General features: G+C 54.6%; 54 protein-coding genes, 1 tRNA gene and 1 riboswitch (1 of these 56 running past the window's edge). Of the genes, 22 read left to right on the top strand and 33 right to left on the bottom strand.

The genetic code is table 11. The features are described from left to right. Both IEW52_RS08255 and IEW52_RS08250 read right to left on the bottom strand, forming a co-directional pair. Window positions 1-558, bottom strand: the beginning of a protein-coding gene (locus tag IEW52_RS08255) for a PAS domain-containing protein (protein WP_188629592.1). The gene continues 2,289 nt to the left of window position 1, outside the view; only the first 558 of its 2,847 coding nucleotides appear in the window; its start codon is at window positions 556-558; the stop codon falls past the left edge of the window. After that, the gene (locus tag IEW52_RS08250; protein WP_188629591.1) at window positions 530-2,359 is read right to left on the bottom strand and encodes an ATP-binding protein; all 1,830 of its coding nucleotides are present in this window, start codon (window positions 2,357-2,359) and stop codon (window positions 530-532) included. Before IEW52_RS08250 ends, IEW52_RS08255 begins: the two co-directional genes overlap by 29 nt. A gap of 156 nt (window positions 2,360-2,515) precedes the next feature. On the opposite strand from IEW52_RS08250, the gene IEW52_RS08245 reads away from it, so the two are divergent. From IEW52_RS08245 to IEW52_RS08235, 3 genes are read left to right on the top strand one after another with little or no spacing between them, the layout of a single operon-like run. Beyond that, the gene (locus IEW52_RS08245) at window positions 2,516-4,168 is read left to right on the top strand and encodes a diguanylate cyclase (protein ID WP_188629590.1); all 1,653 of its coding nucleotides are present in this window, start codon (window positions 2,516-2,518) and stop codon (window positions 4,166-4,168) included. 9 nt (window positions 4,169-4,177) lie between these two features. Further along, window positions 4,178-5,392 carry a response regulator gene (locus tag IEW52_RS08240; RefSeq protein WP_188629589.1) on the top strand — a complete coding sequence of 405 codons (1,215 nt, stop codon included), beginning with the start codon at window positions 4,178-4,180 and terminating at the stop codon, window positions 5,390-5,392. 2 nt (window positions 5,393-5,394) lie between these two features. Then, the gene (locus IEW52_RS08235; protein ID WP_188629588.1) at window positions 5,395-5,799 is read left to right on the top strand and encodes a response regulator; all 405 of its coding nucleotides are present in this window, start codon (window positions 5,395-5,397) and stop codon (window positions 5,797-5,799) included. 66 nt (window positions 5,800-5,865) lie between these two features. Here IEW52_RS08235 and mnhG read toward each other — a convergent pair whose 3' ends face one another. The 9 genes from mnhG to polA all read right to left on the bottom strand — a co-directional run bounded on the left by mnhG (window position 5,866) and on the right by polA (window position 15,699). Continuing rightward, complete coding sequence (gene mnhG / locus IEW52_RS08230) at window positions 5,866-6,246, bottom strand: monovalent cation/H(+) antiporter subunit G (RefSeq protein ID WP_229667858.1); 381 nt, start codon at window positions 6,244-6,246, stop codon at window positions 5,866-5,868. Beyond that, window positions 6,236-6,511 (bottom strand): MrpF/PhaF family protein, encoded by a 276-nt coding sequence (locus IEW52_RS08225; RefSeq protein WP_188629587.1) that lies wholly within the window; start codon window positions 6,509-6,511, stop codon window positions 6,236-6,238. The genes mnhG and IEW52_RS08225 overlap by 11 nt, the downstream gene beginning before the upstream one ends. Window positions 6,512-6,514: 3 nt before the next feature. Then, a complete protein-coding gene (locus IEW52_RS08220) occupies window positions 6,515-6,988 on the bottom strand; it encodes a Na+/H+ antiporter subunit E (protein WP_188629586.1) in 474 nt (157 codons plus the stop codon). Continuing rightward, a complete protein-coding gene (locus tag IEW52_RS08215; protein ID WP_188629585.1) occupies window positions 6,985-8,487 on the bottom strand; it encodes a Na+/H+ antiporter subunit D in 1,503 nt (500 codons plus the stop codon). Before IEW52_RS08215 ends, IEW52_RS08220 begins: the two co-directional genes overlap by 4 nt. Next, window positions 8,484-8,831 carry a Na+/H+ antiporter subunit C gene (locus IEW52_RS08210; RefSeq protein ID WP_188629584.1) on the bottom strand — a complete coding sequence of 116 codons (348 nt, stop codon included), beginning with the start codon at window positions 8,829-8,831 and terminating at the stop codon, window positions 8,484-8,486. The genes IEW52_RS08215 and IEW52_RS08210 overlap by 4 nt, the downstream gene beginning before the upstream one ends. Next, entirely contained in the window at window positions 8,831-9,262 is a 432-nt protein-coding gene (locus IEW52_RS08205; RefSeq protein ID WP_188629583.1) for a Na+/H+ antiporter subunit B, read from the bottom strand. The genes IEW52_RS08210 and IEW52_RS08205 overlap by 1 nt, the downstream gene beginning before the upstream one ends. Continuing rightward, on the bottom strand, window positions 9,259-11,559 hold the full coding sequence (locus IEW52_RS08200) for a putative monovalent cation/H+ antiporter subunit A (RefSeq protein WP_188629582.1): 2,301 nt from the start codon (window positions 11,557-11,559) through the stop codon (window positions 9,259-9,261). The genes IEW52_RS08205 and IEW52_RS08200 overlap by 4 nt, the downstream gene beginning before the upstream one ends. 261 nt (window positions 11,560-11,820) lie before the next feature. Continuing rightward, window positions 11,821-12,642 carry a bifunctional hydroxymethylpyrimidine kinase/phosphomethylpyrimidine kinase gene (gene thiD / locus IEW52_RS08195; RefSeq protein WP_188629581.1) on the bottom strand — a complete coding sequence of 274 codons (822 nt, stop codon included), beginning with the start codon at window positions 12,640-12,642 and terminating at the stop codon, window positions 11,821-11,823. Between the two features lie 39 nt (window positions 12,643-12,681). Then, a riboswitch (TPP riboswitch) is annotated at window positions 12,682-12,793 on the bottom strand. A 167-nt stretch (window positions 12,794-12,960) separates the two neighbouring features. Further along, a complete protein-coding gene (gene polA, locus IEW52_RS08190) occupies window positions 12,961-15,699 on the bottom strand; it encodes a DNA polymerase I (RefSeq protein ID WP_188629637.1) in 2,739 nt (912 codons plus the stop codon). A gap of 312 nt (window positions 15,700-16,011) precedes the next feature. Here polA and elbB point away from each other — a divergent pair, with 312 nt between their 5' ends. Together elbB and IEW52_RS08180 are read left to right on the top strand one after the other, a co-directional pair. Further along, window positions 16,012-16,662 carry an isoprenoid biosynthesis glyoxalase ElbB gene (gene elbB, locus IEW52_RS08185; RefSeq protein ID WP_188629580.1) on the top strand — a complete coding sequence of 217 codons (651 nt, stop codon included), beginning with the start codon at window positions 16,012-16,014 and terminating at the stop codon, window positions 16,660-16,662. 250 nt (window positions 16,663-16,912) lie between these two features. Next, window positions 16,913-17,503, top strand: coding sequence for a hypothetical protein (locus tag IEW52_RS08180; RefSeq protein ID WP_188629579.1), 591 nt, complete (start codon window positions 16,913-16,915; stop codon window positions 17,501-17,503). Here the strand turns inward: IEW52_RS08180 and IEW52_RS08175 are convergent. From IEW52_RS08175 to IEW52_RS08160, 4 genes are all read right to left on the bottom strand, one after another. Next, a complete protein-coding gene (locus IEW52_RS08175) occupies window positions 17,500-18,171 on the bottom strand; it encodes a 7-cyano-7-deazaguanine/7-aminomethyl-7-deazaguanine transporter (protein ID WP_188629578.1) in 672 nt (223 codons plus the stop codon). The two genes, IEW52_RS08180 and IEW52_RS08175, sit on opposite strands and share 4 nt — an antisense overlap. A gap of 124 nt (window positions 18,172-18,295) precedes the next feature. Further along, a complete protein-coding gene (locus IEW52_RS08170) occupies window positions 18,296-19,195 on the bottom strand; it encodes an EamA family transporter (protein ID WP_188629577.1) in 900 nt (299 codons plus the stop codon). Between the two features lie 91 nt (window positions 19,196-19,286). After that, window positions 19,287-19,553: a DUF3630 family protein gene (locus tag IEW52_RS08165; protein ID WP_188629576.1), complete on the bottom strand. Its 267-nt coding sequence runs from the start codon at window positions 19,551-19,553 to the stop codon at window positions 19,287-19,289. Between the two features lie 117 nt (window positions 19,554-19,670). Beyond that, complete coding sequence (locus IEW52_RS08160; protein ID WP_188629575.1) at window positions 19,671-21,104, bottom strand: protein adenylyltransferase SelO; 1,434 nt, start codon at window positions 21,102-21,104, stop codon at window positions 19,671-19,673. Window positions 21,105-21,317: 213 nt separating this feature from the next. Here IEW52_RS08160 and IEW52_RS08155 point away from each other — a divergent pair, with 213 nt between their 5' ends. Next, window positions 21,318-21,617 (top strand): c-type cytochrome, encoded by a 300-nt coding sequence (locus IEW52_RS08155; RefSeq protein ID WP_188629574.1) that lies wholly within the window; start codon window positions 21,318-21,320, stop codon window positions 21,615-21,617. Window positions 21,618-21,687: 70 nt separating this feature from the next. On the opposite strand, the gene recQ is transcribed toward IEW52_RS08155, so the two are convergent. Then, the gene (recQ, locus tag IEW52_RS08150; RefSeq protein WP_188629573.1) at window positions 21,688-23,517 is read right to left on the bottom strand and encodes a DNA helicase RecQ; all 1,830 of its coding nucleotides are present in this window, start codon (window positions 23,515-23,517) and stop codon (window positions 21,688-21,690) included. A 182-nt stretch (window positions 23,518-23,699) separates the two neighbouring features. Between recQ and rarD the strand changes: the two genes are divergently transcribed. Then, complete coding sequence (gene rarD, locus IEW52_RS08145; protein WP_188629572.1) at window positions 23,700-24,608, top strand: EamA family transporter RarD; 909 nt, start codon at window positions 23,700-23,702, stop codon at window positions 24,606-24,608. Between the two features lie 206 nt (window positions 24,609-24,814). On the opposite strand, the gene uvrD is transcribed toward rarD, so the two are convergent. The 7 genes from uvrD to lptM all read right to left on the bottom strand — a co-directional run bounded on the left by uvrD (window position 24,815) and on the right by lptM (window position 31,910). Continuing rightward, window positions 24,815-26,983: a DNA helicase II gene (gene uvrD / locus IEW52_RS08140; protein WP_188629571.1), complete on the bottom strand. Its 2,169-nt coding sequence runs from the start codon at window positions 26,981-26,983 to the stop codon at window positions 24,815-24,817. A 272-nt stretch (window positions 26,984-27,255) separates the two neighbouring features. Then, window positions 27,256-27,963, bottom strand: coding sequence for an HAD-IA family hydrolase (locus tag IEW52_RS08135; RefSeq protein ID WP_188629570.1), 708 nt, complete (start codon window positions 27,961-27,963; stop codon window positions 27,256-27,258). Between the two features lie 117 nt (window positions 27,964-28,080). Next, window positions 28,081-28,989, bottom strand: coding sequence for a tyrosine recombinase XerC (gene xerC, locus IEW52_RS08130; RefSeq protein WP_188629569.1), 909 nt, complete (start codon window positions 28,987-28,989; stop codon window positions 28,081-28,083). Beyond that, window positions 28,976-29,686, bottom strand: coding sequence for a DUF484 family protein (locus tag IEW52_RS08125; RefSeq protein ID WP_229667857.1), 711 nt, complete (start codon window positions 29,684-29,686; stop codon window positions 28,976-28,978). The genes xerC and IEW52_RS08125 overlap by 14 nt, the downstream gene beginning before the upstream one ends. After that, a complete protein-coding gene (gene dapF / locus IEW52_RS08120; RefSeq protein ID WP_373286223.1) occupies window positions 29,683-30,510 on the bottom strand; it encodes a diaminopimelate epimerase in 828 nt (275 codons plus the stop codon). The genes IEW52_RS08125 and dapF overlap by 4 nt, the downstream gene beginning before the upstream one ends. Window positions 30,511-30,519: 9 nt before the next feature. Beyond that, a complete protein-coding gene (gene lysA / locus IEW52_RS08115; RefSeq protein ID WP_188629568.1) occupies window positions 30,520-31,776 on the bottom strand; it encodes a diaminopimelate decarboxylase in 1,257 nt (418 codons plus the stop codon). Window positions 31,777-31,787: 11 nt separating this feature from the next. After that, complete coding sequence (gene lptM, locus IEW52_RS15720; protein WP_229667856.1) at window positions 31,788-31,910, bottom strand: LPS translocon maturation chaperone LptM; 123 nt, start codon at window positions 31,908-31,910, stop codon at window positions 31,788-31,790. Window positions 31,911-31,982: 72 nt separating this feature from the next. On the opposite strand from lptM, the gene cyaY reads away from it, so the two are divergent. After that, the gene (gene cyaY, locus IEW52_RS08110; protein ID WP_188629567.1) at window positions 31,983-32,294 is read left to right on the top strand and encodes an iron donor protein CyaY; all 312 of its coding nucleotides are present in this window, start codon (window positions 31,983-31,985) and stop codon (window positions 32,292-32,294) included. On the opposite strand, the gene IEW52_RS08105 is transcribed toward cyaY, so the two are convergent. Then, window positions 32,291-34,807, bottom strand: a complete 2,517-nt coding sequence (locus tag IEW52_RS08105; protein WP_188629566.1) for a class I adenylate cyclase — start codon at window positions 34,805-34,807, stop codon at window positions 32,291-32,293. The genes cyaY and IEW52_RS08105 overlap by 4 nt on opposite strands. Window positions 34,808-35,005: 198 nt before the next feature. On the opposite strand from IEW52_RS08105, the gene hemC reads away from it, so the two are divergent. Genes hemC through IEW52_RS08085 form a run of 4 tightly spaced genes read left to right on the top strand, consistent with a single transcriptional unit; the run spans window position 35,006 to window position 39,035 of the window. Then, complete coding sequence (hemC, locus tag IEW52_RS08100) at window positions 35,006-35,935, top strand: hydroxymethylbilane synthase (RefSeq protein WP_188629565.1); 930 nt, start codon at window positions 35,006-35,008, stop codon at window positions 35,933-35,935. Then, complete coding sequence (locus IEW52_RS08095) at window positions 35,932-36,690, top strand: uroporphyrinogen-III synthase (RefSeq protein WP_188629564.1); 759 nt, start codon at window positions 35,932-35,934, stop codon at window positions 36,688-36,690. Before hemC ends, IEW52_RS08095 begins: the two co-directional genes overlap by 4 nt. Then, window positions 36,674-37,849 carry a uroporphyrinogen-III C-methyltransferase gene (locus IEW52_RS08090; RefSeq protein WP_188629563.1) on the top strand — a complete coding sequence of 392 codons (1,176 nt, stop codon included), beginning with the start codon at window positions 36,674-36,676 and terminating at the stop codon, window positions 37,847-37,849. The genes IEW52_RS08095 and IEW52_RS08090 overlap by 17 nt, the downstream gene beginning before the upstream one ends. Window positions 37,850-37,859: 10 nt before the next feature. Beyond that, window positions 37,860-39,035, top strand: coding sequence for a heme biosynthesis HemY N-terminal domain-containing protein (locus IEW52_RS08085; RefSeq protein WP_188629562.1), 1,176 nt, complete (start codon window positions 37,860-37,862; stop codon window positions 39,033-39,035). 45 nt (window positions 39,036-39,080) lie between these two features. On the opposite strand, the gene IEW52_RS08080 is transcribed toward IEW52_RS08085, so the two are convergent. Then, window positions 39,081-39,947 carry an NAD(P)-dependent oxidoreductase gene (locus IEW52_RS08080; protein WP_188629561.1) on the bottom strand — a complete coding sequence of 289 codons (867 nt, stop codon included), beginning with the start codon at window positions 39,945-39,947 and terminating at the stop codon, window positions 39,081-39,083. A gap of 250 nt (window positions 39,948-40,197) precedes the next feature. On the opposite strand from IEW52_RS08080, the gene IEW52_RS08075 reads away from it, so the two are divergent. The 8 genes from IEW52_RS08075 to IEW52_RS08040 are packed head-to-tail and all read left to right on the top strand — an operon-like array spanning window position 40,198 to window position 45,771. Further along, entirely contained in the window at window positions 40,198-41,070 is an 873-nt protein-coding gene (locus IEW52_RS08075; protein ID WP_188629560.1) for an urease accessory protein UreD, read from the top strand. A 10-nt stretch (window positions 41,071-41,080) separates the two neighbouring features. Further along, window positions 41,081-41,383, top strand: coding sequence for an urease subunit gamma (gene ureA, locus IEW52_RS08070; protein ID WP_188629559.1), 303 nt, complete (start codon window positions 41,081-41,083; stop codon window positions 41,381-41,383). A 15-nt stretch (window positions 41,384-41,398) separates the two neighbouring features. Further along, window positions 41,399-41,722, top strand: coding sequence for an urease subunit beta (locus IEW52_RS08065; RefSeq protein WP_188629558.1), 324 nt, complete (start codon window positions 41,399-41,401; stop codon window positions 41,720-41,722). Continuing rightward, entirely contained in the window at window positions 41,715-43,421 is a 1,707-nt protein-coding gene (ureC, locus tag IEW52_RS08060) for an urease subunit alpha (RefSeq protein ID WP_188629557.1), read from the top strand. The genes IEW52_RS08065 and ureC overlap by 8 nt, the downstream gene beginning before the upstream one ends. A 14-nt stretch (window positions 43,422-43,435) precedes the next feature. Next, complete coding sequence (gene ureE, locus IEW52_RS08055) at window positions 43,436-43,906, top strand: urease accessory protein UreE (RefSeq protein WP_188629556.1); 471 nt, start codon at window positions 43,436-43,438, stop codon at window positions 43,904-43,906. After that, the gene (locus IEW52_RS08050; protein WP_229667855.1) at window positions 43,878-44,570 is read left to right on the top strand and encodes an urease accessory protein UreF; all 693 of its coding nucleotides are present in this window, start codon (window positions 43,878-43,880) and stop codon (window positions 44,568-44,570) included. Before ureE ends, IEW52_RS08050 begins: the two co-directional genes overlap by 29 nt. Before the next feature lie 2 nt (window positions 44,571-44,572). Continuing rightward, window positions 44,573-45,220 (top strand): urease accessory protein UreG, encoded by a 648-nt coding sequence (ureG, locus tag IEW52_RS08045; RefSeq protein WP_188629555.1) that lies wholly within the window; start codon window positions 44,573-44,575, stop codon window positions 45,218-45,220. Continuing rightward, complete coding sequence (locus tag IEW52_RS08040; RefSeq protein WP_188629554.1) at window positions 45,217-45,771, top strand: HupE/UreJ family protein; 555 nt, start codon at window positions 45,217-45,219, stop codon at window positions 45,769-45,771. Before ureG ends, IEW52_RS08040 begins: the two co-directional genes overlap by 4 nt. A 76-nt stretch (window positions 45,772-45,847) precedes the next feature. Here IEW52_RS08040 and ilvA read toward each other — a convergent pair whose 3' ends face one another. From ilvA to ilvG, 4 genes are all read right to left on the bottom strand, one after another. Further along, on the bottom strand, window positions 45,848-47,401 hold the full coding sequence (ilvA, locus tag IEW52_RS08035; protein ID WP_188629553.1) for a threonine ammonia-lyase, biosynthetic: 1,554 nt from the start codon (window positions 47,399-47,401) through the stop codon (window positions 45,848-45,850). A 2-nt stretch (window positions 47,402-47,403) separates the two neighbouring features. Beyond that, window positions 47,404-49,254 carry a dihydroxy-acid dehydratase gene (ilvD, locus tag IEW52_RS08030; RefSeq protein WP_188629552.1) on the bottom strand — a complete coding sequence of 617 codons (1,851 nt, stop codon included), beginning with the start codon at window positions 49,252-49,254 and terminating at the stop codon, window positions 47,404-47,406. 171 nt (window positions 49,255-49,425) lie between these two features. Next, window positions 49,426-49,686 (bottom strand): acetolactate synthase 2 small subunit, encoded by a 261-nt coding sequence (gene ilvM / locus IEW52_RS08025; protein ID WP_188629551.1) that lies wholly within the window; start codon window positions 49,684-49,686, stop codon window positions 49,426-49,428. Continuing rightward, complete coding sequence (gene ilvG, locus IEW52_RS08020) at window positions 49,683-51,350, bottom strand: acetolactate synthase 2 catalytic subunit (RefSeq protein ID WP_188629550.1); 1,668 nt, start codon at window positions 51,348-51,350, stop codon at window positions 49,683-49,685. Before ilvG ends, ilvM begins: the two co-directional genes overlap by 4 nt. 380 nt (window positions 51,351-51,730) lie before the next feature. Here ilvG and IEW52_RS08015 point away from each other — a divergent pair, with 380 nt between their 5' ends. Next, window positions 51,731-53,242: a YifB family Mg chelatase-like AAA ATPase gene (locus IEW52_RS08015; protein WP_188629549.1), complete on the top strand. Its 1,512-nt coding sequence runs from the start codon at window positions 51,731-51,733 to the stop codon at window positions 53,240-53,242. A 55-nt stretch (window positions 53,243-53,297) separates the two neighbouring features. Further along, window positions 53,298-53,600: a hypothetical protein gene (locus IEW52_RS08010; RefSeq protein ID WP_188629548.1), complete on the top strand. Its 303-nt coding sequence runs from the start codon at window positions 53,298-53,300 to the stop codon at window positions 53,598-53,600. A gap of 43 nt (window positions 53,601-53,643) precedes the next feature. Here the strand turns inward: IEW52_RS08010 and IEW52_RS08005 are convergent, their stop codons facing one another. From IEW52_RS08005 to IEW52_RS07990, 4 genes are all read right to left on the bottom strand, one after another. Continuing rightward, a complete protein-coding gene (locus tag IEW52_RS08005; protein ID WP_188629547.1) occupies window positions 53,644-54,246 on the bottom strand; it encodes a thiol:disulfide interchange protein DsbA/DsbL in 603 nt (200 codons plus the stop codon). Between the two features lie 40 nt (window positions 54,247-54,286). Further along, a complete protein-coding gene (locus IEW52_RS08000) occupies window positions 54,287-55,261 on the bottom strand; it encodes a serine/threonine protein kinase (protein WP_188629546.1) in 975 nt (324 codons plus the stop codon). A 56-nt stretch (window positions 55,262-55,317) separates the two neighbouring features. Continuing rightward, window positions 55,318-56,739, bottom strand: coding sequence for a cytochrome c oxidase accessory protein CcoG (ccoG, locus tag IEW52_RS07995; RefSeq protein ID WP_188629545.1), 1,422 nt, complete (start codon window positions 56,737-56,739; stop codon window positions 55,318-55,320). A 780-nt stretch (window positions 56,740-57,519) separates the two neighbouring features. Then, window positions 57,520-57,595: transfer RNA gene (locus IEW52_RS07990), tRNA-Thr, on the bottom strand. Window positions 57,596-57,671: the final 76 nt, after the last annotated feature.

Below are 57,671 nucleotides of genomic sequence, written 5' to 3'. Positions count from 1 at the left end.
AACTCCCGCCCCTTCTATAATCAGTTGGGCCCGGGATTCGCTGGCCTCCAGCGTATGGCGCAATTCGACCAGCTGCCGCTGATTAATCTGCTCTTCTACGCAATCGGCCAATTTACGTAACAATGCCACGTCCTGGTCAGTAAAATGGCGAACCTGACTGTCTATGATGCATAAGGTACCGATACGATAGCCCGCCGTCGTGCACAGCGGCGCCCCAGCATAAAAACGAATATGAGGCGCTTGCAGCACCAGGGGGTTATCGAAAAATCGCGGGTCTTCAAGGGCATTTTCCACCACCAGAACTTCCTGGTTCAAAATGGCATGGCCGCAGAATGAAATGTCTCGCCCCGTTTCGCTGGCATCCAGCCCTTGGGACGACTTGAACCATTGCCGTCGACTGTCGATAAGCGACACCAGGGCAATATCGACGCCAAAACTTTGCTGGGCGATGTTCGTCAGGCGATCCAGTTGAGGGTCGGGAGCGCTGTCCAGCAACCCCGTCTTCAATAAGGCGTGCAACCGTTGCCATTCATTGGCCGGTATCAATGGCGTTATCATTATTGATGCTCTCCTTATCGATGTTCGGGTCACTGCTACCGTTTGGCACCAGTGGCAGCTCTAACCACAGGTGGGCTCCCCCGCTGTTGTAAAAGCCAATATGCCCCTGCATCAGGATGGCCAGCTCTTTACAGATAGTCAGCCCCAGCCCAGTGCCTTTGCTGGCACGCATGGTGCCGTGTTCGGCCTGGGCAAAACGCTCAAACAGCAGCCCCTTGAAGTGATCGGGTATACCGGCTCCCTGATCGCTGACCGTAATGCGCAGCCTTTCTGCCTCGATGCATTCGGCTCTGATGGTAACCCACCCTTTTGCCGGAGAAAACTTGATGGCATTGCTGATGAGATTATCCAGTATTTGTCGCAATCGCAGCGGATCCACACAGGCAGTCAGTGCGGTTTCCATCTGACAGCGCAACTGCACCTGATAGCTGTCGGCCATGGGCTGATTGCCAAGCACCGCATCATCCACCAGCTCGGATAGATTGCACAATACGGGGGACAGCTCCATTTTACCGGCACTCAGCTTATTAAAATCAAGCAGGTCATTAATAATCATCTGTAGCAGTTCACCATTGCGCAGAGCAAGTGAAATCAGTTCACTGGCTTTATCCGGCAAGGTGCCCACCACACCAGATTGAACCAGCTTAAGCGCCCCGTTAATGGAGGTTAGCGGGGTACGCAGCTCGTGACTGATCACAGCCACAAAATCATTCTTCACTTCACTGAGGGCCTTGCGCTCTGCGGTTAACCGATTAAAGGCCCGGGCCAGTCGCGCCACTTCGCTCACCCCGGTTTCGCTCAGCGGCTGATTATCATTCGTATGCCTGATCATGGTGCGAATTTGGCGCGTCATGGTCTCAAGGGGCCGCATCGCGCTCCAGACCAGCCAGAACGCCGCAAGTGCCAACACCAACCCAATCAACATACTGATGCCGGCAAAACGCAGAAAGAAGGATCTGGCTGGTGCTATGGCCTGCTCATGGGGGACGGCACGCACAAAAACCCAGTCCAGTTGATCAAGATAGGTGGTGGCAAACACCCATTTCTGCTGGTGATTTTTCGTTACCCCCACATAGAGTCCGGATAAGGCGGCATCCACCAGCGGATCCTCCAACGGCGGCGGCAGTGGCTGCAATTCGCTTTCAAGCTGGGTGCCGTTATAGACATAGACCTGATTCTTGGTGTCGATAATCTTGAACTCGACGCCATCGCGCAGCGCACTCGCCAGGCGCCGCCGGGGCAAGATAGAGGTTTTAGCCAGATTAATAACACCGCTCAAGATACCCAGCAGGTCACCCTCATCGGACATGATGGGGCTCAAGAAAGAAATCAGGGGGGCGCCAGTCGTACGCCCGATAATAGGATGACTGATCACGGGTTGCCGGGTGGTCATTAACTGCTTGAAATGGGCTCGATCAGCATAATTGGTACCCAAGCGATTGGGAATGAACGTACTTTCGGCAATCGCGGTGCCTGTGCTGTCCATTACCACCAGGCCACCCGGAAAGTATGACTTTAAATGTGTCTGGCGTTCCAGCTGCGTTGTCAGCGCCGTCACAGAAGACAAATTCAGGCCATTGGATAACTGGGGCGTCACGCTGGTCAAGGCATTCATGCGCAGCGCCAGCGTATGCTCTACCTGCTCTGCGGCACGAGCCGTTTCTTCTATCTGCCGCTGGCGGAGCTGGTTTTCAAAATCCTCCACCAGAATATGATAGGCGGTGACCAGCACCGCGATAACGGTACAAAAAGCAGCAGCTAAAACAATCAGGGCAATACGCCCTTTTAGCGATAAACGCATTCCGTCTCTTCCTTGTGATGGCACTCGGCAACAGATACTGTGTTGTTGGCAGTGCTAAAGCGTCAATCAAGTGTCATACGAAACTTATCAGCTTATACTGACGTCAGTTAGTTAGCTTGCCCAAACGACTCGAGATTAACTGACCCGGAGGATCGAATGACATCTAAAGAAGCCGCCCTGGATAATCGACTCGCCTTGCTGAAAGTGCGGTTTATCGAGAGAACCACCACACAATTGGCAGCCATGCTGGAGCAGATTGCAGACTGGCAAGAGGGTGACTTTGTTTATGATGATATCAAGTCTCTTTACCAGCTACTGCATCGGTTGGCCGGGTCTTCGGGCACCTTTGGTTTTAATCAGCTGGGCCAGCAAGCGCGCCATCTGGAACTGACTATCAAGCCGGTGTTGAGTGATTCTGCCCACACAATGGCGCTGGCCGCGAGAGTGATTGATGCCGATTTTCTGGCTCGGCTGCACCAGTTGCCAAACTTGCTACAGGACAATACACCACAGCTTGCCGCCATTGCGCAAACACCAACATCCGTACCGCCACACAAAACTCGACTGTTAGTGATTGGCGACACACTGTCAGAGCTGGCCGCCGCCCTCGCGCCTTATGGCTTTAACATTCAATATTGCACGCAGCCTATCACAGAGTGCGAACTGTGCTGGCACCAGGCCGACATTATCATAGGCCAGGCCCGGGAATTAACCGCCATTGCCGCCTGGAACGACACACAGGCACGACGACACCAGCAACAATCGGCTCCTATACTGTGTATCGGGGTGGATGATAGCTTTGCCGCTCGCTATGCACTGGCGGCTCAAGGGGCCAATGGTTTGTTTACCCAACCGGTTGATATACCCAGACTCGCCGAGCGCATAGAACAGTTGAGCCGGGAGCAACGGGAGCTTCAGACCAGTAAGGTGCTGCTGCTTGATGACGATCGAGAGCTGGCCGAACATTATCGTCTGGTGTTGACCGCGGCGGGCAAAGAAGTAAGAGTCATGGCCCACCCAGAGGGACTGCTAGCAGCATTGGCGGAGTTTCGCCCGGATATAGTGCTGCTGGATGTACATATGCCACCCTATTCCGGCGTGACCCTGGCTCGCATGATCCGCCTGGAACCCGAATGGCTCAGCTTGCCGATTATTTATTTATCGTCGGAGCAGGACCGGGATCAGCAAATAAGCGCATTGGCTCAGGGCGCAGATGAATTCATTACCAAACCCATTTCGGATCAGCAGCTGGTTCGTACCGTGCGTACCCTGTGCTATCGGGCGCGCCAGGTAGCCAAACTGGTCTCTTGCGACGGATTAACCGGCTTGCTGAATCATTCCAACATCAAGCAGGCACTGCTTCATGAACATGTCCGAGTACAGCGTTACGGCCACAGCACGACGCTTGCCATGCTCGATCTGGACTACTTTAAACAGGTTAACGACCGTCATGGCCATGCTGCCGGCGATCAGGTGATCAAGGCCTTGGCGAATTTATTGCAACAACGGCTGCGCAATAGCGATCATTTGGGCCGCTATGGTGGAGAGGAGTTTGTGGCTATTTTGCCTGATTGCGATATAAAGCAGGCTTTTCAGATGTTTAATGCTATCTGCCATCACTTTTCTGCCCTAACCTTTAACGGTAAAGACGGCGAATTTCATGTGACCGTGAGCATAGGTCTGGCCGAACTGAATGGATTTGTACTGGCGGAACAGGCACTCCATGCAACCGACGAGGCGCTGTATCAACGCAAACATCAGGGGCGCAATGGCGTTAACTGTTATTCACCCACCGGTCACAAGGAGTAGGAGCAGGTAATGGATATATTGCTGCTGGAAGACGATCCCTTGATGGCCGAATTGGTAGAATTGGTATTGAGCGGCACCATTGCCGGCGCAAAAGTACACCACACGGCTCAGGTGTCACAAGCGAAAGCCGCCTGGAAAGCACAGCCGGCCCAGCTGGTGATCTGCGATCAACACCTACAGGATGGATCCGGCCTGGATTTGGTCAAACTGATACGCAGCGAAGACAAAACCACCCCCATAGTGATGATCAGCGCTCACTCTGACCGAGAAGCCGTGGTTAGCGCCCTGCATTACGGGATTAGTGAATTTATCGCCAAACCTTTTGACGTCATCATGCTGCAACAAAGGCTGCTCCCCATACTGCAGAGTCTGCCGAATGCCGGTACGGGCGAACCATCCAAGCCCGAACTTGAGGCCTGGCTGGCTCAGGCACTGGCTGAAAAACTGCGCATGCCATCCGAACTGTCCCCGGAAAATATTCTGCCTTTACTGGCCCAGAGTGATGAGCTTTCTTGTTCTGAGCTGGCTCGTCTGTGGCAAAAAGAAACCACCTTGTCTGCCCGATTGCTCAACGTGGCCAACAGCGCATCGCTGAAGCGCAGCGGCACCCCCCTGAGTCGGCTGGATGACGCCATCAGTACCCTGGGTATCGAGATGGCGTTGCGTATCGCCATGGCACTGGCCCTCGATATTACCGGCTCGTTAAGCGACGAGCGGCTGGTGGCGTTTGCCCTGCATCATCATTCAGCCGCAGAGCAGGTTGCCAGCATTGCGCGCGCCATGGCCATCAGTATTGGCCTGGATGGACTCAGCTGTTACACCGCTGGCTTGCTCAGTCGTGCCGGCGAGCTCTCGGTATTGCGCACCCTGCAGGATTTTATCACCCAGGGGGGAAGCCTGGACGAGTCGCAAATCACCTCACAATTAGCCGAATGGTCTCCCCGTTACGGTAATCGGCTCAAGCAGCAATGGGGCCTGCCGATACCGGTAAGAGAACTCATAGGGGCAGTTCATGTGGCGCCTAGCCATGCAACCCAGCGAAGCTTGCTGGTGATGCATCTGGCCGGATTGAGAGTGGCATCGCAATTACATACGCCCGAGGCACTGCGCATGTTGCGCCAGTCCGGACTGGATATTGATAAATGGGCGCCACAAAAAGCAGAGGACACTGCAGCCAAGGCACAGATCCTGGCTGAGGAAAATCACAATGATACAAGGAGTTAAGCATGGATCAGCCAGGTCTTTCTCGCATTTTATATGTAGAAGACGATGATGATATTCGTGAAATAGCGCAGCTGGCGCTGGAAATGGTGGGGGGCTTTAACGTGCTGTTGTGCGCGTCCGGCGAGCAGGCGCTGGAGCAGGCGGCTGCTTTTGCTCCCGATCTTATCCTGCTGGATGTCATGATGCCGGGCATGGATGGCCCTTCTACTCTGGTAGCACTGCGCCAGATACCCGCACTGGCCCATACTCCGGTCGCCTTTATGACGGCAAAAATCCAGCCTCAGGAAATTGCCGCCTATAAAGCCATGGGCGCGCTGGATGTGATTGCCAAACCCTTTGATCCCATCTTGTTGCCCGAGCAAGTCACCGCTATTTGGCAAACGAGCCACAGCCAGGTTATCAGTTAACGATCCGCAATGAACGGCTACAGCCTGTGTCAGCCGTTCGCTTGTGGCTTATCTCAACCCTGAACGTTAGTCCTGATCGCGTTTGCGGGGCGCACTGCCCAGGTGATGGGTTTTTAAATCATAGCGCTCTTTAATCACGTCTTTGATGGTGCCGTCCCACAACTTGATACCCACAAAATAACCGGCTCTTGCCAGCACGTGAGCCGCCACCGGCGCCGTGACTATCACGAACACCACCATGGCCATGGCTCGCACCACCAGGCTGGTGTTCTCACTGTAAAACACCGCAAAACCACAGGCCATCAAGCCAATGCCCAGGGCACCCGCCTTACTGGTGGCATGCATGCGCGTCAGCAAATCGGGCATACGAATAATGCCGATGCCCGACAGCAGCATCAAAAAAGCACCGAGTAGCAGCAACAGGCTGGTGATGATTTCAGTCATCATGGCGCTGACCTCCCCGTTCCAGATAGCGGGCAAAGCCCACCGCCGTCATAAAGGACGTGAGTGCCAGCACCAATGCTACATCTATCAATTGCGGCACGTCGTAGCTGATGCTGTACAGCATAATAAATCCCACCGTCATGGAGGCAATCACTTCCAGCGCCACCACCCTATCGGGCAAGGTCGGGCCACGCAACAACCTGATTGTCGCCAGCACCAGCCCTATGCTCAGAAAAATAAAAGACAATGTAATCGAAATATCAAGCATGGCTTACCTCAACAAATTCAGTACGCGGGCCTCCAGGGCCTTGAGCTCTGCCAACTGGCGACCTTCATCATCCAGATACATCAGATGCACATACAACACCTTGCGATCACTGGACACATCCAGCGCCAGCGAGCCCGGGGTAACGGTAATCAAATTGGCAAACATGGTAATGCCGGCTTCATCTTTGATATCCAGCGGAATGGCGATCACGCCAGGCCGCATCAGGTGAGTGGGCGTGAGTACATCGTAGGCCACCCGCGCATTGGCTTTGGTCAAGTCCCAGAGAAAAAACAGGATGAAACTGATGATCTTGGGAAGCTTGCCAAAATAGTTGGCAAACGCTGGCTTGTCGCGAGCCACGTAGGCCAGCACCAGATAACTCAGCAGCATGCCTGCGGCCAGGTTACCTATGTTGTAGTTACCCGATAAAATGACCCAGAACAGGGCCAGTAACATGTTCCAGCCAAAGGCCTTCATGGACTCACTCCTAATACCGCCTCGATGTAACCACTTGGCGTTAACAGCTGCTCTGCGGTATCCAGAGCCAACTGTACAAACCACTCGGCACCAAAGCCGATGGTCAGTGTCATCAGCGCCAGTGTGGCCACGGGTAAATACAGCACATAGCGATTGGGATCACTCTCACCACGCAGCGGTTTTGCCTCTTCCGGCAAGGGTTTCCAGAATGCTTCCGCCCATATCTTGACCATGGAATACAGCGTTAGCAAACCCACAATCAGGGCAATGGCCACCATCCACCAGGCCCCCGCCTCCACACCGGCCTTGATCACGGTATATTTGGCAAAGAAACCCGATAACGGCGGCAGTCCCGCCAGCGACATGGCCGGTACAAGAAACAGCAACGCCAGCCAGGGGGCGGAGCGATACAGGCCGCCCAGACGCGCCAGATCGTAACTGCCATGATAGCGATACATGATGCCGCTGATCAGAAACAGATTCGTTTTCACTATGATGTGGTGAAAAATATAGAAAACACCGCCGGCAATAGCCAAAGGCGTAAACAGCGCCAGCCCCACCAGCATGTAGCCAATCTGACTCACGATGTGAAAAGACAGAATGCGCCGTACTTCAAACTGTGCCGCCGCCCCCAATACCCCGGTCAACATGGTGAAAATGCCCATGCCCATCAGAATATGGTGGTGAGTGAGACTGATGTCCTGCACAAAAATCAGGCTGAACACCCGATACAGGGCATAAACCCCTACCTTGGTCAGCAAGCCGGCAAATACCGCCGAAATCGCCACCGGTGGCGTGTGATAGGAAGCCGGAAGCCAGAAGAACAGGGGAAACGCCGCCGCCTTGATGCCAAACGCCACCAGAAACAGCATGGCAATCACGGTGACCAGCCCGGGCTGGTCGCTATTGCCGAGCTTGAGCGCCAAGTCTGCCATATTCAGGGTGCCGGCATAGCCATACAGCAGGCCCACGGCCGTTAAAAACAGCGCAGACGATAACAGGTTGAGGGTCACGTATTTGAGTGCCCCTTCCATCTGCGCCCGCTCGCCGCCCAGTATCATAAGGCCAAACGAGGCCACCAGCATGATCTCGAACCAGACATACAGGTTGAAGATATCACCGGTCAGGAAGGCCCCGACTACCCCGGCCAGCATCAGATGCAGCAAGGGATAATAGCCAAAGGCTTCATGGCTGCGGCTCATGGTCGCCAGCGAATAAATGGCCACACTCAAGCCAATGATACCGGTCACCAGTACCATGATGGCGCTCAGTAAATCGGCCACCAGGGTAATGCCGTAAGGGGCAGACCAGTTGCCCATGTACGCCACCAGAATGCCCTGCTCGCGTACCTGCATAAACAGATAAATACCCGCCAGCAACAGGCCCGAGCCGGACAATACCGACAACCAGCGCTGGGCTTGTCGAGAACGCCAGCACGCCAGGGTAAGCGCACCGGCCAGCATGGGGATAAAGATAGGTAAAATAACGGCTATATTCACAAGTCGGTGCTCTTCATTTCGTTCATGTCATCGGCACCTATCACTTCGTAGGCTCGGTGAATCAACACCACAGCGAAGGCGAGTACCCCAAAGCTGATAACGATGGCGGTCAGGATCAATGCCTGCGGTAAAGGGTCTGCCATGGCGGCCGTGGCCAGCTCCATGCCATCGGGGATCAGCGGCGGTGCTCCACGGACCAGGCCACCTCCGGTCAGGATCAGCAGGTTGGCGGCATTTGACAGAATCATCAGCCCGATCACCAATTTAACAATGCTGCGCCTGAGCATCATGAACAAGGCGGTGGCGTAAAGACCGCCAATCACAAAAGCGAACAGGTTTTCCATTATTCCTCTCCCTTGTCCAGCGACAGTAATATGGTTGAAACCACGCCGATCACCACCAAATAGACGCCAATATCAAACACCAATGGCGTACTAATCGCTAAATCGCCAATACCCGGTGCATAAAAGCTACCCCACTGGCTGGTTAAAAAAGGCTGACCACCAAATACCACTCCAACCATGCCACTGAGCAATGCCAATATGAGTCCTACGCCCATCAGCAACTGACTTTCTACCTTCAACAACTTCTTGGTGCTACGGGCATCAAAAGCAAACAGATGCAGGGCGAAGGCGCTGGAGGCCACCAGACCGGCAATAAAGCCCCCGCCGGGTTCGTTGTGCCCGCGCAGCAGCAAAAAAATGGAAAACAGCAATAACAGCGGCACCAGCATACGGGTGGCAGTTTGCAGAATGAGGGAAGTATCGGTTCTCATTGTTCTGCCTCCCCGCGAAAGCGGATCATGGCGTTCACCCCAATGGCGGCCAGAGCCAGCACAAAGATTTCACCTAGTGTGTCCAGCGCCCGAAAGTCCACCAGAATAACGTTCACTATGTTGCGCCCGTGGGCCATGACGTAACTGTTGGCCACCAGATATTCGCTGATACCTTCACCCGGCAGGGACAACTGATTGACGGTCAGCAGCATCATGGTCACCAGTATCCCGAAGGCTCCGGCCACTATGGCATCACGCCAGCGCACCAGAGGACCCGACAACTCCTGAAATCCGGGCAGTCGGAACAGCACCAGCACCAGCATGATCACGGTCAGGGTCTCGACCAGCACCTGGGTAATAGCCAGATCCGGTGCACTGAAAAACACATAGACCATGGTCATGGCAAAGCCCAGAGCTCCCAGCGCCGCCACCGACCCCAGACGCAATGGCGTTACGCAGGCATAAACCACCGCCACTATCATGAGCAGCGCTATTACCACCTCGTAGAAACGCACATCTGCAAACGAGAGCGAATAAACAAAGGCATCTTCAAACCAGAATACATAGGTTAACAACCCAATCGTGGTCAGCAATATGGTGAGGATATAATTGGCCATATAGCCGTTTTGCAGTACGCGAGTCTGGGTTTTGGCCAGCCATACCAGGCCGTCCATCATACGTTCATAGCCACGCTCTGGACCATAGGCAAACGGATGCATGGCGTTCGAAAGCGGCTCGAGAATATGTTGCCAGTAGCGATACAAGAGCCCACCACACACCAGAGCCACCCCGCTCAGCAGCAGGGGCAGATTGATGCCATGCCACAGGGCGAGCTGCAGCTCGTCACCCGTACCACCATGTACGGCGGTGACCGCTACCTGCAATAAAGGGGTAATCAAACCCGGCATCAGGCCGAACACCAGGCTCACCACCGCCAGCACCGAGAAGCCGAGTCGCATTGCCCAGTGTGCTTCTTCCGGTGTCTTGGGAGTTGACGTCAGGGCGCCATAAAAAGGCTTGATGGCCACCAGCGCACTGGCCGCCACTATGCCAATAGCGGTGATCACGCACAGCACGATCAACAAACCGGACAACACGGGCGAACCCAGCGCGGCAATGAACATCAGCTCTTTGGCAATAAAACCAAACAGGGGAGGAATGCCCGCCAATGACAGTGCGGCAATGGTAATAAACAGCGCCGTGTACGGCATGAGTTTGCGCAACCCACCCAGATCACGTACATCCTTGGTGCCGGTGGCATAATCCAGGGTGCCCGCCGCCATAAAGAGCGCGCCTTTATAAAGTGCATGGGCCAGCAAAAACACCATGGCTGCTTCCAGCGCCTGGGGGGTACCAATGCCAATCAGCATGGTCAGAGTGCCCAGCGCCATCACGGTAGAAAAGGCCAGAATACGTTTGAGATCCGTGCTGCACACCGCCATCAGGGCACCCAGGGTCATGGTGACGCCACCAAACAAGGTCAGCGTGAGCATCCAGGCTTCACTGCCCGCCATCATGGGCTGCAGCCGCGCCATCAGGTAGATACCGGCTTTCACCATGGTGGCCGAGTGCAGGTAGGCACTAACCGGGGTCGGTGCCGCCATGGCGTTGGGCAACCAGAAGTGAAACGGCGTTTGTGCCGACTTGGTAAAGGCGCCCAGCAGGATTAACACCATCATCGCCAGAAACAGCGGATGCGCTTGTATATCGGGCTTAGAGGAAAGTAGCTCGCTCAGCTCGAAGCTGCCCCCTATGTAGCCCAGCATAATCAGGCCGGTCATCAGGGCCAGTCCACCGCCAGCCGTAATAAAAAAGCCCTGCAAGGCCGCCTTGCGGGCTTTTTCATGCTCGTGGTTAAAGCCGATCAGCAGATAAGAGGTGAAACTGGTCAATTCCCAGAACACAAACAAGGCAATCAGGTTGCTCGATAATACCAACCCCAGCATGGCCGCCATAAACGCCAGCAGATACATCAGCAGTTTGTGGATATCTTTATGGCCCTGCAGATAGCGGCCGGCATAAATAAAAATAAAAGTGCCAATACCGGTGATCAGCAGAGCAAACATCAGACTAAGGCCGTCGACCATGAAGCTGAGATTGATATTCAGGCTCGGGATCCAGCGATAACTGTACAACAGGGTTTCGCCGGCAGTAATGGCTGGCCAGAAGCTTGCAAAATAAACGAACAATGCCGCAGGCAGCACAGACAGGCACCAGCCGATCCTGTCTCCCATCAAGGAGGATAATCGCGGCACCAGCAGGGCGAGAATAAAGCCGGCAATAACGGCAACAAGCATAGAAAGACGTCTCCTTTCCTTGCCTGTTCAGGCAATAGAATAAGCTAAAGAATAAGGGAGAGATGGCACAGTGCGCAGGCTATAGTATGGAATTATTTCGATGACTTTTCAGAAAGTTAATCGATTATTTTTGAATTATTATGCTGCCAGATACTACAAGTCACCCTGATAAAACGCAAGCAGAGCCCGGCTTTTGACTCTGCTTCTCCCTTTAATTGAGACCCTGCTCAACATGCGCACTGCTTGAAAATGCGAACGGGATCAGAATGCAAAGAAGTGCTCAACCGGCCCTCGCCCCTGACCGATGCGCAAACAACTGCCGGCCAGAATCGCCTGATCGATGTACCGCTTGGCGCGTGCCACGGCTTCTTCCATGTTGAACCCCTGTCCCAGATAGCAGGCCAGCGCCGCCGACAAGGTGCAACCCGTACCGTGGGTGTTACCCGTCATCACTCTGGGGGTGTCAAAACAGCGCACCTGGTTATCGCTTAACAACCAGTCGGGGCTGCGTGACTCCTGTTGTAGAAAACCGCCTTTCAGCAACACGGCGGCACAGTCCAGCTGGCCCAGACCGGTAAACAGGGATTCGACTTCATCCAGCCGCTTTGGCAAAGCGGCACCCAGCAGCGCCGCCGCTTCGGGCAGGTTGGGCGTGATTACGTCTGCCAGCGGCAGTAGTTCTTCACGCAGGCAATTAACCGCCTCTTCTGCCAGCAGCATGTCACCGTTGGCGGTAACCATCACCGGATCCACCACCAAATGCGCTGGACGATAACGGCGCAACGCCGCCGCTACGGTACGAATGGTCTCGCTGTCACCCAGCATACCCACCTTGACGGCGGACACGGATAAATCGCTGAATACCGCGTCCAGCTGCGCTTGAATCATGGCTTGCGGGGTGGGATGCACCGCGGTCACGCCCTGGGTGTTTTGTGCGGTTAATGCCGTAATCACCGAGCAGGCATAGCCGCCGGTGGCCGAGATGGCTTTAATGTCGGCTTGAATACCGGCACCACCACCGCTATCAGATCCGGCAATAGTCAGCACTATGGGTTTTTGCTTCTTTGCATCTTGATGGGGCATTTCATTGGCTCCTTCAGGCGAAGAAACCACTGGCAAACTGGCGCTTACCCGTTAGTTTCCTACGCCAGTATTAACTGGATCAGGTACAGCGGGTCCGGTATACACCGTCTCAGCACTTGGGTTCTCGACCAAGGCTCCCCGACTAACAATCATTCGATAATAGCGAGCTAGACCCCGAAAGGAAAGCTGGAAGCCATCAGCCTTAAGATGGAAGTAAAACCAGCGGGGCAAAGCAGCAGACATAAAAAAACACCGGGCCAGCAGACCCGGTGTTTTTTCTTCAACTGACAGCTGAAAGCTTACCGCTGACGGCTGCTGTTAATGCGCCTGATCCCAGTTGTCGCCTTCGCCGGCTTCCACCAGCAGCGGCACATCCAGACTGGCGGCATGCTGCATGAGATCACAGATTTGCTGCTTGAAGTCCGCCACCTTGTCTTCACGGATTTCAAATACCAGTTCATCGTGTACCTGCATCAGCATCCGTACTTCGCCCTCTGCTTGCCGGGGCAGCCAGTCAGCCACCTTGATCATCGCCTTTTTGATGATATCCGCGGCCGTACCCTGCATGGGCGCGTTGATGGCGGCACGTTCGGCGCCTTTGCGACGGGCACCGTTTTTGGCGTTGATTTCGGGCAGGTACAGGCGGCGACCAAACAGGGTAGACACATAACCTTTTTCTGCCGCCAGGGCACGGGTGTCTTCCATGTATTTCAGCACCCCAGGGTAGCGCTCGAAATAAATATCCATATAAGCCTGAGATTCATGACGCGGAATACCCAGCTGGCGCGACAAGCCAAAGGCACTCATGCCATAAATAAGGCCGAAGTTGATGGCCTTGGCGCGACGACGTTGCTCCATGGTGACCTGTTCCAGTGGCACGCTAAATACTTCGGCGGCGGTGGCCTTGTGAATGTCGAGCCCTTGCGAAAAGGCCTCCAACAGGCCTTTATCCTTGGAGAGATGCGCCATGATGCGCAGCTCGATTTGCGAGTAATCCGCCGCCACCAGCTTGTAGCCGGGTGCCGCCACAAACGCCTGACGAATGCGTCGCCCTTCCGGGGTACGAATGGGAATGTTCTGCAGGTTGGGATCCGACGACGACAAACGACCGGTGGCTGCATTCGCCTGATGGTACGAGGTGTGAATGCGCCCACTGTGCTCGTTCACCATCAGCGGCAGTTTATCGGTATAGGTCGATTTCAGCTTGCTCAGGCCCCGATATTCCATCAATAACTTGGGCAGTGGATAATCCAGCGCCAGCTCTTGCAGTACTTCTTCTGCGGTCGAGGGTGCGCCCTTGGGCGTTTTCTTCAGCACCGGCAGCGCAAGCTTGGTAAACAGTATTTCACCCAGCTGCTTGGGCGAGCTCAGGTTGAAGGGTTCGCCCGCCAGCTCGTGAGCCTCCAGCTCCAATTCTTTGAGTCGCTTGGCAATTTCTTCGCTCTGCACCGCCAGCAGTTGGCTGTCTATCTTGACGCCCGTGTATTCCATTTCCGCCAGAATCGGCACCAGCGGCATTTCAATCTCGGTAAACACCGATTGCAGTTCGGGATCTGCACCCAGTTGCTCGGCCAGATAATGGTGCAAACGCAGCGTGATGTCCGCATCTTCGGCGGCATAAAATGCGGCTTGTTCCAGCGGGATCTGGTTAAAGGTCAGCTGCTTGGCACCCTTGCCGGCAATAGATTCAAATGAGGTGGTGGCATGATCCAGAAAGAATTTGGCCATGCTGTCCATGTCGTGCCGAGTCTGCACCGAATTCAGCACATAGGACTCCAGCATGGTATCCAGCCCGATGCCGCGCATGTGAATATTGTGGTTTTTCAGTACGTTGGCATCGTATTTCAGATTCTGACCCAGCTTTATCGGCTGTTCCGCTTCCAGCAAGGGCGCCAGGGCCGCCAATACGGTGGCTTCGCTCAGCTGTTCGGGCGCGTCCAGATAGTCATGGCCAAAGGGCACATAGGCCGCTTCGCCCGGCGTAATGGCAAACGACACGCCGACCACCCGGGCATCACGATAATTCAGGCTGGTGGTTTCGGTATCAAAGGCAAAATAAGGGGCCTTGGCCAGTCGCGCTACCCACTCCTGCAACTGCGCTTCAGTCAATATGGTGTGATAGTCCACCGCCATGGCCGGGGTTGCAGGTTTGGCAACCTCAGCAGCTTCGCCAGGCTCCAGCTCTTCCAGCAGATTGCGAAATTCAAACTCGCGATACAAGGCTTTGAGAGCTTCGGTATCCGGGGGCGTCTGCTGTAAATCTGCCGGCCCCCAGGCCAGATCGACATCGGTTTTAATGGTGGCCAGCTCGTAAGACAACTCGACCATGGCCTGATGTTCTACAAACTTGGCGGCAAAGCTTTTGGCGCCCCGAAAGCCCAGATCGGCGATTTTGTCGGTATTGGCGGCGATCTGCTTGATGGATCCCAGCCCCTGCAACAAGGCGAGAGCCGTTTTTTCGCCCACGCCGGGCATACCCGGAATGTTGTCGACCTTATCGCCCACCAACGCCAGCAGATCGATAATCAACTCGGGCGGCACACCGAATTTTTCGGTTACGCCGTCCCGATCCATAAAGGTATTTTTCATGGTGTCCATCAGCAGCACATGATCCGACACCAGTTGCGCCATGTCTTTGTCACCTGTGCTGATCACTACATCCAGCTGCTGCTCGGTTGCCTGACGGGCCAGGGTGCCAATCACATCATCCGCTTCCACTCCGCTTTCGATCAACAGCGGCAAGCCCATGGCTTTAATGATGTTGTGGATCGGCTCTACCTGGCTGCGCAAATCGTCCGGCATGGAGGGCCGCTGCGCCTTATACTCAGCATAAAGATCATCACGAAAGGTCTTGCCCTTGGCATCAAATACCACTGTTACCCGCGAGTCGGGAAACTGTTTGTGCAGGCTGCGGATCATATTGGTGACCACACGAATGGCCCCGGTTGGGCGGCCGTCGCTGGTGCGTAGATCGGCTTGCAGGGAAGCAAAATAGGCACGATACAAATAGGAAGATCCATCAACTAGGATCAGCGGCTTGGAAGGAATGGCAACCATGGTGTCGTTCTCGTTAATACGTTGGCCGCTAGCATGCCACAGCCTGGCTTTAGACACCACGGCAGCGCCATTCAGCCCTGTGGATAACTCTGTGCAAAGGCGATCATAGCAAGATCTTGATCTTATTTATTATTTTATATATATCAATAGGTTATGATTTTATTTGTGATCGCTAATTAAGATCTTGCAATGTGGAAAATCTTTCTTGTCTCGGTTCTGCATAAAGATCCAGCGAAATAAATGCTAGCATGATGCTAACGGTTTGTTTAATGAGCATTCGCAGAATATGCGCATAGCAATAAGGAGATGAATATGAAGAAAGTTGCCGTTATCTTGAGCGGCTGCGGCGTCTATGATGGTGCAGAGATTCATGAAGCCGTGTTATGCCTGTTGCACCTGGCCAGACAAGGCGCCCGTTACCAGTGTTTTGCCCCCGACAAGCCTCAACGTCAGGTCATCAATCACATCACTGGTGAAGAAGAGCAATCCAGTAGCCGCAATGTACTGGCGGAAGCTGCCCGCATCGCGCGCGGTGACATCAAACCGCTAACCGAGCTGCAAGCTGCAGACTTTGATGCCCTGCTGCTGCCGGGAGGCTTTGGGGTGGCCAAAAACCTGTGCGATTTTGCCGTTCAGGGCGCAAACACTCAGCTTGATGCCGAGGTGCTGGCGGTATGCAAAGCCTTTGCTGCCGCGCGCAAACCTGCCGGATATTGCTGTATTTCGCCGGTATTGATTCCTCGGGTTTACCCTGCGGGCGTAAAAGGCACCATAGGCACCGAAGCCGCAGTAGCTGAAGCCTTTACCGCCATGGGCGGCGAGCATATTGGCTGCGCGGTCACAGACGTGGTGGAAGACAGTCGTTATCAGGTTATTTCTACTCCCGCCTACATGCTGGCGAAAACCATTACCGAGGCCGACACCGGCATTGGCAAACTGGTTAAACGACTGCTGGAAATGTAAATAAAAAAAGGCCGGCATAAGCCGGCCTAAAACTCTGGAAGCAATGTGAGCAATGTCGCGCCTTCGAAACCCATCTCCACATACTGCGTAATCGAATACGGTGGGAGCTATTTCCCGAAAGCAAGGTAACGATAATTGTTATCATTACTAATTGCAACTGTGTCACTCGCTTTTATTGTTTATTTTTTCTCTTGCGGTTGCTCATCACGGCTGGACTACACTGGATGGGATAACAGCTGGAGGGAACCTGATGAACAAACAAGGGCTATGGGCATTAATCTTGCTGCCCAGCATGGTGTTTGCCGATGAAACAGCCGAGACCCACACCGAAATCAAGCAGGCGATAACCGCCGGTACCCAGGCCTATGAGGCCGGTGAACTGTCACAGGCAGCAACGCAATTCGACTATGTGGCGACCTTGATCCGCCAATTACAGGCTGGCGAACTGGGCAATTTATTTCCCGACCCCTTGGCTGGTTGGCAGGCGGAAGAGGTAGAGAGCCAGGCGGGGTCGGCGGCGTTTTTTGGCGGCGGCATCAATGCCTCGCGCAGCTACCGTAAAGATGGCGGGCGGTTGGAAATCAGCATCACCAAAGACTCGCCACTGCTGCAAACCATGGGCATGCTGTTTACCAACCCCAGCATGGCCACCATGGGGGGCTACAAGGTCAAGCGCATCAAAGGACACACCGCCATGGTAAAAAGCGAGGGCAACAGCCAGGAGCTGCAAATGATGGTGGCCAACCGCATTCTGATCCAGATCGCCGGTCGAGGCGTGGGCGAAGACGACCTCAAGGCCTATGCCGAAGCACTGGACATTGAGGCCATCACCCGACTTTAGGCCCTGGACGTTTGCGCTTGTACACTTACTCCGGCCTCGCCAATGAACTTGCTGCTTAGATACTTAAGCAGCAAGCCATAGGCTGGCACAAACAACACCAGACTGAACAGCAATTTAACGCCGTAGTCGATCCAGGCAATTTCAACCCAGTGCTGCGCCATAAAGGGATCTGGCGAGCGATAAAATGCCAGGCTGAAGAACACCAGGGTATCCACCAGATTACCGAAAATAGTCGAACAGGTCGGTGCCACCCACCAGGCCTTGATTTGTCGCAGCCGGTTAAAGACAGATACATCCATGATCTGTCCCAGCACATAAGCCATAAAACTGGCCAGCGCAATGCGGGCAACAAACAGGTTGAATTCGGACAAGGCCGCCAGGCCTTGATATTTTGCTTCAAAAAACAGCACCGACAGCACATAGGAGCTGGCCAGTGCCGGCAGCATCACCAGCAGAATAATGCGTCTGGCCATGGCGGCGCCAAAGATACGTACCGTGAGATCGGTGGCCAGATAAATAAACGGAAAGCTCAGCGCTCCCCAGGTGGTATGAAAACCGAACAGCGTAAAGGGCAGCTGCACCAGATAGTTGCTGGCGGCAATAATAGCGACGTGAAACAACGCCAGCCGCAACAGGGCGGTGCGATATTGTTGGGGTGAAATAACCATGATTTACCTTTTTGATTAATGGGGTTAGGGAACCCATTCCGGAAACGGCGCCTAGTATAACCAGCCGCGCGACATTGACAACTGCTTTATTTTTAATCAATACCGGAATGTGTGCGCCGCTATGCTACCCTTTCGATGCACATTTGTCTTTATTTGAAAGTAAATTCCAGAGCCGGGCGCCAAATACATTCAACCCCAATCCCAGCATCACCAACAGAGCACCGGCCCATTGGATAGACGTAAGGTGCTCATCCAGCAGCCACACCGCCGAGCTGAGTCCCACCACAGGTACCAAGAGTGAAAAAGGCGCGACCATACCGGTAGGGTAACGCTGCAACAAACGGCTCCAGAGCCCATAGCCCAGCAAGGTGGCCACGAAAGCCAGATACACCAGCGCCAGCAGCGTATGGCTGCCAATATGGCGTAAGGCGTCAGCTATTTGTTCCGGTCCTTCCAGCCACAGCGACAACCCCAAAAATGGCAGCGGCGGCACCAGGTTTCCCCATACGATAAGACCAATCAAATTCACCCGGCCGATTTTCTTGGTCACTATATTGCCCAATGCCCACATGGCTGACGCAGCCAGTGTCAGACCCAGGCCCAGCATGGTCATGGTGCCATCACCGCCCCGGCCGATCACCGCCAACCCGGCGGCGGCAATCAGCAGACCAGCCAGATGCACGGGTCTGATTTTCTCACCCAGCAATACCGCGGCAAACAGCAGGCTGAAAAAAGCTTGTGATTGCAGCACCAGAGACGCAAGCCCGGCCGGCATGCCATTGGCCATGGCGTAGAACAGAAAGGCAAACTGGCCCAATGATATGGTACCGCCATAAGCTATCAACCAGCGCCAGGGCACAGCGGGCCGCTTGACCAGCAGCACGGCAGGAAAGGCCACCAGAGTGAACCGCAGCGCCCCCAGCAACATGGGCGGCACGCCCTCCAGGCCCGCGAGGATGACGACAAAGTTCATGCCCCATACGCCGATAACCACCAATGCCAATAGAATGTCTTTCGGCGCCATAGTGAGCCTTCCTGTTTAAGTCATGTCGTCGGCTTTAAACCATCCATCAGCTATCGGCCACAGAAAATACCGTCTCTTGTAAACACTGCCCTTAATTGACAGCGGCCGAAGACTGGTTCCACCGCAGGGTTAGCCAATCGGCTACCTCTTGATCCGCAGCACTCAATGGCTGCAGCCAGGCGCAATCGGCATAATGCTGAAAGCACAAAAATACCCGGCTGCCCTCAAAGTCCAATAACCATTGATGGTAGTCGGCGCCCTGCTCTCGCTCTATCAGTTCCAGATCCAGTTCGGCTATCAGCCCCTCGGCCCACTCGGGAAAGCCGTTAAAGGTCAGTGGTTTCGTGGTGTTTAGCATAGTGGTGGTCGATAACATTGCATCACTCATGTGGATAGAGATGGTCATACGCCTTAAGCCGTACGCTGTCAGTCAAAGACAATCGGTGTTGTTCTTTAACGTATGGCGCAAGATTCATCAGGAGCTACAGGAAATAGATAAAGACCCGGCCCAGGCAGGGGCCGGCATGGCATAAGCATTGAATTCCGGCTGCTCGTCAAAGGGGCGAGCCAACAACATTAACAGGGTGTCGGCCTCACTCATATCGCCCTGCTCTGCCTGCTCTATGGCCTGTTGCGCCAGATGATTGCGCAGTATGTACTTGGGATTGACGGCGTTCATCCGCCGTACTTTTTCGGCCTGAGGAGTACCTTCTTGTGCCAGCCGCGTCTGATAACGGGCAAACCAGTCCGCCCAGGCAGCAGCGTCGCTTAGCAGAATCTGCACATCTGCGGGTATTTCTCCCGACGGAGTCAGGCCCGCCAAACGGCGGAACCAGCAGCTATAATCCACTGCTTGCGCCGCCATCAGGGTAAACATATCGCGAAACAATGCCGGATCCTGATCTTCCCACCCTGTCAGCCCCAGCTTTTGGCGCATGCCTTCGGAATAGGCAGACATTAACTGGTGTTCGTATTTCCCCAGCGCCTGCTGCAGCGCCTCGATGTCAATCACGCCCGACAAGGCCTGAGCCAGACGCTGCAGGTTCCAGTAACCCACCGCCGGTTGCTGATCGTAGGCATAGCGACCACCGTGATCCGAGTGATTGCAGATATGGTCGGGATCATAAGCATCCAGAAAACCGTAGGGGCCATAATCCAGCGTCAGGCCCAGCATCGACATATTGTCGGTGTTGAGCACACCGTGACAAAACCCCACCAGTTGCCACTGGGCGATCAGGGTGGCGGTTTTTTCCACCACGCGCTCAAACAGGGCAGCATAACCGGCGGCGTCTTTATCAAGATCAGACCATTGAGTATCAATCAGATAGTTCAGCAAGGCAGGGATATGCTCGGTTTTACCGCTGTAATAAAAATACTCGAAATGACCAAAACGCAAGTGACTGTGTGCCGCCCGCAATAAACCGGCGCCCGGCTCGACCTGCTCGCGATATACAGGCTCTTTACTGCCCACCAGCGCCAGCGCACGGGTGGTCGCTATGCCCAGGTGATGCATGGCTTCCGAGGCCAGATATTCGCGCAGCGAAGAGCGCAACACGGCTCGGCCATCGCCAAAACGGGAGTAAGGCGTTTTGCCGGCTCCCTTGAGGTGCAGATCCCAGCGCTGGCCATCGGGGGCAACCACTTCGCCCAGTAACATGGCACGACCATCCCCCAACTGCGGACTAAAGCCGCCAAACTGGTGGCCTGCATAAACCTGGGCAAAGGGCGTCATGTCGCTGGGCAACCAGTGGCCACTCACCAAATCGCGCCACTGAGACTCAGACAACGACATTCCCAGCTCATCGGCCAGATTCGGGTTCAACAACAGTAGCCTGGGCGATAGCAAGGGCGCGGGTTGTACTGCTGTGCCGGCCCAATCAAACTGAGCATATCGATTATCCAAGCGCATGTTTTTGTCCTCTTGCCGTTAACTGTATTTTATTTTTGGCCGTGCCTTACTTTATACTGCCGCAGCGAAATAAATAGCGATTCCTGATTATTGGGGCAATTAGCTCGAACCGGCCAGCATGTTTGTTCTCTTCGGCCTGCATCCAGTCATCAGCGACCGTTATTCATCTTGGAAGCAATCTACTTATACCACTAATAATAACGGAGTTTTGCCATGAAAAAACTGATGACAGCCGCCGCTGCCCTTGCCCTGCTCAGCGCCCCCGCCTTTGCTGCCGGCAATGCCGACGCTGGTAAAGCCAAGTCTGCGGTATGTGCAGCCTGCCACGGCGCAGAAGGTATTTCTGCCATGGATATCTATCCTAACCTGGCCGGCCAGAAAGAAGGCTACCTGGTAAGCCAGCTGCAGCATTTTCGCGATGGCCAGCGTAACAACCCGATTATGGCCCCCATGGCCAAGCCGTTATCCGATGAAGACATTGCCGATTTAGCTGCTTACTACAGCAGCCTGTAAGATCCGCTGCAAGCCGCCAGCGGTAAGCAAACAGCCATAGACTGCTGTAAGCTTGCCGCTGGCGGCTTTTTTATGGGTGTTGTTGGCGTAACAGTGCCAGAAAGGCCGCGCCATAGCGCTCCAGCTTGCGCGCACCCACACCGTTAATGCTAAGCAATTCGGCTTCTGTTTTTGGCCGGTAACGCGCCAGTTCGGTGAGTGTGGCGTCACTGAACACCACATACGGCGGCACATCTGCCTCATCGGCCAGTTGCTTGCGCAATTGGCGCAGCGCCTGAAACAAGGACTTGTCTTCGGCTCGCGTCAGTACCGCTTCGCCTTTATCCTTCTGTTTTACCTGCACCAGTCTCGGTTCTGCCAACTCCAGGCTCACTTCACCCCGCAAGACCGGCCGCGCCGCCTCGGTCAACTGCAAGACCATGTTACGGGTGATGTTCTGGCTGAGCAAGCCACTGTGAATCAGCTGGCGGATCACGCTGACCCAATGTTCCTGACTCTGGTCTTTGCCAAGACCATAAGTAGTGAGTTTATCGTGGCCGTGCTCGCGAATGCGCTGGGTAACGGCACCGCGCAATACCTCCACCACATAGATAACCCCAAAACTCTGCCCCACCCGATACACACAGGACAGTGCCTTTTGCGCATCCTGGGTTCCGTCGTAACGCTTGGGGGGATCCAGACAAACATCGCAGTTGCCACAAGGCTCGCGCTGATATTCACCAAAGTAGTTGAGCAGCACCTGGCGCCGGCACGTCAGCGACTCGGCAAAGGCGGCCATCACATTCAGCTTGTACAACTCGACTTGTACCTGCTTGGCGTTTTCGCTGTTTTCCAGCAGGCGCCGTACTCGACCTACATCACCCGGATCGTACAGCAACAAGGCTTCGGCAGGCAGGCCATCACGCCCACCGCGGCCGGTTTCCTGATAGTAGGATTCGATATTTTTCGGAATGTCGTAGTGCACCACATAGCGTACGTTGGGCTTGTCGATACCCATGCCAAAGGCCACCGTGGCCACCACTATATCGAGATCGTCACGAATAAAACGCTCTTGCACCGATTGGCGCAACTCCAGAGGCAGACCCGCATGATAACTGGCGGCTTTATGACCGCGGCTCAGCAAGCGCTCGGCCACTTCTTCTACCCGCTTGCGACTGGAGCAATACACGATACCGCATAGCCCCTGCTGTTCCGACACATAACGCAGCAGCTGATCGATGCCTTTGAATTTATCGACCAGGGTGTAGCGAATATTGGGGCGATCGAAGCTGGCGATGTGAATCAGCGGGTCGGTCAAATTAAGCCGGCTCAGCATATCTTGCCGGGTGGCCTCATCGGCAGTGGCGGTGAGCGCCATCACCGGAATATCAGGAAACCACTGTTTTAACCGGCCAAGCAATGCGTATTCGGGTCTGAAGTCATGACCCCACTGCGAAATACAGTGCGCCTCATCGATGGCGAACAGGCCCAGCTCCAGCTCGCCCAACCGCTCCATGAACTCCTGCTGCAAGAGCCGCTCCGGCGATACATACACCAGTTTTACTTCACCGCGGCGCATGGCCGTAAAATGGCGGTGCATCACCTCGCGACTCAGCGAGCTGTTGATATAGACAGCCGCCACCCCGTTGGCCACCAGGGTATCGACTTGATCCTTCATCAAGGAGATCAAGGGCGAGACCACTATGGTGAGCCCTGGGCGCAGCAAGGCTGGAATTTGATAACAAATGGACTTGCCGCCGCCGGTCGGTTTGATCACCAGGGCATCGCGTCCGGCAATCACCGTCTCTATGATTTCCTGCTGACCGTCACGAAAGCTCTGATAGCCAAACACCTGCTGCAATACCGCCAACGGGGTATCGGGAATGGGTACGGAACCAGCTTGTTCGGTTATGGGAGTCATGTCAGCCTGCAAGAGAAAAGCGGACCCGCATTGTAAAGCAGGGGCCACAAACAATAAACCTGACCGTGCTCGTGCACATGGTGCGCAAGAACCTACCACACTCAAAAAGCACGGTTTATTGCTGGTCACTCTTGGCGATACATAGTTACACTGTATTTTTATTTTATCGTCAGACTTTTATCATGGAAAAAGACCAGGCCACGCAAGGGGCCGTATTTGCGCTGGGCGCTTACACGCTATGGGGCATAGCGCCCATGTATTTCAAACAGCTAACCCAGGTGCCTGCTTACGAAATTTTGACCCACAGGGTGATCTGGTCTTTTTTGTTATTGTTGGCGCTGCTCAGCATGCTCAAGCTTTGGCCCAGAGTGCGGGCGATATTGCGCCAGCCCAGATATTTGGCGCTGCTGACCTTGTCATCCTGCATTATTGGTTTGAATTGGCTGGTGTTTATATGGGCGGTCAATAACAACCACATGCTGGATGCCAGCCTGGGCTATTATATTAATCCGCTGTTCAATATCGTGCTGGCGATGCTGTTTTTGGGCGAACGTTTTCGGCCGGTGCAATGGGTTGCCGTGGCGCTGGCCGCCAGTGGTGTGGTCATACAATTGGTGGTGTTTGGCAGCTTGCCCTGGGTGGCATTGGTGCTGGCCATTTCGTTTGGTTTTTACGGCCTGATCCGTAAAAAGGTACCGGTCGACCCGGTGACCGGTTTAATGCTGGAAACATTGGTTTTGTTGCCGTTGGCCGCGATTTACCTGTTTGGTTTTGCCGAGAGTGCCAGCAGCCAGATGAGCACAAACACGCTGAATACCAATTTATGGCTGATTTCCGCCGGCATAGTAACCACGGCGCCTTTGTTATTGTTTGCGGGGGCAGCCAAGCGGCTCAGGCTATCCACACTGGGCTTTTTTCAATATATCGGCCCCAGCCTGATGTTTTTACTGGCAGTAGTCATTTACGACGAACCCTTTACCCAGGATAAAGTCATTACCTTCGCCCTGATTTGGCTATCTCTGGTCATTTATAGCTGGGATGGGATAAAACAACGACGAAGAACGGCGATAAGCCGACAGTCGGTCTCTTAGTTACAAATCAGCCTAGAGCTCAGAGACAACTGGGTAGCCTCTTCCGACACGCTAAACTGCATCCATGCGACGCTCAGCACATGACGTCCGACCGCCAAGGATGGTGGGAGTGTCAGCATTGCAGGAGGTAAACCGGCACCCAATAAAAAACACCGAGCCTGCGAAGACTCGGTGTTTTTTCTGCTCGCTGACCGCTTAACGCTTTTTTACAAGGCTTCCAGCCGTGCGTAGGCGGTCACCAGCCATTTACTGCCGCCGTCATCAAAGTTTACCTGCACCCGGCTGTGGGCATCGGCGCCTTCAAAATTCAATACCACGCCCTCACCAAACTTGGGGTGCCGTACCCGTTGTCCCAGGCGAAAGCCGGTTTCATTGAAGGTATCCTGCACCCGATCCTGACTGAAACGGCCGTTGGGCACAGCACGGCTGACCGTGGCTTTCAGTCGTATTTCTTCCAGGCAGTCGCCGGGCAGCTCTTTGATAAAACGGCTGGGACGATGGAACATTTCCTTGCCATATAACCGCCGCGTTTCGGCATGGCTGATGTAGAGCTTGCTCATGGCGCGGGTGATGCCCACGTAGGCCAGACGGCGCTCTTCTTCCAGTCGCTGGCTTTCTTCTGCCGACTGCTGGCTGGGGAACATACCCTCTTCTACGCCCACCATAAATACCAGCGGAAACTCCAGGCCCTTGGCCGAGTGCAACGTCATCAGCTGCACCGCATCATCAAACTGATCGGCCTGACTTTCGCCGGCTTCCAGTGCGGCATGAGACAAAAACGCCGACAGCAACGACATATCGTCGTCTTCGGAGGGCGTAAACTGACGAGTGGCGCTGACCAGCTCTTCCAGGTTTTCTACCCGCGCCTGGGCTTTTTCGCCTCGCTCGGCCTGATACATGGCCTTGAGACCCGACAACTCAATCACGCGGTCGGTCTGCACATGCAGGGGCAACTCCCGGGTCTCGTCTTCCAACTGGTTGATCAAGGCCAGAAAACGGCTTACCGCAGAAGCGGCACGCCCCGTCAGTACTTTTTCTTCAACCAGTGCCCAGGCTGATTGCCACAAGGTTAATTGACGGTCACGGGCGGCTTCGCGCACCAGACCCAGAGTCCGCTCGCCAATGCCGCGAGTCGGGGTATTGACGATTCGCTCGAAGGCCGCTTCATCACCACGATTATTCATCAGTCGCAAATAGCCCAGCGCATCCTTGATTTCCTGGCGCTCGAAAAAGCGCAAGCCACCATATATACGATAGGGTAGCCGCGACTGGATCAGCGCCTCTTCCAATACCCGCGACTGGGCATTATTGCGATACAAAATGGCGGCTTCTGCGAGTAAACCGTCTTGCTGACGCCATTGCTTGATGCGCTCGACCACGAAGCGAGCTTCGTCCACTTCGTTAAAAGCGCCGTACAGGGCGATGGGTTCCCCTTCAACGCCTTCGGTCCACAGCTGCTTGCCCATGCGCTCGGCATTATTGGCAATCAGGGTGTTGGCGGCTTTTAGAATGGTGCCGGTGGAACGGTAATTCTGCTCCAGCCGCACGGTTTCGGAGCCCGGAAAATCCTGCAGGAAACGAGCAATGTTTTCCACTTTGGCTCCGCGCCAGCCATAAATGGACTGATCGTCGTCACCCACAATCATCACCCGCGCTTGCTGACCGGCCAGCATGTGCAACCAGGCATACTGAATGCTGTTGGTGTCCTGAAACTCATCCACCAGAATATGCTGAAACCGCTGCTGGTAATGAGCCAGAATATGCGGCTTTTGCAACCACAGTTCGTGGGCGCGCAGCAACAGCTCGGCAAAATCCACCAGGCCGGCGCGGTCGCAGGTATCTTGATAGACCTGATAAATACGCTGATAGGTTTGCTGCACGGGATCGTGCAGAATCTGAATGTCTTTGGGCCTTAAACCTTCATCTTTGCGGGCATTGATAAAACCCGAGGCCTGGCGCACCGGCCACTGTTTTTCATCCAGGTTCATGCCTTTGAGAATACGGCGCAGCAAACGTTTCTGGTCGTCGGAGTCGAGAATCTGAAAGTCCTGCGGCAGCCTGGCATCCAGGTGATGGGCGCGTAGCAAACGATGAGCCAGGCCATGAAAGGTGCCCAGCCACAGGCCGAACAAACGCCCGCCCAGCAGCTGCTCTACCCGGCCGCGCATTTCTGCCGACGCCTTGTTGGTAAAGGTTACCGCCAGAATCGCCGACGCCGGCACCTGCTCAACCTGCATCAGCCAGGCGATACGATGCACCAGCACCCGGGTCTTGCCACTGCCGGCACCGGCCAGCACCAGCATGTTCTGGGCCGGGGCGGCGACGGCCTCCCTTTGCTTGTCGTTCATGCCGTCAAGCAGGCTGGATACATCCATCTTGGCTCCCTTAAATTTCATAGTTTGGCGCAATGCCGATTCAGCTAGGAGGGATAGAAAGATGGCCTAAACCAACCGGCGATGGCAGGGATGCCATCGCCGAGCATACAGGGGCGAGCTTGCTCGCGAGTACCAAGCTTGTTGCCTGACCGAACTTCCTGTGAAAGTTCGCAGCAGGCAACAGGCGAAGGTGGCATTCAATGTTGCGTGTTGGTGTGGCGGCTCTCTATCCCGAGAACGCCTGAATGATCGACATTACAGTATGGCGAGGATTATAACAGCTCCAGCATTTGCTCCAACCGCTCAAGCTCCACATGTGGCAAACACTGCAGTGCCGCCGCGCTGCGTCCCTGATCGTTGAGCCAGATGGCCTGGCAACCGGCGTGCACCGCCCCCGCCACATCGGTTTTGATATGATCGCCTATGTGCAGAATCTCGCACGGCTGCACACCGGTTTGTTCGGCCAGGGTATTGAACATATCGGGTGCCGGCTTCATGCGGCCATCAATACCGGCTCTGAGTACCACATCAAAATAGGGTGCCAGCTCGGTGTGCTCCAGCGGCAGATTACCGTTGGTGATCACCGCCAGTTGATAACGCTGGCCGAGCTCAGCCAATACCCGGTGACTGGTTTCAGGCACCTGAATTTTACCGCGCTCGGTTAAAAACCCCTGATAAAACGTTTCGGCCATGGTGGCGGCAGACGCCTCAATCATGCCTTGCTGGCGCAAGCCCTCGGTTAACACCCGTAATCGACAGGCACTGACATCGTGGCTCAGCTCAGGCTCGGTCAGTAAAATCTGGCGCTTGATGGCGGCCAGGTTATCCGGCCCCAGCAAGGTGGACTCGGGATGGTGCTGCTTTAACGCCTGCAACAGCCAGGCTTCCGCCGCCGCAATCACCGGCACGTTATCGTACAGGGTATCGTCTAAGTCGAAGCTAATGACCTTCACCGGCGTCAATCTTTTATAAAAGCGCATGGAATTCCTTTATGAAGAAAGCGGAAAGCCGTCAGCGATCAGCTGTCAGTTAAAGCCCATACCACAAACATTCTGCTCCACAGGGCTAGTCTTTAGCTGACGGCTGAAAGCTTACCGCTATTTCTTGTCGCGTTTGGCCCTGGGGTGGGCCTGATCGTAGGCCTTGGCCAGGTGCTGAAAATCCAGATGGGTATAAATCTGGGTGGTGGCCAGATCCGCATGGCCCAACAGCTCCTGTACCGCCCGCAAATCGCCACTCGACTCCAGCATATGGGTGGCAAATGAATGCCGTAGCTTGTGGGGGTGAATATGGCTCGACAGGGCCTGCTTGCCACCCCACTGTGCCAATCGCAACTGTACGCTGCGATGACTGATACGCCGCTGCCGTTGACTGACAAACAAGGCGATGTCTTCGCCGCCAGCCACGGCGGGCCTGACCACCAGCCATTTTTTCAGCCACTCGAGCGCCATGCGCCCCACCGGTAAAATGCGCTCTTTGTTACCTTTACCAATCACCCGCACCTGACGCTCATCAAACTGGATATCGCCGAGGTTCAAGTCGACCAGTTCGGCCAGACGCAGGCCTGAAGAATACATCAGCTCCATAATGGCACGATCTCTCACCGCCAGCGGATCGGATTCGTCGATGTTCATCAGCTGGTGCAGCTCGTCAACGTCGAGGTTTTTCGGTAACGGACGCCCCTGTTTGGGGGCACTGACGCCCCGTGCCGGATTGGCCTGCAGCTGACCTTGCAAAATCAGCCAGTCACAAAAACTGCGCAAGGCACTCAACTTGGTGGCAATGGAGCGTGGTGACAAGCCGCTTTTGTGCATACGGGTAGCCAGGCCACGCACATGACTGATGGTAAGCGCCGACCAGCCGGCGAGCGATAACTCGCTCAACTGCTCGGCCATGGCATTAAGATTGCGACCATAACCGCTGCGGGTATTCGCACTCAGCTGACGCTCTACCCGCAGATATTCAAGAAAATCGTTAATGTCGTCCGCCAGATCAGCCGCGCTCATGACAGGTTTGCTCCGCAGCCATCAGCCGGGGTAATAACAGCGCCAGCACATCGGCCAACTGGTTAATAAGCAAGGTATCCATACCCGGGCCATAGTGGCTGCCATCGGCACTGCCAAAGGCCAGCAAGCCCAGCTCGCCCTTGGCACCCAGACGGATCAAGGCACAGGAGTTAACCAGCGAGTCTTGAAACAAGCCCAGCTTTTCTTCTTTGCCCAGCCGCCCCAGGTACACCAGTTGGCTGGCCATGCGTTCACGATACAATCGCTCCAGCTGCTCACCGGCAGAACTGGTGGCGTCTGGATAGGCTCTGGGATCCAGTACCAGTTGCACCGCCTGCACCCGTAACTGCTGTTGCAGGGTGCTGCGTATGCACAACTCCAGCTCCAGCACACTGGTGCATTCAAACAACCGCGGCATCAGATCCATATACACGCGAAAAATACGCTCGTTTTCACCGGCCACCATCATCAGTTCGGTAATTTCATCTTCCAGCTCGTAAATACGCTGACGCTGCCGATCGAGCTTCACCTCGACCAGAGACACGCTACCGCGCTGTTCATGAGGCAGCCGCAGCTGTTCCAGCAGGCTAGGCTGACGCTCAAAAAACTGCGGCTGCGCCAGCAGATATTCGGCAATTTGGCTATCGTCCAAACCCGTGTTGACACACGGGTTCATGCCGGTCACGCTATCGGTCATAGATTTATCTGTCCATCAAATACATGCTCTGCCGGACCTGTCATGTACACCGGCTTGCCCGGACCTTGCCAGGCAATCTGCAGCTCACCACCCGGTAACTGCACCCGAACTCTGTCTGTCAGTTTGCCCCAGCTCATGCCCATGATGGCCGCCGCACAGGCACCGGTACCGCAGGCCAGGGTTTCCCCCGCGCCGCGTTCATGCACCCTGAGTTTAATTTCACGACCGTTGATAATCTGCATGAAACCCACATTGACCCGGGCCGGAAAACGCTCGTGATTTTCCAGCTCGGGCCCCAATTTGGCCACCAAATCGGTGTTGATGTCATCCACTTCCAGCACGCAGTGCGGGTTGCCCATCGACACCACGCCACACAGCACAGTTTGCAGGGCCGAGGGCACCAGGTAGGTTTTTTCTGCCTTCTGCGCCTTGAAGGGAATCTTGGCGGGCTCAAACTCGGGCACGCCCATATTGACCGTCACCTGATTATCTTTTTCAAGCTGCAGGACTATGTTGCCTTTTTGGGTGCTGACGCTGATTCTGTCTTTATGGGTCAGCCCTTTCAAACGCACGAAGCGGGCAAAGCAGCGGGCGCCATTGCCACACTGCTCTACTTCGCTGCCATCGGCATTGAAAATGCGATAGTGAAAGTCGAGATCCGGATCATAGGGTGGCTCGACCAGCAACAGCTGGTCGAAACCAATACCAAAATGACGGTCGGCCAGCTGCCGAATCACCTCGGGATTGAAAAATACCTTTTGGGTGACGCCATCAACGACCATAAAATCGTTGCCGAGCCCCTGCATTTTGGAAAATTGGATCACAGATCCCCCTCAGGATTCGGGTAATAGACTTTCGCCACGCCACAAATCGGTCAATGGTTCACGCTCGCGAATAACAAACGCCTGTTCGCCATCCACCATCACTTCGCCAGCCCGGGGGCGACTGTTGTAGTTGGATGCCATCACAAAACCGTAAGCACCGGCAGAGCGCACCGCCAGTAAATCCCCTTCGGTAATCGAGAGCTCCCGATCTTTACCGATAAAGTCACCGGTTTCACAAATAGGCCCAACGATATCGTAGACGGCGGCCTGACGTTCCAGGGTCTTGTCGACCGGAATAATGGCCTGCCAGGCGCTGTACAAGGCCGGGCGGATCAGGTCGTTCATGGCTGCATCAACGATGGCAAAGTTTTTGGCTTCACCGGGTTTCAGGTGCTCGACGCGCGTCAACAGCACACCGGCGTTGGCGGCAATGGCACGACCGGGTTCAAACACCAGCGTCAAATCGCGGCCCTGCAGGCGAGCTTTCAGCTGCTCCACATACACACCGGGCTCGGGTGGTGTTTCATCGTCATAACGCACGCCTAAACCGCCACCCACATCCAGATGCTGGATATGAATGCCATCGGCCGCCAGCGCATCAATCAGCACCAATAATTTGTCGACGGCTTCCAGAAACGGTGCCACTTCGGTGAGCTGCGAGCCGATATGACAATCCAAGCCATGGATTTCCAGGTGTTCCATGCTTGCAGCCTGGTGATAAACGTCCTGGGCCTGCTCGATGGGGATACCGAATTTGTTTTCTTTCAAGCCGGTAGAAATGTAAGGGTGAGTACCGGCATCAATATCCGGGTTTACCCGAATGGAAATGGCTGCCTTGCGGCCCATTTTGCCTGCCACCTCGTTGATGCGAGCCAGCTCGGCAATGGACTCCACGTTAAAGCAGAAAATATTCTGCTCCAGCGCAAACTCGATTTCATCCACTCGTTTGCCCACACCGGAAAATACCACCTTGCCCGCGTCGCCACCGGCGGCCAGTACGCGGCACAGCTCCCCCTTGGAAACGATATCGAAACCCGAACCCAGGCGAGCCAGTACGTTCAGTACCGCCAGGTTGGAGTTGGCTTTGACTGCGTAGCAGACAAGATGTTTAACATCACCCGCCGCCTTGTCAAAGGCGTGCCAGTGACGTTCCAGGGTGGCGCGGGAGTAAACATAAAGTGGGGTGCCGTGTTGTTCGGCCAGACGACTTAAATCGCAGGCTTCACCGTAAAGGCGGCCATCGTCCTGATAATTAAAATAATCCAATGTATTTTCCTTTACGACTGCTCAGTTTGGGGTTGCTTTTGCTCAGGCTCGGGGAGCGTTAGCGGCCCTTTAAGACCGCACGCCAACAAACTCAGGCATAAAGCAACCAATGCGGTTAACTTGAATATGTTCATAGGTTGACTGTGAATATGTTTCCAGACTCTTATAATCTCACTCACACTCTCAAAAGCAATAGGAAGCAGGCGATGAACGACAGTGAATTCCATTCCTTGGCAGATGCCATTTACCAGCATATTGAAGAAAGCATCGACAGCAGCGGCGTTGACATAGACTGCGAGACCATAGGTGGCGTGATGACGCTGACCTTTGAGAACAACGTCAAATTCGTCATCAACCGCCAGGAGCCGCTCCATCAAATCTGGTTGGCCACCCGCGAAAACGGCCACCACTTTGCCCTGAAGGACGATAAATGGATCGATAATCGTCAGGGCCATGAGCTACTGAGCTGGCTCAGCCTGCAGGCACAGCGTCAGGGCGAGACCAGGCTGGTACTCTAACTTTCGTTCAGGCAGGGTCGAGCATCGTCTCGACCTTCCTTGGTACTCTTGTAGGGCAACACTCGCTGTTGCCCCTGCCCTGCCACTATTTCGTAATACTGCGGCAGGTTGAAATGGGCGAAGTGACTTTGCCCGGCAACCTGCTGATTCGAGGTGTAAAAGCGGTTAATGCTCTGCACCAGTTCATCTTTGCTGCCCGAGACCTGGCGGTAGACTTCCACCCGGTTTGCCTCATCCAGAATATACAGGTTGTAGTCTTCGCCGCTGTCCTCGAAGAAAAACTGCATCAAGCCTTCACTGGCATACACATCCACAATATCGGGTACCGGCTTGCCCACTTGCTGATCCAGGCGCAGGGTCTTATGAGTAGGCTGCTGTCGCACCGGTAGCTGGCCCACGGCGACCGCATCCCGCTTTTGTACGCTCACTCCCCGCCGTTCAAAGAAGATGCTGTGCTCTTCACTGCCTAACAGCAATGTCTTGACGGTGCTGCCCTGCTCGCGCGAAAGACGCAAACCAATGCATTCTTTTATCAGCTGTTCGAAACGCGTCCGGATCAGGCTGCGAAAGTTCAGGCTGTAGCAGAATACCTGCAGGCTTTCGGGAGCCGTGGCACCTTGGTGCATCTTGCCCAGAATGGTGGTGAGTGCGTCGACGACCGCCATGGGGCCGGAAAAATGCAACGAGCGAATTTCATCCCAGGAGTTGCGGTACAAGACATCCACCGAGCCCACCAGATTTTCCAGCTGCTGGCCAAAACTGAAGGGGTCGCTGGTTTTGGCGTTAAATTCGATGGGCCTATTGTGCCAGCGCGCGGTGGGATCCTGCTCGAGATTCAGAAAAATACCGAGCTGGCGAACTTCACAGGGGCGGCTTAGCGCCAGGTTGCTGGGTGAGGGAGTGCGCACCGGAAAGATTCGCGCCAGATCGCGACAGAACTCCTGCAGGTGTTGCAGGCTGACGTCGGTGTCCTGATTAAACAACTGCAGCTGGGTATCCGAATTCAACAAGCCGTTGAAGTGCGCCCAGGCAATCAACTTGCCCACATAACCACTGTATTCCAGCGGACTGCGGCCGATCAGCTCGGCAGGTGTCAGCCCCTGTTTATAGAGGTACCAGCCTGCTTTATTCAGCCGCCGCTCTGGTACCTGCACCAGACTGATATTTGCCTCGGCCAGATCAGGCGCAATTTTCAGGTTGATTAACTGCACCTTGCCGGGCAGATTTTCGAAGGCGGCATAGAGCTTGCGCGATAAGATGCCGATATCTTCCGGGTTAATCGATTCAGTGATGTTATTGCGCCGGGCAAACTGGATCAGATTGCGATAGCTCTGCATCAAGGCTTCCAACAGCTCGCCATAGGCAGATTTAACCTGCTCTACCTTCCAGTGGTCTCGGTTATTGAGCAGCGCTACCTTGTCTGCCGGCCAGCCCCAGGCTGCAATCAACCGGTTAATCTGTTCAATGCGTACCGCGTGGGATTCGTGCCGGGTTTGAGAAAAATCGAGCCCTTCCGACACCTTCAAATAAAAACAGCGCCGTACTAGGTCCAGCCGTTTTTCATCACCCATGGATTTAAGATAACCGGTCACTTTTTCCAGCATCAGCATATAGTGATCCTGGCGTTCATCGAGCCGGTCGGCACTTTGAAAGTGCCCTTTAAGATGGCGACAAAGCAGCTTGGTGTCGGGATACTCGTGAGAATAGGCTTCCATCAGCACGGTCTTCAGCACTGCCTTGTAGGGCGAGTCGATGCTTTTATACAGCTGCCACAAGGCTGAGCCAAAGTATTCTTCTGCCGGAATGCGGGCAAATCCGCCCAAATCCAGCCATTCATCATGATTCAGGGTGCCGTTGGCAAATTGTTCGGCCACAAAACGATCGTAGCGCGGGCCCAGTTTGCCCGGGGCAAACATCCACACCAGACGTTTGCCGGCAATACGCAGATGACTGCGATAAAACTCGTCAAGCAACAACAGATGCTGGGCACTGCCACAGCTTTCGCCTTCTACTATCTGCTGATTGTCGGTACGAAACTTGTTGTCGGGAATAAGAAACAGATTCAGCTCAACCTGGCGCTGTTCTGCCCATTGGGAAATCAGCAGACACTTTTGCTGCAACCAGTCCACTCGCTCCGGCGCTATCTGGTGGGAATAACACACCCAGATATCGAGATCCGACTCTCTACTCTGGCCGATGGACGAGGTGCTGCCCATGGAATAGAGGCCGAAGATTTCATTTTTACCGGACTCCAGCCCCTGGTGGCCATTGGCGGCCTCGCACAGCTCATCAATAAATTGCTGCTGGCGTTCATTGGGCAGAAAGTGGCACACGCCCACAGGCACATTTCCCGGCACATAGCCCGGTAGCAGGGGATGATTGTAATGCAGCAATACCGGCAGTAACTGGAATACCTGCTGGCCATAACGACTCATGACAGCCAATGCATGAGCTTGTTTTTGCTGATTAAATTGATCACATTGCTCTACGAGCCGGTGAAAATTAGCGTGCAAGAGTATGGGCCTTTGGTGGACCGACACAGACCCAGAAGCGGGTCAAAAGTGTGATCATGGTAACAATTCGTTACTGGATGAACAATATATGTCGATAACCGCATCGGCAAGATAACGCCTAACCGTTTTTCTCCCCTGTAATGCCAGCACAGGAATGATAATATCGAACGATTAGTGGATATTTAAGAAGAGATTCAAATGGCAAATCGCATCATACGTATCGCCACCCGCAAGAGTCTACTGGCCCTGTGGCAGGCCCATTATGTTAAAGAGCAGCTAGAGCAACTCCACCCTCATATTGAAGTAGAGTTGGTGCCGATGACCACCAAAGGTGATGTGCTGCTTGATACTCCGCTCGCCAAAATCGGCGGCAAGGGCCTGTTTATCAAAGAGCTGGAACAAGCCATGCTGGAAGGCCGGGCCGATATTGCCGTGCACTCGATGAAAGATGTGCCGGTAGAATTTCCCGAGGGGCTGGGCCTGACCGTGATTTGCGAGCGAGAGGATCCGCGCGATGCCTTTGTGTCGAATAATTATACTCACCTGGAACAATTACCGGCCGGCGCCGTGGTGGGCACAGCCAGCTTGCGTCGCGAATGCCAGATCCGTGCCCGCTACCCGCACCTGGAAGTAAAAGTACTGCGCGGCAACGTACAAACCCGCCTGCGCAAACTCGATGATGGCGAATATGATGCCATTATTCTGGCGGCCGCCGGACTCAAGCGTCTGGAGCTGGACGCGCGCATTGCCGGCTTGATGAGTCCGGAAGACAGTCTGCCAGCCAATGGCCAGGGTGCCGTGGGCATAGAGTGCCGACTGGATGATGCCGAGCTGCTCGAACTGCTTGCACCTCTAGATCATCACGACACCCGACTGAGAGTGGAAGCCGAACGCGCCATGAACCGGGGCTTGCAGGGTGGCTGTCAGGTACCTATCGGCTCTTATGCCGAACTGCAAGGCGATCAGCTGTGGCTGCGTGGTCTGGTCGGACGCCCCGATGGCAGCCAGGTTATCTATGAAGAGATGACAGGCCCGGCCAGCCAAGGCCAGGAAATGGGTGCCGAAATGGCAAAACGCCTGCTTGCCCGCGGTGCCGATAAAATATTGGCCGAGGTGTATCAGTCATGACACCGCTGGTGGTTCGCCCCGAGCCCCAGGCCAGCAGCCTGAGCCAGGCTTTGCGCGCGGCTGGCCACCAACCGGTGAACAGTCCTTTGCTAAGCTTCGTTGAGGGAGCCGAATTAAGCCGACTCCCTCAGTTGCTGGGTCAGCTATCGGCGCAGGATTATGTGATAGCGGTCAGCGTACATGCGGTAAATTTTACCGATAATGCCCTGCGCCAACACAATCTGTCCTGGCCCGAGGCACACTATATTGCAGTCGGTGAAGCCACCGGCAATGCCTTTGCAGAAGTGGGGATACCCGGTGCTGCCGTACCCGGTGACCCTCGCTCGGAAGGCATTATTTCGCTGCCGGGGCTGGAGCAATTGTCGGGGCGGCGCGTGGTAATTCTGCGCGGCAATGGCGGGCGCCACATGATAGCGCCTACCCTGACCGACAGAGGCGCGCGTGTCGACTATTGTGAGGTATACCAACGCCAGTATCGTCAAGACCCAAATGGTAAACTGGTGAAAAGCTGGCAGAGTCACGGGGTGGACAGTATTATCATCACCAGTGGCGGTTTACTGAGTCATGTTGTTCAGCTGACCGACGACCGCGCAAAGGACTGGCTGCTAAGCCGTTTATTGATTGTTCCCAGCATCCGTGTGGTAATTGAGGCCAAGGAGCTGGGCTTCACTCAGATCATAAATGCAGAAGGTGCATCCAATCAGGCCCTGATTGCCGCTCTGGATGAGAGGAAACGGAATGACAGACAAGACTGATAACCATCAAGATCATCAGAATACGACTGCCGGCGACAACACCAAAGCCGAGGTCATCTCTACGCCATCAGCCACGGCAGCAGCCGATTCGACGGCACCGGAACCACAAGCCACCCCGTCTGAAGCCAAAACGCCACCGCCCGATGCAAACAAGACAGAAAAAACGTCTTCCTCGGGTAAGGTGCTGGCTATTGTTGCCATTATCATCGCCATTGTGCTGGCCGCCATTCTCTACTGGCACGGTCATAACCAGGCACTGGTTCAGGCGGAACAACTCGATCAGCTACAGCAAAAAATGCAACAGCAAGAGCAACAATTGCAAAGCTCGCTGCAGAAAGCTGAATCAAAACAGAATAAACAACTCGCCAATGTCGCCAGCCGCCAGGATAGCCTTGACGAACACATTGAAGGCGTCTCGCGCAAAGTACTGGATCTGGACAACAAACGTCCCAACGACTGGATGCTGGCCGAAGCCGAATATCTGGTTCGCATGGCCGGTCGTAAACTCTGGCTGGAGCAGGATGCCGTTGCTGCCGCCATGATGCTGGCCAATGCGGATGAACGCCTGGCTGCCCTCAATGATCCCAGCCTGACGCCAATACGCAGCGCCCTGGCCGATGACATTGCCAGCATCAAGTCGGTGCAGAAGGTCGACCGGGAAGGTCTGGTGATCAAGCTGAACAGCATCAATGATCAGGTCGACAAACTGCAATTGGACGGCGTCATCATGGCCCGTGCCGAAGAACCCGACTTTACCGTTTCAGACTCGGTCAGTGACTGGAAATCCAACCTGAAGAAAAGCTGGGCCAGCTTCAGTGATAACTTTGTGACGGTACGCCGTCGCGACGGTAATGTAGAGGCATTGTTATCGCCCCAGCAGCACTGGTATTTAAGCGAGAACCTGAAAGGCAAGCTGCTGCAGGCACAGCTGGCAGTGTATCGCGAGCAGCAGGAAATTTACGACAGCTCTTTAGCCCAGTCCAAACAGTGGCTGCAGGATTACTTTGCCGATGACAGCGTGCGCCAGTTTATGCTCGAGCAGCTCGACACACTGAGCGGGCAGCAGATCAAGGTGGACTATCCCGAGCAATTCGCCGCTCAAGAGAGCTTAAAGCAACTGCTGGATGACAGACTGCAACGTCTGCTAACCGGCCAGTAAGGGGAAGTCTATGATCCGTCTTGCGATTATCATCGTCATCCTGGCCGCCGGCCTTATTATTGGCCCGGATATTACGGGCCAGCAGGGTTACGTGCTATTGGCCGCTGGTGATTACACCATTGAAACCACGGCCACGGTATTTCTGGTCGCCATCGTCTTGTTTTACGCATTGCTGCTGTTTATCGAATGGTTGCTGGGCCGCATTTTTGGCATAGGACACAAAACCCGTAACTGGTTTGTGGGCCGCCGCCGCCGCAAGGCCCTCAATTATACCCAGAGTGGCATGCAGGCTCTGGTAGCCGAAGACTATGCCGCCGCCGAAAAAATGCTGTTAAAGGGTACCAAGGGTAACGATCTGGCATTGCTCAACTACCTGAATGCCGCCACCGCAGCCCAGGCACTGGGCCACGACGCCAAGCGCGATGATTATTTGCGCCTGGCCCACGAGCACAATCCGGGTGCCGGTCTGGCAGTAGGCCTGACACAAACCCGCCTGCAATATCAGCAGGGCCAGTTTGAGCTCGCGCTGGCCGGTGTACAGCAACTGGAGCAAGAGTACGGCAGCCATCCCGCCCTGCTCAAGTTACAGAAAGACGTATACCTTGCCACCGGTAAATGGCCGGAGCTGATGACCACCCTGGATGCCTTGGCAAGCCAGGAGCTGATCGAGGCTGACGAACAGGAAACGCTGAAACAGCAAGCCTATGCCGGCTGGTTTGACAGCGCCGCCAATACCGATGGCAGCGCCGGCCTGATCACTCTGTGGCAGGGTTTGTCTCGTAAAGAAAAGTATCAGCCCGAGATTCTGGTGCCATTATGCGATCGCCTGATTGCCCTTAAGGCCCACCAGGAAGCACAACAGCTGTTGCTGGATGGTTTGAGCAAGAAATCCGATCCGCGACTGCTGGCCTGCATGACGCAACTACAGCTTAACGACTATCACCCGCTGCTGACCCTGCTGGAGAAGAAAGCGAAAAAAGAGTCGTCAGCCGAGCTGCACTCCACCCTGGGTCAGCTATACCTCAAGGACAACAAGCCAGAGCAGGCCGAACAACACCTGCAGCAAGCCATCGCCCTGCAACCCAGCGCCGGTGACTATATTCTGCTGGCCGGTCTGGCCGAGCAACGCAAAGATGTGAATCAGGCCAACGATTACTATCGCCACAGCCTGGCACTGGCTTCCTGAGGTTATTGTTGCCCTTACGAAAAAGGAGCCTTGCGGCTCCTTTTTTTAGTCTTTATACAACTTGATCAGCGTGGCGGGATCCCGCTCCAGGTAGCCTTTGCTGCCATGTTGGCGCATCAGTTGTGCCGCCAGGCCGGACATGGGCGTGGCACTGCCCTGGCGCTGGCTTTGTGCTACCGCCATATCCAGGTCTTTCAACAGGGTGCGCACGTGCCACTTGGGGTCAGGATCCGACTCGTCAGCCATTAACGGCCCCGTGATCTGCATCGGCTTGGAATCGGCAAAACCACCGGCCAGTGCTTCGGGAATTTTATCGGCTTCCACGCCACAGGCCTTGGCCAGCGCCATCATCTCGGCCAGCACCATCAGGTTGCAGCCCACTATCATCTGGTTACAGACTTTGGTCACCTGTCCGGCACCAATAGGCCCCATGTGGGTAGCGCGCTGCGACAAGGGCGCCAGCATGGGCCGAATACGCTCAATATCCGCCGCTTCACCACCACACATGATGGCCAGGCTGCCTGCCTCGGCACCGGCAACCCCACCGGATACCGGTGAGTCGACCCAATTCATGCCACAGGCATCTTTTAACTTGGCGGCAAACTCCCGGGTCGCTTGCGGGTCCGAGCTGGAAAAGTCCACCAGCAACTGACCGGCCTGGCCAAACTCGGCCACGCCGCCGGCACCGAATACCACATCTTCCACCACGGCGGTATTGGCCAGGCACAAGAGCACTACATCCACCTGCTCGACCAGCTCGCCGATGCTGTCGGCCACGGTCGCGCCGGCGGCTTTCACGTCGACCAGCTTGTCCGCACTGCGGTTCCAGACCGAGACGTCAAAACCGGCTTGCAGCAAACGCTGCGTCATCGGCTTGCCCATGAGTCCTATTCCGATAAAGCCCAGCTTCATGTTTTCTCCCTGTTTATATATTTCCAATATTCTTGATAACTCACACCCGCAGACAGTCCAAGGCGACTTTATATATAAAAGTCGCGTCCACTATGTTAAAACACACAAAAAGAATAATAAACGTCCAAAATCGCCATACAAAAGACAATTTTATACGAAAAAATCCAAAAAAGGGGATTCAGGCGCTATTAACACAAAAAACCATATGTTAAGCTTGCGCACAGCACATCTTATAAATACCAGAAATCAAATGGAAAGTCAGATCAATAGCCAAGCCGAGCAAACATACGGCTACGGGTCCGATCGCTCCTGGCTGGCCCGCCTGCAGCTGAAGCTGGAAGCCGATAGCAGTGGACACACACGACTTAAAAACCTCGAATTTGAAGGTCCTTTACGGATCCAGCGCCCCTTTTATCCAGAAGGTGGGGTCTGTCATCTTTATCTGCTGCATCCTCCTGGTGGCATCGTCTCTGGCGACAAACTCTCGATCTCCGCGTTCGGAACCTCCGGCAGCCAATCACTGTTGACCACCCCATCCGCAGGCAAAATCTATGGCCGCGACAGCGACGGTGTTGTTCAGGGTCAATCCGTTCGACTGCATGTGGAAAACGGTGCCGAATGTGAATGGCTGCCCCAGGAGACCATTGTTTATCGCGGCGCCAATGCCGTACTGGACACCCAGGTTGAACTCACCGGCTCGGCGCGTTTCATCGGCTGGGATCTGGTCTGCCTTGGTCGCCCCGCCGCCGGTGAAGTCTTCGATAGCGGTCGCCTGGATCAACATATTAGAGTATGGCGTGATGGCCGTCTGCAACTGAACGAACGGCTGCAGCTGGAAGGCAACTCGGCGCTGCGCACGAGCCGCGCTGGGCTGAACAATAATAATGTGTTCGGCACCCTGCTTGCCGTAGGCGAACAATGGAACAGCGCCTTGCTTGATGCTCTGCGCTCCCGGCTAGCCGCCCCCGATTTTACCGTAACAGAACGCCTGGGCGTTTTACTGGTGCGCTATCTTGGTGATGACATGAATCGTTGCCGAGATGGTATGTGGCAAGCCTGGGGGCTTATTCGCCCCGAGCTGATGGCTCGCCCAGCCTGTATTCCCCGGATCTGGCTGACTTAAGGAGACTACGATGGAACTCAGCCCAAGAGAAAAAGACAAGCTGTTGTTGTTTACTGCCGGCCTGCTTGCAGAACGTCGCCTGGCAAAAGGTCTCAAATTAAACTACCCCGAATCGGTCGCTTATCTATCGGCAGCCATCATGGAAGGCGCTCGCGAAGGCCGCACCGTGGCTGAGCTGATGGGCGCTGGCCGTAACTGGCTGAGCCGTGAACAAGTCATGGATGGGGTGCCCGAGCTGATCAAAGACGTCCAGGTGGAAGCAACCTTTCCCGACGGTACCAAGCTGGTCACGTTGCATAACCCCATTCAATAAGACAGGAGCCATCTCATGATTCCGGGAGAATACAGGCTGGCAGAAGGTGACATCAGCCTTAACGAAGGCCGAAAGCGTATCACCCTGACGGTAGCAAACACTGGTGACAGACCCATACAGGTAGGTTCACATTATCATTTTGCCGAGGTCAACTCGGCCTTAAAGGTAGATCGCGAGCAGGCCATGGGATATCGACTCGATATCGCAGCTGGCACCGCTATTCGTTTCGAGCCTGGCCAGGAGCGTCCTGTACAACTGGTCGCCGTGGGCGGCCGGCGTCATATCTATGGCTTCAGCGGCGCCGTAATGGGCCCGCTCCCGGGAGAAGATAATGAGTAAAATCAGTCGTTCCGCCTATGCGGACATGTTTGGACCCACCACTGGCGATCAGGTACGCCTGGGCGATACCGAACTGTGGATTCAAGTAGAAAAAGATTACACCAACTACGGCGAAGAAGTGAAATTCGGCGGCGGTAAAGTTATCCGTGACGGTATGGGCCAAAGCCAGTTGTGTAGCGATCAGGTGGTTGATACCGTGATTACCAACGCCTTGATCCTGGACCACTGGGGCATCGTCAAGGCCGATATCGGCCTTAATAAAGGCCGCATAGCGGCGATTGGCAAGGCGGGTAACCCGGATATTCAAGACGGGGTGACGATCAACATAGGCCCGAGCACAGAAGTCATTGCTGCTGAAGGCATGATAGTAACGGCGGGTGGCGTAGATACCCACATCCATTATATTGCGCCCCAGCAGGTCGACGAAGCCTTGTGTTCAGGTCTCACCACCATGGTTGGCGGCGGTACGGGCCCGGCTACCGGCAGCAAGGCGACCACTTGTACTCCCAGCCCCTGGCACATAGCTCGCATGCTGCAGGCGACCGATGGTCTGCCAATGAATTTCGGTTTTCTGGGCAAGGGGAACGCCAGCAAGCCTGAACCCCTGCGCGAGCAGATCGAAGCCGGCGCAATAGGCCTCAAGCTGCATGAAGACTGGGGCTCGACGCCGCAGGCAATCGATACTTGTCTGTCCGTAGCAGAAGAGTACGATGTTCAGGTAGCTATTCACTCCGATACTCTCAATGAATCAGGCTTTGTGGAAGATACCATAGGGGCGTTCAAAAACCGGGTGATCCACACCTACCATACCGAGGGTGCCGGGGGCGGTCATGCGCCGGATATTATCAAGGCGTGCAGCATGTCAAACGTGCTGCCATCGTCAACCAATCCGACCAAGCCTTATACGGTTAACACCGTAGACGAACACCTGGATATGCTGATGGTTTGTCATCACCTGGATCCCAATATTCCAGAAGATGTTGCCTTTGCCGATTCGCGTATCCGTAAAGAAACCATTGCCGCCGAAGATATTCTTCACGATCTGGGCGTCATTTCCATGATGTCATCAGACAGCCAGGCCATGGGTCGGGTGGGCGAAGTGGTCTGCCGCACATGGCAGACAGCCCACAAGATGAAGCTCCAGCGCGGCCTGCTGCCTGAAGATGAAGCTTTGGGTTGCGACAATTTCCGCGCCAAGCGTTATGTGGCCAAGTACACCATCAACCCCGCCCTGGCTCATGGTATTGCGCATGAGGTAGGCTCGATAGAAGCAGGCAAGCTGGCAGACCTGATATTGTGGCAGCCGGCTTTCTTTGGCATCAAGCCCGCCTTGATCATCAAGGGTGGCCTGATTGCTTACGCCCCCATGGGCGATATCAATGGTTCCATACCCACGCCGCAACCTGTGCATTACAGACCCATGTACGGTGCCTTGCATAACGGCGCGACACAAACCTGTCTGACCTTTGTCAGTCAGGCGGCGATCGACAACGGTGTTGCCGAAAAGCTGAAATTGGAGCGCCGACTGGTCGCCTGCAAGGGCACGCGCACCATACGCAAGGAAGACATGATCCACAACAACGTGACACCAGAGTTGGAAGTGGATGCTCAAACCTATGAAGTGCGCTGCAACGGTGAACTATTGAGCTGCGAGCCACTGGACAAGCTGCCCCTGGCTCAGCTGTACATGTTGTTCTGATCGGGAGTCAATGGATGTTACGAATTACCCAAAATCTGGGCCAAAGCGAACAACAGGCCGAAGATCGGCTGATTTTACCTTTTGATTTACGTCAGAAGGGACGTTTTCGCGCCACCAGCGAGCAAGGACTGGAACTGGGACTGTTTCTGGATCGCGGCCAGGTACTGGCCGAAGGCGACAAGTTGCAGACCGAATATGGTCGCGTATTCGAGGTTATCGCCCAGGATGAGCCGGCAGTGACCGCTTACGCATCAAGCTGGCCCGAGTTTGCCCGTGCCTGCTATCATCTGGGCAACCGCCATGTCACCTTGCAGCTGGGGGATTGCTGGCTGCGGTTTCCTCCCGATCATGTACTGGAACACCTGGCCGAGCATCTGGGTCTGAGATTGGAGCGGGGCCAGGCGCCCTTCCATCCTGAATCGGGAGCCTATCACGGACACGGCAGCAGTCACGACCATGACCATGATCACCACCATGACCACTGAGCCTTGCCAGACCGAACAACTGCTGGCCTTGTTACATCTGTCCAGTCCGGCGCTGCCCATCGGCGCCTTTTCCTACTCCAGCGGTCTGGAGTCGGCTATCGAGCTGGGCTGGATAAAAGACGAAGCCGATCTGAAAGAGTGGCTGGAACAGGTACTGCAAGGGATGGCCTGGCTGGATCTGCCTGTATTGTTACGGCTGTCCGCCGCTCGAGAGCAGGGCGATCAGGAAAAGCAGCTCTACTGGAGCGACTACCTGAGAGCCAGCCGTGAAACCTACGAATTGCTGTTCGAGGACGAACAACAGGCGGTAGCCTTGATCCGGTTGTTAAAGGGTCAGCATCTGGATGTATCCAGCCTGCCACCCAATCCGGCTTTTATGGCGGTTTACAGTCTGGCCGCCGAACACTGGGGGCTATCTGCCCGCTGGGCGGCACTGGGCTGGTTATGGGGATGGCTTGAAAATCAGCTGTCTGTGGCCAGTAAAACCCTGCCTTTGGGGCAGACGGCAGCCCAGCGGCTGCTGCTGGCACTCAAGCCACAGCTGGTTGAGATGCTGGCCATAGCCGCCGAACTGGATGACTCGCAGTTGGGGCTGAGCCTGCTTGGTCAGGTTCAGGCCAGTTGCCTGCATGAAACACAATATTCACGTTTATTTCGGAGTTAATCATGTCAACACAATGTTTGCGTGTCGGAGTGGGCGGTCCCGTCGGCTCTGGCAAGACAGCACTATTACGCCAGCTCTGCAAGGCCCTGCGCCAGCACTATAATCTGGCCGTGGTCACCAACGATATCTACACCAAAGAAGATGCCGAGTTTCTGCTGCGCAACGAAGCGTTGAGCGAAGATCGCATCATGGGCGTGGAAACCGGTGGGTGCCCGCACACCGCCATCCGCGAAGATGCTTCCATGAACCTGGCGGCGATCGATACCTTGCAAGAGCGTCATCCCGATCTGGAGCTGGTATTGGTGGAAAGCGGCGGTGACAACCTGTCTGCCACCTTCAGCCCCGAGCTGTCGGATCTGACGCTGTATGTCATCGACGTCTGCGCAGGCGACAAGATCCCGCGTAAAGGCGGCCCAGGCATTACCAAATCGGATCTGTTAATCATCAACAAGACAGATCTGGCGCCTATGGTTAACGCCTCGCTGGAAATCATGGACAGAGATGCCCGCAAGATGCGTGGCGAAAAACCGTTCGTATTTGCCAACCTGATCCGCGGCGATGGCCTGGAAACAATCATTAATTTTATCCAGCAGCAGGGCATGTTACGTCCTCTGCCCGAAAACTTTACCCTGGAAGGAGTACAAGAATGATCAAGAAGACCCTGACCGCCCTGGTGGCAATGACTCCAGCGCTGGCTTTGGCGCACCCTGGTCATGGTGAACACAGCCTGACCTCGGGCTTTATGCATCCATTGCTGGGCTGGGATCACCTGCTGGCCATGGTAGCGGTCGGTATGCTGATGGTTGCCAACCGCGACCGTTCGGCCTGGCAGCTACCCCTGGCGTTCATCGGCTTCATGCTGTTGGGTGCCATCGCGGGTATCGGCGGCCTGGCTCTGCCCGGCGTTGAAATCGGCATCGTCTTTTCGCTGCTGGTACTGGGCATGATGCTGGCCACCGGCCGCAGCGGCCATGTGATGCTGGCCACGGGTCTGTGCGCCCTGTTCGGCCTGTTCCATGGCAATGCCCACGGCCTGGAACTGCCAGCCAATAACTCTGCAATCAGCTACATTGCCGGCTTCCTGCTGGCCACTGGCTTGTTGCACGGTGCCGGCTGGTTGACTGCGGCTCGCATCAAGAGCACCCTCATCAAGGGTAGCGGCGCCATCATAGTGGGTGCCGGTTTATTAGCGGCTTTCTAAACAGAACGCAGGCTAAAAAAAAGCGCCGATTCAATCGGCGCTTTTTTTATGTTCCTATTTCACCTTCTCGTTTGCTCTAGTGAGCCAAAAAGAACTGATACGCAGGATCCTGGGTGACATCGTCCCAACGATAGCCCAGTTCGGCCAGATGTTGCTCGAAAGACGCCAGGTCGGTATCGGGCAACTCGAAGGCACAGAGTACGCGGCCAAATTCGGCACCATGGTTACGGTAGTGAAACAGACTGATGTTCCAGTGCGTGCCCAGGGTATGCAAAAATCGCATCAAGGCACCGGGCTGTTCGGGGAAGCGGAAGCTGTATAACCGCTCGTGCAATGGCTTAGGTGGGCGCCCTCCCACCATGTAGCGCACATGAGACTTGGCCAGATCGTTATCCGTCATATTGGCCACCGGATACCCGGCCTGCTCCAGTTCCATCATGATCTGGGTCAGCTCTCGATCGCCATCAACAAGACGCACCGATACCAGCAGTGCGGCCTTGTCTTCCGACGAGTAGCGATAGTTGAACTCGGTCACCATGCGATTGCCGAGCACTTCGCAGAATTCCAGAAAGGCTCCCTTGCGCTCGGGAATGGTCACCGCCAGCACTCCTTCCCGCTTTTCGCCCAGCTCGCAGCGCTCGGAAACATAACGCAGAGAATGGAAGTTGACGTTGGCACCACTGAGCACCGCCGCCATGCGAGCATGCTTGTAATCACCGGCCTGGCTGTACTTCTTCAGCCCCGCCAGCGACAGCGCACCCGACGGCTCGGCGATGGCACGAGTGTCCTCGAAAATATCCTTGAGCGCGGCACAGATTTCGTCCGAACTCACGGTGATCACGCCATCAAGATATTGCTGACAAAGGCGGAAGGTTTCGGTACCCATGCGCTTGACCGCCACCCCGTCGGCAAACATGCTGACCCGATCCAGAGTGACAATCTCACCGGCCTTGAGTGCGGCATTCAAACAGGCTGAACCTTCGGCCTCAACGCCAATCACCTTGACCTGAGGCAACAGCTGCTTGATATACACGGACACACCCGCCGCCAGGCCACCGCCACCCACAGGGACAAACACATGGGTCAGGCGAGTATCCTGCTCCAGCAATTCCCGCCCTATGGTGCCCTGGCCGGCAATCACGTCTTCGTCATCAAAGGGCGGGATCAGGGTCAGATTATGTTGCTGCGCCAGCTCCAGACAATGGCCGTAGGCCTCATCGAAGTTATTGCCATGCAAGATCACCTTGCCACCGAACCGACGCACCGATTCGACCTTGATATCGGGGGTGACCACCGGCATCACTATGGTGGCGTCTATGCCCAGTTTGGCGGCCGAAAGAGCCACCCCCTGGGCATGGTTGCCCGCCGAGGCAGCGATTACCCCGGCCTGCTGCTGCTCTGCGCTAAGCTGAGCAATTTTGTTGTAGGCACCCCGTAACTTGAAAGAATGCACAGGTTGCATGTCTTCCCGCTTGAGCGATACCGAATGCCCCAACCGCTCGGAAATTTTCTTGAGCGGCGACAAAGGCGTTACCCGTGCTGCCTCATAAACCGGAGACAACAGGATCTGGCGTAAGTATTCGCTCGCAGAGCGTAATGCGGCGGCTTCTTTCAATGCCGGTTGTGCCATATTTATCCCCCCAGCTTGCTGATGTCGCGTACCGCACCTTTATCAGCACTGGTGGCCAGTGAGGCATACGCGCGCAATGAGAATGACACTTCGCGCTGACGATCCAGCGGACGCCATCCCTGCTCACCCTTGGCATCCATCACTTCACGGCGGGCTGCCAGTTCGGCTTCAGATACGTCCAGTACTATGCTGCGTCCCGGAATATCGATATCGATGATGTCACCGTTTTGCACCAGACCTATGGTACCGCCACTGGCGGCTTCTGGAGAAACATGACCAATAGACAAGCCAGAGGTACCGCCAGAGAAGCGACCGTCGGTGATCAGTGCGCATTTGGTGCCCAGGCCCATCGACTTCAGGTAGGTAGTGGGGTAGAGCATTTCCTGCATACCCGGGCCGCCTTTAGGGCCTTCGTAGCGGATGACTACTACATCGCCGGCTTTCACTTCGCCACCCAGAATCCCTTCTACCGCCGTGTCCTGACTCTCATAGATACGGGCCGGACCACGGAACACCAGGTTGTCGTCGGACACACCGGCAGTCTTAACGATACAACCGTCAACGGCCAGGTTACCGGCTAACACCGCCAAACCACCTTCCTGGCTATAGGCGTGCTCCAGGCTGCGGATACATCCTTCGGCACGGTCATCGTCCAGGGTCGGCCAACGACAGTCCTGACTGAAGGCCTTGGTGGTGCGAATACCGGCGGGGCCGGCACGGAACATGGTTTTCACCGCTTCGTCTTCGGTTACCATCACATCATACTTGGCCAGCTGTTCGGCCAGGGTCATGCCCATGACGGTTGGCAAGTCGGTATGCAGCAAACCGGCGCGATCCAGCTCACCCAGGATGCCCATGACACCACCGGCTCTGTGTACGTCTTCCATGTGATACTTGGGCGTTGAGGGTGCCACTTTACACAGCTGGGGCACCTTGCGTGACAAGGTGTCTATGTCGTCCATGGTGAAGTCGACGTCCGCCTCGTGCGCGGCAGCCAGCAGGTGCAGTACGGTATTGGTAGAGCCGCCCATGGCCACATCCAGCACCATGGCATTCTCGAATGCCGCCTTGCTGGCAATGGAGCGTGGCAAGGCCGAGGCGTCATCCTGTTCATAATAACGCTTGGTCAGCTCGACGATACGATGACCGGCCGACTTGAACAACTGCTCCCGATCGGCGTGGGTGGCCAGCAGAGAACCATTGGCAGGCTGAGACAGGCCCAAGGCTTCGGTCAGGCAGTTCATGGAGTTGGCGGTAAACATGCCGGAACAGGAACCACAGGTCGGGCAGGCGCTGCGCTCAACTTGTTCGCTCTGGGAATCGGACACGGTAGGATCGGCACCCTGCACCATGGCATCCACCAGATCCAGCTTGATGATTTGATCCGACAGTTTGGTCTTGCCGGCTTCCATGGGTCCACCGGACACGAAAATCACCGGAATATTCACCCGCAGCGCCGCCATCAGCATGCCGGGGGTGATTTTGTCACAGTTGGAAATACAGACCATGGCATCGGCACAGTGCGCATTCACCATGTATTCCACCGAGTCGGCAATGAGATCACGACTGGGCAGGCTGTACAGCATGCCGCCATGACCCATGGCGATACCGTCATCTACAGCTATGGTATTGAATTCTTTGGCCACACCACCGGCAGCTTCAATTTCACGCGCCACCAGCTGGCCCATGTCTTTCAGGTGCACGTGGCCGGGAACAAACTGGGTAAAGGAGTTAACCACCGCAATAATCGGCTTGCCGAAGTCACCTTCGGTCATGCCGGTGGCACGCCACAGGGCGCGGGCGCCGGCCATGTTACGGCCGTGAGTAGTGGTGGCGGAACGATACTTTGGCATTCTAAAATTCCTAACAAGGTGAGTAACACAGGCGTCATCGACGAGGCGACGCCTATCTCTAAAATTAAAATATAGCTTTAAGCGGTCAGCTAAAGACAAACACAAGACTGAGAGCGGCTCAGCACTTTTTTCTTAACTGATAGCTGACAGCTTAAAGCTTATAGCTGCCATTTAGGCTGTTTTTTTTAGCGGTTGTTTCAACGCTTGTACTTGAACCAGAGTCACGTCCATGAGTTTTTCCAGTTGGCGGCTTAAATGAACAATGGGTCTGTCACTGGTGACCATCATGTTAATGATAAGGCCCAGACCGTTATTCAAGGTAGACATGTCCATCTCATCGACCCGAAAGCCACGATGGCGAGTCAGGCGAAGCACCCTTTCGAGTACTTCCGGGCGAAACTGGGCGGCTATCTGCAATTGATACTGGTTCATGCTTTTTTCTCCATCATCTGGTCGTTGGCAACGCCGGGCGGCACCAGTGGCCAGACGTTTTCTTGCTCAGAAATGCGTACATGCAATAAATAGGCGGTATCGGCCGCCAGCATGCGTTGTATGGCAGGCTCCACATCGGCCTTGCGGGTAATGGTTTCACCCGGAATGTTGAAGGCGGCGGCCATGGCCACGAAGTCGGGGTTATCGGTAAGAATGGTTTCACTGTAACGGCCGTCGAAGAACAGCTCCTGCCACTGGCGCACCATGCCCAGACGCTGATTGTCGAGCAGCACCATTTTTACCGGCAGTTGTGCGCGCTTGAGAGTACCCAGCTCCTGTACGTTCATCATGAAAGAACCATCGCCCGAGACCAGTACCGACTCGTCTTGGGGGCGCGCCAACTTGGCACCAATGGCGGCAGGCAAGCCAAAGCCCATGGTCCCCAGGCCCGAGCTGCTCAGGTGGTTGCGCGGGCTGGTAAAGCGCATGTGCTGAGCCACCCACATCTGGTGCTGACCGACGTCACAACTGACCATGGCACTGTCCTGCAGGGCTTCACTCAACTGCTTGAGCATCAGGGGCGCATAGATGGCCTCGCCGGGGTGATCGTAACGCCAGCCGTGATCGGCCTTGAGAGCCTTGCAGTGTTGGCGCCAGTCATCAATATCCAGCCGGTCATTGCCGCTCAACTTTTTGTTCACCAACACGGGAAGTACGGTGGCCAGCTCGGCATCTATGCTCACCTGAGCGTGGCGTACCTTGCCAAATTCGGCGGCGTCTTTATCCAAATGGATAACCTTGGCATTCACGGCAAAGGCATCCAGCTTGCCGGTCACCCGGTCGTCAAAGCGGGCCCCGACCACCAACAGAAGATCACTCTGCTGAACAGCTAGATTGGCGGCTTTTGTACCGTGCATGCCCAGCATGCCTAAAAACAGTTCATCGTCCGGATCCAGAGTGCCAATGCCCTTGAGTGTAGTCACCATGGGAATCCCGGTTTGCTTGGCAAAAGCACGTAATTCTGTGACCGCATTGGCCATGCCTACGCCTCCGCCCACATATAAAACCGGCTGCTTGGCGTCGGCCAGCAACACCTGGGCTTGCGCCAGGGCATCCTTGTCCAGAGGATTGGGATCGGTATTGAAAACCGGCGTTGCCTTAGGCTCAACCAGTGCCACCTGTATGTTTTTCGGCACATCGATCAACACCGGACCCGGGCGGCCGGAACGCGCCACTTCAAAGGCTTCGGCAATCACGGCACCCAAATCTTCAACATTTTCGACCAGATAGGAATGCTTGGTGCAGGACAGCGACATACCCAGTACGTCCACTTCCTGAAACGCATCGGTGCCAATGGCCGCCATAGGTACCTGCCCGGTAATGGCCACCAAGGGGATGGAATCGAGCATGGCATCGGCCAGACCGGTGATCAGGTTGGTTGCGCCCGGGCCTGACGTGGCCATACAGACACCAACCTGACCACTGGCTCTGGCATAGCCCACTGCTGCCAATGCGGCGGCCTGCTCATGGCGACACAGCAGGTGATCGACTCCGCCGTCGTACAGGGCATCGTAGAGCGGCATAATGGCACCGCCGGGGTAGCCGAAGATCTGGGTTACTCCCTGTTGTTTTAATGTCTGAACAATATACTGTGCGCCATTCATTTTGTTGCCGTCCCTCTGTTGCCGCCAAATCCAGTTAAAAAAAAACCCCCGAGCGATGTGCTCGGGGGTTTTACGTTTCGTCTGCCGGTGATGTTACGTATCGTCAGACCAAAGTACCCCGAGCGGAGATTTAATAATCACCACTAGGACCACAATAATGTTGACGAAACGTGCAATTAAATTCATATCACCGATCACTCAATAGGGTGCCGAGCCAGAACGTTCGACTCAAGCTTGCCTATACAACTAGCATGATGAACTAGACTAGACAAGACTTTCTTGATCACAAAAGCAAAAAACGTCTTGAAGAAGCAACAAAAAGACAGCTTAAAACACTAAAAAACATTCACTATAAAAAATAAAATATTAGGGAGACCGGGATGTCACTCGCCGTTGTTTTTGCACGAGCCAGTCTGGGTGTGGCAGCGCCTCTGGTGACCGTGGAAGCTCACCTCGCCAATGGCCTGCCCGCCTTCAACATCGTTGGTTTGCCGGAAACCACTGTCAAGGAAGCGCGGGATAGAGTACGCAGCGCACTGTTGAATTCCGGTTTTGAATTTCCCGCACGGCGTATTACCGTCAATCTGGCTCCGGCGGACTTGCCAAAAGACGGCGGCCGCTTCGATTTGCCCATTGCCATCGCCATTCTGGCCGCCTCGGAGCAAATCCCCACCACTCAGCTCAAGCAACTGGAATTTTTAGGTGAATTGGCGCTAACCGGGGCTCTACGCCAGATAAAAGGCGCCCTGCCTGCGGTGCTGGCGGCGCGAGACAACGAACGGCAACTGATATTGCCCGAGGCGAATAATCACGAAGCCGGTGTCATTCAGCCCTGCCCGGCACGACTGGCCCCTCATCTGTTGGCCATTACCGCCTGGTTAAGAGAACAGGGAGAATTGGCAACCCCCGACCCCATCACCGCACAAGAGCCGGAGCATATTGCCGATTTATGTGATGTTATCGGCCAGGAAGGTGGCAAACGTGCATTGGAAATAGCCGCGGCTGGCGAGCATAACCTGTTGCTGCTAGGCCCGCCCGGCACAGGTAAAAGCATGCTGGCGAGCCGACTGCCCGGCTTGCTGCCTCCCATGAGTGAAGCTGAAGCCTTGGAAATAGCGGCAATCAGGTCCATCAGCGGCGTAAACCTGGATCCCCACAACTGGCGCTTGCGTGCCTTTCGCCAACCCCATCACTCTTCTTCTGCGGTGGCGCTGGTGGGTGGCGGCAGTTACCCCAAACCCGGAGAAATTTCTTTGGCTCACAACGGCGTATTGTTTCTCGATGAAATGACCGAATTTGAGCGCAGGGTATTGGACGCACTGCGCGAGCCCCTTGAAACCAGCTACATATCCATTGCTCGCGCAGCCCATAGCGTGACTTTCCCTGCCCGCTTTCAGTTGATTGGTGCCATGAATCCCAGCCCTTGCGGCCATTACCAGGATGGCTACAGTCGCAGTTCGTCAGAACAAATACTGCGCTATCTCAATAAGATATCCGGGCCGTTTCTGGACAGATTTGACTTGTCGGTGGAAATTCCTCTGCTCGCCCCCGGAGAGCTCAGCCGCAAGCGGGCCAAGGCAGAAGGCTCGGCACATGTAAGGCAAAGAGTACTGGCAGCCAGGGAGCAACAACTGAAACGAGCCGGTAAAACCAATGCCAGACTCAGCGCCTCGGAACTCGAGCAGTTTTGTCCGCTGTCGCAAGCCGACGCGGAGTTTCTGGAGCAGGCACTGCACAGAATGAAACTGTCCATTCGTGCCTGGCACAAGTTGATCAGGGTCGCCAGAACCATAGCCGATCTGGAGCACGCAGAAAAAATTGGCCGCCAACATTTAATAGAGGCTTTGGGTTATCGCGCCATGGACCGCTTAATACAGCAACTGCAATCGTGATTAACTGATAAGCTGCTATAACTAAATAGAGAGCCTTGGTAAGAAGGAGTATTCGATGAAAAGTGCAAAGGAATTTGCCGTCTGGCTTCACGACCGCTTTAAAGATGTACCGGATGGGGTCTACCTCAGCAGAGAGGACATCACCAGCCTGTCCAACAGACAACATTTCAGCCAGGAGTTTGTGACAGATATTCATTATGAATTGACGTTAAAAGGGATGGGATTTGTAGCCGGTAATCACAGGGACAAGTTTTACTTATTTCACTTACCAGAGACTTATTGGCAGCAACAAGAAGAAGCACATCAGGAAAGTCATCATTCCAATGTACACATCATAACCAAGCAGCACACATCCTGATGAACCAGAAGTTGGCCCACGACATGCTCCGTGGGCCCCTTCTTTATTTAAGAGACAGCAGGTATTCCACTACCTGGTAAAAACGCTCTTCCGAGCCAATTTCACTCATGTTCAATTCATATTTATCTTTTACAATGATGGTTGGAGTGCCGTGTACCTCGAAGCGCTCAGTCAGCTTGTCGTACTGGGCAACCATGCCATTAAGCGCAAAGCTGTTGATCACGCCATCAAAGTCCTTTTCTGCTACGCCATTGGCGATAAACACCGCCTTGATGTCAGCCAGATCGTTCGGCATTTTTTTCTGGCGATGAATACGATCAAACATCACCGGAGTCAGCTGCTCCTCAACCTTAAGTAACTCGGCCGCGCCAAATGCACGCTGCAATACCGGGCCCATCTCTCTACCGAGAAAAGACACAGGTACTTTTTTCAATACCAAATCGGGTACACGCTGTTCCAGCTTGCTCATCAATGGCTGAAAACTATAACAATGCGGGCACACATAAGAGAAAAACTCGGTAACAACCGGCTTGCTGCTGGCCGTCTCCTGAACCACCTTGTATTCAACTCCCTCTTTAAATTCGGGGGCGGCGCTGACCAGTGGAGCCATCAGCATGGCAAACAAGACAAATATGTACTTTTTCATAAACAATCCCATTCAATAAGAGCTGGCTCACGTTAAATAATCAGTTCCAAGAGGTCAAGGACAAAGGTGCAGCATCGAGATGTTGTAACTGTTCTGCCAATACACCTACCTGCTGCTGCCAATATTCTTCGGTGTTAAACCAGGGGAAATTAAGCACAAATGCTGGATCGGACCAGCGAGCGGCCAGCCACGCCATATAGTTAACGATACGCATGGCTCTCAGTGGCTCGATTAATGCCAGCTCGGAACTATCAAACTCACGTATATTTTCATAACCCGCCAGTAGCGTATCCAGCTGAATCAGCTGCTCCTGCCGACTACCGCTGAGCATCATCCACAAGTCCTGTACCGCAGGCCCGGTGCGGCAATCATCGAAATCCAGTAACCAGGGGCCGTCATTCCACAGTACATTACTGGCATGACAGTCGCAGTGAATCGCCAGCTGTTGCCTGGGATGATATAAAGCAGATGCTCTGTCTATTACCGCATCCAGCTGCTTGAAGAATGCGCTACTCAACTTTTTGGGGATCTCTGCCTTTTGCTGCAACACGGCTCTTGCACGCAACAAGTAGTCTTCCGTTGTCAGCTGAGGGCGATGATTAAGCGTGATTCTCTCTCCCACCTGATGCAACCGTGCTATCTGCTCGCCAAAGGCTTCCAGCTGGTCCAGGTTATCAGCCTCAAGCTGGCGACCGGAGAGGGCTGGCCATACAGCAAACAGCATATTGTTGTACGCAAAAATACTGTTCTGCTCCCGCTTGATGGGCACGGCAACGCGAACACCGGCTTTCGCCGAGGCGAACAGGAAATCATGTTCTTCCTGAATTTGTTGGCGGCTCCAACGCTGAGGCCGATAGAACTTGGCAACCAGGGCGCCGTCGGTATCGCTTTTAAAGCGATACACCCGATTTTCATAGCTGTTTAATGCCATCAGTCCGGAGTCGACATGAATACCCACACTCATTAGGGCGTCGGCTATCGCATCGGGGGTCAGTTGATAATAATTCATAACCATCCAAAAAAAGACCGTAGCCAACAGCTACGGTCTGGGTTTTTCATTTACCGAGAATATCAGTTAATAGGGCTGAAGAACTTACTCTTGTTACGCAAGGTCGCCTTGGGATCATCCTGATCAAGCCCGGTATGGGTAATGACGAAAGTGATATCCGTTACCGGATCCGGCAGTAGATATGAATCTGCAGCCAGGCTAATCGGCAAACTCAGGATTTCTCCACCACGAATAACCACTTCTTGGGGGCCAATCCAGTTTGCGTCTTCCAACCCTTCCACATTCAAACGGTAGGTTTCGGTATCCAGCGTCTTGTTCATGATTTTCATGGTATAGGTATTTTCTATCAGACCTTCGTTGGTTTCCCGATATAGCTGGTTACGGTCGCGGATAATTTCAATACCCATCGGCATGATGCTTGAGGCCATATAAACAAACGCCGCCACCATGAGCGCCATGACGATGCCGTAACCAATCAGCTTGGGACGAGCCACATGAGTAACCTTGTGTCGCAACTTATGCTCAGTGGTATAGCTGATCAAACCGCGCTCATAACCCATACGATCCATGGTCTGATCACAGGCATCGACACAGGCACCGCAGTTAATACACTCATATTGCAGACCATCGCGAATATCGATACCCGCCGGACAAACCTGTACACACAGATTGCAATCGATGCAATCTCCCAGGCCTAATTCCTTGGGATCAGCCTTGCGGGGACGAGGGCCACGGCTTTCACCCCGCTCGACATCATAGCTAACGGTATAAGTGTCTTTATCGAACATCGCCGACTGAAAGCGTGAATAAGGACAAATGTGGGTACACATTATGGTCCGCATCCAACCCGCATTGCCGTAGGTACAAAAAGCAAAAAACAGCACCCAGAATCCCACCCAGAAGCTGGTGGAAAAAGTGAGCATTTCAAGCGCAAGCTCTTTGGCCGGCACAAAGTAGGCAATAAAGGTAAACCCGGTTAACAGCGATACGGCCAGCCAGGCAATATGCTTGGCACTCTTGCGCCATATTTTATTAAATCCCCAGGGCGCCTTGTCCAGCTGGCGGCGTTTATTGGCACTGCCTTCCAGTTTTTCTTCAAACCAGATGAATATAAAGGTCCATATCGTTTGCGGACACACATAGCCACACCAGACACGGCCTAAAAAGGTAGTGACAAAAAACAGTGCAAACGCAGATACCATCAATAACAGGGCTAGCAAGGTTAAATCTTGCGGCCAGATGGTAGTCGCGAAAACCTGGAATCGCTGTTGTTCAACATCAAACAATAATGCCTGACGACCATTCCAGGTCATCCAGGGGCCGACAATGAATATCGACATAAGCACCCAGCCTAAATACTTGCGCAGCCTCTGCCATTGTCCGGTCTGGGCACGAACATAAATATGCCCGTCATCGGTAGGCCGGTGCGAACGCACCTGCGGTGTAACGTCTTTAACGTTTATCTGCTGTTGTTTATCGTTCATTTTGCTCACATTGTTATTCTGACTGCTTGCAACCAAATTACCTGCCTAACAAAACAAGAATCATTGTTAACTTGCAGATAAAATACGAGTTATGACACATTCTGCAGTAAAGCCCCCAACAAAAAGGTGATCTTGATCACTCTTTTCTGCCTCAAGGCCAGTCTTCGCTGCCCATCCCACCATGATAAAGCATTATCGTGACCAAACTCCATGATGGGGATCATCGAATGGCCGAGACGACAATTCATACCAATTTGAATAAAGATCTGATCATTTTTAAACCTGAGCTCAGAGGCAACACAGTCGCCTTCCACGACACGCCATGAACTCATNGACGCTAACAGTCAACGCCGATGCATCAAGAAGGACAAAGGGATCTGCTCAGCCGACCATCCGCGCCACGGATGGCGCGGCTGAGCCTCCAGGGAGGGATCCACGGCGAGTCGGGGGAGCGGGCACTTTGTCCGACCTTTGTAGAACAACCAAATAGATCAGTTATTTAATCTGTTTGGTATCAGATATGCTCAGGTGGCAAGAAGAAGCAAACAAATCCGATACAGAAAGAGTGTATACAAGAAGGTAGATAAATACTGGGTAGGGACGATGGCGTCAGTTATTACGCAACTATAAAATCAGACCAAAAGCAAAAAGCCCCGCTCAATGAGCGGGGCTTAATAATAGGTGTTTGACTGTGACCTACTTTCACATGGCAGCTGCCACACTATCATCGGCGCAGGTTTCCACAACGCTATGGCAGTCAAACAAAACTGGTTTTGTAACTGGTGCTGATACCCGGATTCGAACTGGGGACCTCACCCTTACCAAGGGTGCGCTCTACCAACTGAGCTATATCAGCTAAATTAGGTGCCTGGCAGTGACCTACTTTCACATGGCAGCTGCCACACTATCATCGGCGCGGCTTTCCACAGCGC

This window comes from Oceanisphaera marina (assembly GCF_014643915.1).
Classification (GTDB): domain Bacteria; phylum Pseudomonadota; class Gammaproteobacteria; order Enterobacterales; family Aeromonadaceae; genus Oceanimonas; species Oceanimonas marina.
Note: the sequence above shows the minus strand (reverse complement) of the source record. Positions and strands in the feature narration are given on the sequence as shown.

Bases quoted from the DNA above. Each gene is read 5' to 3' on its own strand.
- ureG (WP_188629555.1), top strand. From the start codon at position 44,573: ATGTCAACACAATGTTTGCGTGTCGGAGTGGGCGGTCCCGTCGGCTCT.
- IEW52_RS08210 (WP_188629584.1), bottom strand. From the start codon at position 8,831: ATGGAAAACCTGTTCGCTTTTGTGATTGGCGGTCTTTACGCCACCGCC.
- IEW52_RS08170 (WP_188629577.1), bottom strand. From the start codon at position 19,195: ATGGCGCCGAAAGACATTCTATTGGCATTGGTGGTTATCGGCGTATGG.
- rarD (WP_188629572.1), top strand. From the start codon at position 23,700: ATGGAAAAAGACCAGGCCACGCAAGGGGCCGTATTTGCGCTGGGCGCT.
- ilvA (WP_188629553.1), bottom strand. From the start codon at position 47,401: ATGGCACAACCGGCATTGAAAGAAGCCGCCGCATTACGCTCTGCGAGC.
- IEW52_RS08040 (WP_188629554.1), top strand. From the start codon at position 45,217: ATGATCAAGAAGACCCTGACCGCCCTGGTGGCAATGACTCCAGCGCTG.
- IEW52_RS08065 (WP_188629558.1), top strand. From the start codon at position 41,399: ATGATTCCGGGAGAATACAGGCTGGCAGAAGGTGACATCAGCCTTAAC.
- IEW52_RS08005 (WP_188629547.1), bottom strand. From the start codon at position 54,246: ATGAAAAAGTACATATTTGTCTTGTTTGCCATGCTGATGGCTCCACTG.
- IEW52_RS08225 (WP_188629587.1), bottom strand. From the start codon at position 6,511: ATGCTTGATATTTCGATTACATTGTCTTTTATTTTTCTGAGCATAGGG.
- IEW52_RS08155 (WP_188629574.1), top strand. From the start codon at position 21,318: ATGAAAAAACTGATGACAGCCGCCGCTGCCCTTGCCCTGCTCAGCGCC.
- IEW52_RS08200 (WP_188629582.1), bottom strand. From the start codon at position 11,559: ATGCTTGTTGCCGTTATTGCCGGCTTTATTCTCGCCCTGCTGGTGCCG.
- polA (WP_188629637.1), bottom strand. From the start codon at position 15,699: ATGGTTGCCATTCCTTCCAAGCCGCTGATCCTAGTTGATGGATCTTCC.
- hemC (WP_188629565.1), top strand. From the start codon at position 35,006: ATGGCAAATCGCATCATACGTATCGCCACCCGCAAGAGTCTACTGGCC.
- IEW52_RS08085 (WP_188629562.1), top strand. From the start codon at position 37,860: ATGATCCGTCTTGCGATTATCATCGTCATCCTGGCCGCCGGCCTTATT.
- IEW52_RS08165 (WP_188629576.1), bottom strand. From the start codon at position 19,553: ATGCTAAACACCACGAAACCACTGACCTTTAACGGCTTTCCCGAGTGG.
- IEW52_RS08000 (WP_188629546.1), bottom strand. From the start codon at position 55,261: ATGGTTATGAATTATTATCAACTGACCCCCGATGCGATAGCCGACGCC.
- ureE (WP_188629556.1), top strand. From the start codon at position 43,436: ATGTTACGAATTACCCAAAATCTGGGCCAAAGCGAACAACAGGCCGAA.
- recQ (WP_188629573.1), bottom strand. From the start codon at position 23,517: ATGACTCCCATAACCGAACAAGCTGGTTCCGTACCCATTCCCGATACC.
- thiD (WP_188629581.1), bottom strand. From the start codon at position 12,642: ATGCCCCATCAAGATGCAAAGAAGCAAAAACCCATAGTGCTGACTATT.
- IEW52_RS08080 (WP_188629561.1), bottom strand. From the start codon at position 39,947: ATGAAGCTGGGCTTTATCGGAATAGGACTCATGGGCAAGCCGATGACG.
- mnhG (WP_229667858.1), bottom strand. From the start codon at position 6,246: ATGATGACTGAAATCATCACCAGCCTGTTGCTGCTACTCGGTGCTTTT.
- IEW52_RS08075 (WP_188629560.1), top strand. From the start codon at position 40,198: ATGGAAAGTCAGATCAATAGCCAAGCCGAGCAAACATACGGCTACGGG.
- lptM (WP_229667856.1), bottom strand. From the start codon at position 31,910: ATGAACATATTCAAGTTAACCGCATTGGTTGCTTTATGCCTGAGTTTG.
- IEW52_RS08015 (WP_188629549.1), top strand. From the start codon at position 51,731: ATGTCACTCGCCGTTGTTTTTGCACGAGCCAGTCTGGGTGTGGCAGCG.
- IEW52_RS08220 (WP_188629586.1), bottom strand. From the start codon at position 6,988: ATGAAGGCCTTTGGCTGGAACATGTTACTGGCCCTGTTCTGGGTCATT.
- IEW52_RS08245 (WP_188629590.1), top strand. From the start codon at position 2,516: ATGACATCTAAAGAAGCCGCCCTGGATAATCGACTCGCCTTGCTGAAA.
- IEW52_RS08090 (WP_188629563.1), top strand. From the start codon at position 36,674: ATGACAGACAAGACTGATAACCATCAAGATCATCAGAATACGACTGCC.
- IEW52_RS08250 (WP_188629591.1), bottom strand. From the start codon at position 2,359: ATGCGTTTATCGCTAAAAGGGCGTATTGCCCTGATTGTTTTAGCTGCT.
- IEW52_RS08125 (WP_229667857.1), bottom strand. From the start codon at position 29,686: ATGACCGATAGCGTGACCGGCATGAACCCGTGTGTCAACACGGGTTTG.
- elbB (WP_188629580.1), top strand. From the start codon at position 16,012: ATGAAGAAAGTTGCCGTTATCTTGAGCGGCTGCGGCGTCTATGATGGT.
- ilvM (WP_188629551.1), bottom strand. From the start codon at position 49,686: ATGAACCAGTATCAATTGCAGATAGCCGCCCAGTTTCGCCCGGAAGTA.
- uvrD (WP_188629571.1), bottom strand. From the start codon at position 26,983: ATGGATGTATCCAGCCTGCTTGACGGCATGAACGACAAGCAAAGGGAG.
- IEW52_RS08160 (WP_188629575.1), bottom strand. From the start codon at position 21,104: ATGCGCTTGGATAATCGATATGCTCAGTTTGATTGGGCCGGCACAGCA.
- IEW52_RS08175 (WP_188629578.1), bottom strand. From the start codon at position 18,171: ATGGTTATTTCACCCCAACAATATCGCACCGCCCTGTTGCGGCTGGCG.
- IEW52_RS08095 (WP_188629564.1), top strand. From the start codon at position 35,932: ATGACACCGCTGGTGGTTCGCCCCGAGCCCCAGGCCAGCAGCCTGAGC.
- cyaY (WP_188629567.1), top strand. From the start codon at position 31,983: ATGAACGACAGTGAATTCCATTCCTTGGCAGATGCCATTTACCAGCAT.
- IEW52_RS08135 (WP_188629570.1), bottom strand. From the start codon at position 27,963: ATGCGCTTTTATAAAAGATTGACGCCGGTGAAGGTCATTAGCTTCGAC.
- IEW52_RS08050 (WP_229667855.1), top strand. From the start codon at position 43,878: ATGACCATGATCACCACCATGACCACTGAGCCTTGCCAGACCGAACAA.
- xerC (WP_188629569.1), bottom strand. From the start codon at position 28,989: ATGAGCGCGGCTGATCTGGCGGACGACATTAACGATTTTCTTGAATAT.
- IEW52_RS08235 (WP_188629588.1), top strand. From the start codon at position 5,395: ATGGATCAGCCAGGTCTTTCTCGCATTTTATATGTAGAAGACGATGAT.
- ccoG (WP_188629545.1), bottom strand. From the start codon at position 56,739: ATGAACGATAAACAACAGCAGATAAACGTTAAAGACGTTACACCGCAG.
- IEW52_RS08180 (WP_188629579.1), top strand. From the start codon at position 16,913: ATGAACAAACAAGGGCTATGGGCATTAATCTTGCTGCCCAGCATGGTG.
- IEW52_RS08010 (WP_188629548.1), top strand. From the start codon at position 53,298: ATGAAAAGTGCAAAGGAATTTGCCGTCTGGCTTCACGACCGCTTTAAA.
- ureC (WP_188629557.1), top strand. From the start codon at position 41,715: ATGAGTAAAATCAGTCGTTCCGCCTATGCGGACATGTTTGGACCCACC.
- ilvD (WP_188629552.1), bottom strand. From the start codon at position 49,254: ATGCCAAAGTATCGTTCCGCCACCACTACTCACGGCCGTAACATGGCC.
- IEW52_RS08240 (WP_188629589.1), top strand. From the start codon at position 4,178: ATGGATATATTGCTGCTGGAAGACGATCCCTTGATGGCCGAATTGGTA.
- IEW52_RS08205 (WP_188629583.1), bottom strand. From the start codon at position 9,262: ATGAGAACCGATACTTCCCTCATTCTGCAAACTGCCACCCGTATGCTG.
- ureA (WP_188629559.1), top strand. From the start codon at position 41,081: ATGGAACTCAGCCCAAGAGAAAAAGACAAGCTGTTGTTGTTTACTGCC.
- ilvG (WP_188629550.1), bottom strand. From the start codon at position 51,350: ATGAATGGCGCACAGTATATTGTTCAGACATTAAAACAACAGGGAGTA.